The sequence below is a fragment of the Beutenbergia cavernae DSM 12333 genome (assembly GCF_000023105.1).
GTDB lineage: Bacteria > Actinomycetota > Actinomycetes > Actinomycetales > Beutenbergiaceae > Beutenbergia > Beutenbergia cavernae.
In genome coordinates, this window is sequence record NC_012669.1 from 1831347 (window position 1) to 1887623 (window position 56277).

Sequence of the window (56277 nt, forward strand, 5' to 3'; positions counted from 1 at the left end):
GGCGGGCGCCGCCGAGCCGGACCCGGAGCGCTGATCCGGGTGCGCGCGTGCGTGCTTGGCACGGGCAGCTGGGGGACGACGTTCGCCCAGGTGCTCGCGGACGCCGGGCACGACGTCGTCCTCTGGGGCCGCTCCGAGGCGGTGTGCGCGGAGGTCCGTGAGGCGCACACGAACTCGGGCTACGTGCCGGGGGTGGTGCTCCCGGAGCGCATCACGGCCACGACCGATGCGCGGGCGGCGCTCGCGGGTGCGTCGCTGGTGGCCGTCGCGCTGCCGTCCCAGGCGGTGCGCTCGATCCTGAGCGAGCTGCCGGACGCCGTCGAGCCGGACGCCGTCGTCGTGAGTCTCATGAAGGGCGTGGAGCTCACCTCCGACGAGCGCATGAGCGAGCTCCTCGCTGAGGCCCTGCGGGTGCCGGCGGCGCGGCTCGCGGTGCTCTCCGGGCCGAACCTCGCGGGGGAGATCGCGCAGCGGCAGCCGACGACGACGGTCGTCGCCTCGATCTCGACGGAGACGGCGCAGCGGGTCGCGCACGCCTGCGCCACCGACTACTTCCGCACGTTCACCAACACCGACGTCATCGGCGTCGAGCTCGGCGGTGCGGTGAAGAACGTCATCGCGCTCGCGGTGGGGATCGCGCAGGGCAAGGGGTACGGCGACAACACCAAGGCGTCGATCATCACCCGCGGGCTCTCGGAGGCGACGCGGCTCGGCGTCGCGCTGGGCGCCTCCGCCGCCACGTTCGCCGGGCTGGCCGGGATGGGCGACCTCGTGGCCACGTGCGCGTCCCCGCTCTCGCGGAACCACACGCTCGGGGTGCACATCGGCGCCGGGATGTCGCTGGACGAGGCGGTCGCCGTCACCGGGGGAACGGCGGAGGGCGCGAAGTCGTGCCGGTCGGTGCTCGACCTCGCGCGCCGCCACGGCGTCACGATGTCCATCACGGCAGCCGTCGTGGCCGTGCTGTACGAGGGCACGAGCGTGGAGGACATGGTGCGGGCGCTCATCACGCGCCCGCCGCGGCCCGAGGACTGAGCGCGGAGGGCTACCAGCGGTTGCGTACGTCCTCGGCCCAGCCGACCACGTCGGCGACGCGCACCCAGGCGCCGTCGTCGTCGCGCACACGACCCGACCAGTGCCCGAAGCACTGGTGGGTCCGCGACGAGAAGACCCGGAGGTCGGTGACCGAGCGCTTGAGGTGGAACGGCGTGAACGTCAGGTCGACACGCTCGCCGTGGATCCGCCAGGGCGCCATCCAGTCTGCGGTGTCGTAGTCCCAGACGAGCTCCTCGCTGATCTTGGACAGGCGACCGTCGACCACCAGCGCGTTCTCCACCGAGCCCGTACCGTCGGTCCACCTCCCGCCGACCTGGATGCCGATCACCCGCCCGTCGGTGCGGCCCGAGCCCGCTCCCCAGTTCCAGCTCACGGCGTAGGGCCAACGCCCGCGGCCGTGGTCCAGCGTCGCCCACGACTCGCTCGCGGGGACGTCGGCGGCGACTCCGTCGATCCAGACCGTGCCGCTCGCCGGGCGGGCGACGTCCTTGACCGTGTACTGGAAGAGGCGGTCGGTCCAGGGCACGACGACGCCGAGACTCTCGTGACCCTCCGGCCGGTGGGCCGTGACGTCGACGCGCACGCGGGCGCCGATCGCCCGGAGCCGGGTCCCGCCCGGGACCTCGTCGACGGCGATCTTCACCGCGCCCGTCCGGGACCGCACCCGGCCTGCGCCGAGTGTGCCGGGGAGCGAGGCGCTGCGAGGGCCGACGCCGATCGCATCGTGAGCGACGGCCTCTCCCGTGGCGCGGTCCAGCAGCCAGATCCCGTGCACCGCCGCATAGTCGATGTCGGAGGTGACGAGCGCGATCACGTGGGTGGGGGTCGTGACCGCCCAGTACTCCCAGCGCTTGTTGCGGCCCCGGCCCACGAGGCCGCGGCCGATGCCGTCGGTGTCGTGCAGCGGCGTCCGGGTCCAGCCCACGGCGTCGGGGTTCAACCGGCCGTCGGGGCGCGTGAGCGACACTCGCTCGGTGATCTCCCGCTCGCTCACGGCGACCGGGCGCGCGGGGCCGCCGGCGGCGACCTCGAGCCGGTGGCGCAGCCTCTCGTTGGACGCGCGCGTGGCCTCGGCGTCCACCTTGAGCAGGCGACGGTCGTACGTCATGAGGCCGTTGGTCTCCTCCTCGACGTCCGCGAGCTGTGTGTAGACGAACGCCGCGAGGCCGTCGTCCACCGCCGGCCCGACCTGGGCATGCTGGAGGCGTAGGAAGGCGCGCTCGAACCGCTCACGGTCGGCGTAGCGGCGGTAGCCGAACTCCTTGTCGCTCCAGGTGTGGCCGGCGACGCGATGGGAGTAGCCGCCGTACTCGGAGAGCACCGCCGCCCGCGGGTCCGCGGCGTCGGCCCTCGACAGCCGGTACGGACGGAAGTAGACGTGCCGGCTGACGACGTCGCCGGCGCCCTGGTCGTACCAGCCGCTCGCGTGGTCGATGGGCCGGGTCGGATCCAGCTCACCGAGGCGGGCCGCGGCCGCGCGCGCGTCGAACTGGCCCCATCCCTCGTTGAACGGCACCCACGCCGCCACGCTCGGCACGGAGCGCAGCAGCTCGACCGTGGCCTCCAGCTCGGCGGCGAACTCCTCCCGACCCTCGGCGTCCTGGCGCCCGAAGAGCGAGTACCTGGCGTCGCTGAGCCGGACGGGCAGCGCGACCGGCGTGGTGACGACGGCGGGCCGGTAGCTCCGCCCGCCGTTCACGAGGTCCTGCCACACGAGCATCCCGAGCCGGTCGCAGTGGTGGTACCAGCGCAGCGACTCGACCTTGATGTGCTTGCGCAGCATGGTGAAGCCGAGGTCCTTGGCCGTCCTGATGTCATGAACGAGGGCCTCGTCGGAGGGAGCCGTGTAGAGCCCGTCCGGCCAGTAGCCCTGGTCCAGCAGGCCGGCGTGCAGGTAAGGCTCACCGTTGAGCAGGAGCCGGGTCCTGCCGTGGGCGTCCGGGCCGAGTCCGAAGGAACGCATCCCCACGTAGCTCGTGACGCGGTCCTCTGCCCACTCCACGACGACGTCGTGCAGGAACGGGTCCTCGGGCGACCAGCGCCGGATCGCGTCGCCGAGCGCGAGGCGGGTCGGCACCCCGACCGGCACGTCCCGCGCGACCAGCTCGTTCCCGCCGGCGCTCACGCGCACGTGCGCGGCGGCGTCGTCGTCCGTGACACCGCCCGGCACCACCGTCACCTCGACCTCGCCGTCCTGAAGGTGCGGCGTCAGCTCCAGTCGCTGCACCCACCGGCGGGGCACCGACTCGAGCCACACGGTCTGCCAGATGCCCGACTGCGGCGTGTACCAGATGCCGCCACGCTCGAGCCTCTGCTTGCCGCGGCTGCGGTGGGAGGTGTCGGTGACGTCGTGGACGCGCACGACGATCTCGTGGTGCTCGCCGTCGGCCCAGGCGTCGGTGACGTCGAGGGCGAAGGGCAGGTAGCCGCCGCGGTGACCGCCGACCGGTGCGCCGTCCACCCAGACCTCGCAGTCCTGGTCGACAGCGCCGAAGTGGAGCAGCAGGCGCTCGCGCACGAAGTCCGCCGGGACGGTGACGATGCGCCGGTACCACAGCGCCTCGTCGGGCTGCAGCGTCCGGCCGACTCCCGAGAGGGGCGCCTCCGGGGAGAAGGGCACGAGGATCTCGCCGTCCCAGTCCTCCGGGTGGCCCCAGCGGTGAGCCGCGGTGAACGCGTGCTCCCACCGGCCGTTGAGGTTGAGATAGGAGTCGCGGACCAGCTGGGGCCGGGGGTACTGGGGCAGCACGTTCTCCGGGTCGAGGCTCTCGCCCCAAGGTGTCCTCACGACGGCGTCCCGACGAGCGCCGCGGTTCCCGCGCTCTCGTGACGGCGGAGCAGGCGCACGGGCACGACGACGGCCGCGACGACGAGCGCCGCGGTCAGGAAGATCCACGGCGTCGGCACCTGCTTGACGACGCCGAGATCGACGAAGGTCTCGTCGGCGCCGGCGATGACCGCCGCACCCAGGAACGGACCGACGACCATCGGGACGAGGATCGCGAACACCATGCGCAGGCCCTGCACCTGGCCGGCTCGGTCGGGCGGCGTCAGGTTGCGCACGGTGGCGGAGATGGCGGCGACGCCGAGCATGAAGCCGGACATCATCACGATTCCCGCGCCGATCACGGGCAGCATGCCGCGGGCGAAGAACATGGCGATCAGGCCGGCGGCGTACGCGGCGGCGACCGGCAGGATCCCGCGTGAGGGCCCGACCCGGTCGAGCACGCGCCCGCCGACGACGCTGATCACCGCGGCCCCGATCAGCACGGAGGCGAGGACGACGGCGTAGGCGTCGATGTCGAGGTAGCGCTGCACGTAGATGATCAGGTACGGCAGGAAGACCTGCGTGCTGGTGCCGAGGACCGCCCAGGCGGCGAGCGCGAGGTAGAGCCGTGGGTTGGCACGGGCCGTTGCCGGGCGCAGACCGTGCAGCACGGAGGCGAGGTAGGTCCCACCCGGCCGTGGCTGGCGCGAGTCGCGCACGCCGAACCAGGCGATGACGCCGACGACGGCGGTCGCGGCCCCGACCACCGTGAAGAAGAGGCGCCAGTTCCCGCTCTTCGTCAGCGGGTCCAGGGCGCCGAAGACCACGAGCATGGCGAGCAACGGCATCGTGGCGAGCACGCCGTCCACGCGGCCGCGGTTGCCCGGGTTCGTGCTGTCGGTCACCCAGGCGTTGAACGCGGCGTCGTTCGCCGTCGCGCCCAGCACGCTCATCACGCAGTCGAGCAGGATGATCGCGATGACGGCGACGACGACGGCGTCCATGGCCGGCGCGATCGACGCCGCACCGTCCACGCTGACCAGGCCGAACGCCGCCGTGCACGCACCCCACAGCACGTAGCCACCGGCGATGAGCTCGCGCCGTCGTCCGCTGCGGTCGGAGGCGGCGCCGGCGAGCAGGGTGGCCACCGTGGCGGCCAGGGCGCTGCAGGCCACAAGCGTGGCCAGCACCGTCGGGGAGTCGGTGATCGTGTCGTAGACGAAGACGTTGAGGTACATGTTCTCGACGGTCCACGCCAGCTGGCCGGTGAGTCCGAGGAGCACCACCCACAGCCAGAGTCGGCGCGGGACCGGGCTCTGTGTCACGCGTGGAGCCTAGGCGATCGCCGCCGGACGACTCGCTGCGACCTCGGTGCGGGTTGCGCGGCCACGAGCAGTCGCCCTGGCCCCCTCGCCCGAGGTGTCAGTCGTCGTCGCGGACGTCGATGACGACCCGCGTCGGGTTCTCCAGCGCGAACACCCGGAACGGTGCCTCCTCGTCGACTCCGAGGAACACCAGCGAGACGCCCTCGAAGATGCCGTCGTAGACGAGCTCCTCGATCTGTTCCGTCCCGACGTCGAGCCGAGCCGGCCCGTCGTAGTAGTCGCCGGCGTCCGGATCCGGGTAGGTCGACCCCGAGATGGCCACGGACAGGATCGCGTCGCCGTCGAGGTCGATCGGATCGCCCGCACCCTGCGACGACGCCGAGTCGACGTACTCGGCCAACCAGCCGGGCGTGCCGGTGCCGGTGAGCTCGACGACGACCCGGTCGTAACCGTCGTGCGCGCCCGCACGGACCGCCGTCGGGTACAGCGCTGCCTCCACGGACGGGTCGGACGTGTCGGGCGAGGTGTCCGCGGGGAACGCCGGACCGGTCGCTGAGGCGTCCGGGTCGTCAGGCGTCGCGGTGCCGCTGCCGGAGGGAGCCGGCGCGCTCGGCTCGGCGCTCGGCTCGGCCGTGGCCGAGGGGCCCGACGACGGCTGGTCGGTGGGGGAGTCCTCTTCGCCCGGCGACCCGGTGCACGCGGCGAGAGCGAGCAACGACGCGAGGGCGACGGCGCCGACGGCGGCACGAGCTCGCATGGCGACCTCCCTGCTCGGGGAGGCCCATGCTAGGAGCGCGCCGCGCCCGTCGCGCGCCGCAACGCCGCGTCGAGGTCGCGCCACAGGTCCTCGACGTCCTCGATCCCGACGGACAGGCGCAGCAGGTCGTCCGGGACCGTCGCCGCCTCCGAGGCGAACCGGCGTCGTCGCTCCAGGCTCGACTCCACCCCGCCGAGACTGGTCGCCGGCACCCACAGCACCACGGAGCGTGCCACGCCGTCGGCCGCAGCCTCCCCACCCCGCGGACGCAGGGCGATGATCGAGCCGAATCCGGACATCTGGGCGGCGGCGAGGGCGTGCTGCGGGTGGTCCGGCAGCCCCGGGTGGCTGACGGCGAGGACGTCGGGGTGCTCCCGCAGCCGGCGAGCGAGCTCGAGCGCGTTCGCCTGCGACCGCTCGACCCGCAGCGCGAGCGTGCGCAACCCTCGCAGCGCGAGCCACGCCTCCCACGGTCCGGCGATCGCACCTCCGATCGTCCGGCGGGTGTGCAGCACGGACCGCAGCTCGGCGTCGCTCGTGACAGCCGCGCCGAGCACCACGTCGGAGTGCCCGGCCAGGTACTTCGTGACCGAGTGGACGACGACGTCCGCCCCGAGCTCGAGCGGCCGCTGCGCCAGCGGCGTCGCGAACGTGTTGTCGACGACGACGAGCGCCCCGCGCGCGTGCGCCGCCTCGCTGACGGCGCGGATGTCGGCGATCTCGAGCGTCGGGTTCGTGGGCGTCTCGAGCCACACGAGCGAGGCGGCCGGACCGTCGTCGTCGGCATCGATCGCCGCGACGATCGCCGCGGTGTCGCCCATGTCGACCTCGCGCACGTCGACGCCGGAGCGCGCGGCCACGTGCCGCGCCGCGACGAGGGTCGCGTGGTAGGCCCGGCTCGGCACCACGAGCCTCGTCCCCGGCGGCACGAGGTCGAGCGCCGCCGTGACGGCCGCCATCCCCGAGGCGAACACGAGCGCCGGGTGCGCGGCGCCCTCCAGGTCGCCGATGGCCTCCTCCAGGCCGTGCCACGTCTCCGTGTCCATCCGTGCGTACACGAGGTTGCCGTCGTCCGGCGCTCCGGTGCCCACGTAGGTGGAGGACAGCACGACCGGCGGGTTCACGGGCGCCTGCTCGACGCGGTCGGGTCGGCCGGCGGCGACGACCAGGGTGCCGGGGCGCAGTCCGTGCGGGTGGCTCACCCCGGCAGCCTACGGCGCGCGAGCGGCCCGGGGCCGTGGCCGGCGGGTAGTCTCGCCGACGATGAGTCACCAGAGGATCCGCGTCGCCATCGTGTTCGGCGGGCGCAGCGGAGAGCACGCCGTCAGCGCCGCGACCGCCGCCGGCGTGCTGGGCGCGATCGACCGCGGGAAGTACGACGTCGTCCCGGTCGGGATCACCAGGTCGGGAGAGTGGGTGCTCGCCGCCGACGACGCCGGTGCGCTCGAGATCCGGGACGGGCACGTCCCGGAGGTGGACGCCACGGGCGACGGGCGCCTCCTCGTGCCGTTCGGGTCCGGCCCGGCGCAGCTCGTCGTGCTCTCACCGGGCGCCCCGCCGAACGAGCTGGCCGGCGTCGACGTCGTCCTCCCGCTCCTGCACGGCCCGTTCGGTGAGGACGGCACCATCCAGGGGATGCTCGAGCTGGCCGGCGTGCCGTACGTCGGGTCGGGCGTGCTCGCGTCCGCGGCGGGGATGGACAAGCACTACATGAAGGTCGTGCTGGCTGGTGCGGGCCTGCCGGTCGGGCCCTACACCGTCCTCACCCCGAGCGCGTGGCGCCGCGATCGTGCCGCGTGCCTCGACCAGGTCGCCTCGCTCGGCCTGCCGGTCTTCGTCAAGCCCGCCCGCGCCGGCTCGAGCATCGGGATCACCCGCGTCGAGAGCCTCGACCGCCTGGTCGAGGCGATCGAGGAGGCGCAGCGGCACGACCCGAAGGTGATCGTCGAGGCGGCGATCACGGGCCGCGAGATCGAGGTCGCCGTCCTGGAGGGCCGCGGCGACGAGCCGCCGCGCACCACGATGCCGGGGGAGATCGTCGTCACCAACGCCGAGCACGGGTTCTACGACTACGAGGCCAAGTACTTCGACTCCGCCGGCGTGGACCTGCGCTGCCCGGCGGACCTCCCGCCCGGCGTCGCGGACGAGGCACGCCGCCTGGCGGCGGAGGCGTTCGACGCGCTCGGCTGCGAGGGTCTGGCGCGCGTCGACTTCTTTTACACGCCGTCGGGCACGCTCGTCGTCAACGAGATCAACACGATGCCCGGGTTCACGCCGTTCTCGATGTTCCCGCTGCTGTGGGAACGTTCGGGCGTCGCCTACCCGGAGCTCATCGACGAGCTGCTCCAGCTCGCCCTCGCCCGGCCCACCGGACTGCGCTGACTAGGAGACGTCGTCCAACGACAGGCACTCGCGGTCCTGCGGGATGACGCCGACGGCCGTCCCGACGTCGAGGAGCAGCGACGTCGCGTCGTCGCCCGCGTACTCCACGGGGACGACGACCTCGACGGCGGGCACCCGCCCGTAGGTCGTGAACGCGAACTGGCCGCTCCCCGCGTCCGGACCGACGTCGTCGTTCTCCGCGACCACCCAGTCGATCGACGTGCCGTCCGCCGCCTCCACGGTGATGCAGCGGTCCGTCGTGGGCCCGGGGGGCTCGACGCCGCAGCGCAGCGTGATCGGCGGGTCGCCCCACGCGCGCGAGGCCTGCGACGTCGTCTCGCGTCGCTCGGCGCCCGCGAGCGAGCCCGGCAGCGCGCGCAGCACCTCGGCGCAGATCGGGGCGGACGCGTCGGGCGCGGGATCGAGGCCGACCGGGCTCGCGCAGGCGCCGAGCACCGTGGACGCGAGGAGCGCTCCTCCGAGAACGGACACCACCGCACGCCTGGCCACCGCTCCAACCTAGCCCGCCATAGGGTGCGGGAGTGACCCACCCGACCGCCCCCCTCGACGGCCCCGGCGCCGTCGTCGGCGACCTCGACGAGACCGGCCTGCTCGAGCTCATCACGCGCCGTCTGCCGCACGCGTCGCACACCCTGCTCGGCCCCGGGGACGACGCCGCCGTGGTGGCGGCGCCGGACGGCCGGGTCGTCGTCACGACCGACGTGCTCGTCGAGGACCACCACTTCCGCCGCGTCTGGAGCTCCGGGGCCGACGTCGGCTGGCGGGCGGCCATGCAGAACCTCGCCGACGTCGCGGCGATGGGCGCGCGCCCGACCGGCCTCGTCGTCGCGCTGGTGCTCCCCGCGGCGACGCCGGTCGGCTGGGTCACCGCTGTCGCGGACGGCCTGGCGCAGGCGTGCGGCCCGCACGACGTCGGCGTGGTCGGCGGCGACCTCTCGGCGGGCGAGCGGATCGTCGTCGCCGTGACGGCGTTCGGCGACCTCGCCGGCCACCCGCCTGTGCGCCGTGACGGCGCCCGCCCGGGCGACGTCGTCGTGCTCGCCGGAGGGCTCGGCCGGTCGGCGGCGGGGCTCGCGCTGCTCGAGGCCGCCCGCCGCGAGGACGGCGCGCCCGACCTCGAAGCGCTCGACGACGACCCGTGCGTCCACGCGTACCGGCGGCCCGACCCGCCGCTCACCGCCGGCGCGCGCGCCGCCCTGGCCGGGGCGACGTCGCTCCTCGACGTCAGCGACGGGCTGGTCCGCGACGCGGGCCGCCTGGCCGCGGCGAGCGGCGTCGTCGTCGACCTCGACTCGGCTGCCCTGGTGGGCGACCACGACGCGCTCGCCCCCACGGCGGACGCGCTCGGCGCCCGGGCCTGGGACTGGGTCCTCGGTGGCGGCGAGGACCACGCGCTGCTCGGCACGTTCCCGCCCGACGCGGCCGTCCCGGAGGACTTTCGCCGGATCGGGACCGTGCATCCCGCCGACGACGGCGCCCCGGGCGTCCGGGTGGACGGCTCACCCGCTCCGGTGGCCGGCTGGGATCACTTCGGCCCGGCCGGCGGCGCCTCCCGCCGGTAGCGGACCTCCCACGCGCTCTGGTCGCCCGTGGAGTACAGCTCACGGTCGCCGTCGGGTGCGAAGCCGGCAGCCGTGTAGAACCGGCGCGCGCGGGTGTTGGCCTCGAGCACCCAGAGCGTGACGACGGCGTCCCCGGTGCGGCGCAGCGCCTCTGCCATGAGGGACCGTCCGGCGCCCACGCCCCAGTGCTCCGGGTCGACGTAGATCGCGTAGATCTCGCGCAGGCGGTCGGGATCGGCGGAGCGCAGCGCCGTCAGGTTCTCGTCGCGGTTCTCGCCGAGCAGGCACCAGCCGACGACGTCGCCGCCCGCCTCGGCGACGAGGTTCGCCGTCGCCGGGGGGATCGCCGCCGCCCCGTGCTCGACCATGCGCTCGTGCAGGCGGCGCCCGCCGTCCTCGGCGTCGAGGCCGCCGAGGAACTCCGCGGAGAAGATGCCGGCGTAGCCGGACTGCCAGCCGCGCGTGCGCACACGCGCGATCGCGAACGCGTCGTCGATCGTCGCGTCGCGGACGACGACGGCGCCAGGGGCGGCGTCGGTCATGGCTCCACCTCTCCGGAGAGGACGACGACGGCCGCCGTCCCGGGGGAGCGGCGGCCGCGGTCGAGGGGTCTCGTGCGCCCTAGAGGGCGCGCGTCACCTTGCCCGCCTTGAGGCAGGAGGTGCAGACGTTGAGGCGCTTCGGCGTCCCGTTCACGACCGTGCGCACCTTCTGGATGTTCGGGTTCCAGCGGCGCTTCGTCCGGACGTGCGAGTGCGAGACGCTGTAGCCGAAGCTCGGGTGCTTGGCGCAGACGTCGCAGGTGGCAGCCACTGTCGTTCTCCTCGGGTGAGCGTGCCACGCATCGGTGGCGAGGTTCGAAGGCGCGCACGGACACGACCGCGTCCGGCGCAACCGCTCAAGGGTACCCGACGCCTGCGGGAGCCTCCAACTCGCCGTCCAGCCCGCCCCCAGCTCGCCCGCTCGGCCACCCGAGCGCGCCCGGCCCCGCGGAGCCGATGTGCCACGGCTGTCGCCGCGTGAGCCTAGTCTCGTTGCTCGTGAGCGCACTCGACGAGCCGCTGAAGCGCGCCCTGGGCACGCGCACGGCCGGTGCCCTGGGGAAGCTGGGTCTCGAGACCGTCGGCGACCTGCTCTCGCACTACCCGCGGCGGTACGCCGAGCCCGGGCGGCTGACCACCATGAGCGAGCTCACGCTCGGCGAGCACGTGACGATCGTCGCGCAGGTGTCCAGCGTCGGAGTGCGGCGCCGGAACCGCGGCAAGGGCATGATCGTCGAAGGTGTCATCACCGACGGCGTGAGCCGCATGTCGCTCGTGTTCTTCGCGCCGTACGCCGGGATGGCCCACACCATCGAGTCCCAGCTCCCGGTCGGCGCCACGGCGCTCTTCACCGGCACCGTCAACCGGTACCAGGGGAAGCTGCAGCTCGCCCACCCGAGCTACCGGGCGATCGAGGATCCCGACGACGAGGCCGAGGCGCTCGTCGATGCGTCCAAGCCGATCCCCATCTACCCGGCGAGCGCGGCCATCGACTCGCTGAAGATCCAGGCGGCGATCCGCACCGTGCTCGACCCGCTGCGCCGCGAGGACGTGCCCGACCCGGTGCCGGACGAGGTCCGGCGCGCGCAGCAGCTTCTCGGGCGGTTCGCCGCGCTGCAGCAGGTGCACGTCCCCGTGACCATGGAGGAGGCGTACCGCGCACAGGCGGCGTTGCGGTACGAGGAGGCGTTCGTGCTGCAGGCCGCGCTGGCCCGCCGCCGGGCGGAGGCCGCGGCCGAGCCGGCCACCGCCCGTCCCGCGGCGGCGGTGGGCCTGCTCGCGGCGTTCGACGCCCGGCTGCCGTTCACGCTCACCGACGGCCAGCGCGACGTCGGCGTGGTCCTCGCGGACGAGCTCGCTGCCTCGGTGCCCATGCAGCGCCTGCTCCAGGGCGAGGTCGGGTCCGGCAAGACGGTCGTCGCGCTGCGCGCCATGCTGCAGGTCGTCGACGCCGGCGGCCAGGCCGCGCTGCTCGCGCCCACGGAGGTCCTCGCCGCGCAGCACGCCCGCACGATCGCCGCGATGCTCGGCCCCCTCGCGGAGGGCGGCATGCTCACGGGCGCGGACGGCGCCACGCGCGTCGCCCTGCTCACCGGTTCGCAGAGCGCCGCGCAGCGCCGTCAGGCGCTAGCCGAGGCAGCGTCCGGGGCGGCCGGGATCGTCGTCGGCACCCACGCCCTCATCCAGGAGCACGTGCAGTTCGCCGACCTCGGGCTCGTCGTCGTCGACGAGCAGCACCGTTTCGGCGTCGAGCAGCGCGACGCCCTGCGGGCCAAGGGGAGGACGTCGCCGCATCTCCTCGTGATGACGGCGACGCCGATCCCGCGCACCGTCGCCATGACGATCTTCGGCGACCTCGAGAGCTCGACGCTCACCGAGATCCCCGCCGGGCGGGCCGGCGTCAGCACGCACGTCGTGCCGGCCGACAACGCCGCGTGGGTCGCGCGCACGTGGTCGCGCATCGCCGAGGAGGTGGCCGGCGGGCACCGCGCGTTCGTCGTCTGCCCGCGGATCAGCGACACGCTCACGGAACCCGCCGACGTCGTCGACCACCTCGCCGACGACGAGTCCGGCCCCGAGTCCCGGCACTCGATCGCCGCCGTCGAGGACGTCGTGGCGCAGCTGCGCGGTGAGCCGGCGCTCGCCGGCGTCGAGATCGGCATGCTGCACGGGCGGCTCACCCCGGACGTCAAGGACGCCGCCATGGCGGACTTCTCCTCCGGGAAGGTCCCGGTGCTCGTGACGACGACTGTCATCGAGGTGGGCGTCGACGTGCCCGAGGCCACCGTGATGGCGGTGCTCGACGCCGACCGGTTCGGGCTGTCCCAGCTGCACCAGCTGCGCGGGCGCGTCGGGCGGGGGAGCGACCCCGCCGTGTGCCTGCTCCTCACGCACGCGGACCCCGAGACGCCGACCGGGAAGCGGCTCGCGGCGCTGGCGGCCACGACCGACGGGTTCGAGCTCGCCGAGGTGGACCTGCGCGACCGCCGGGAGGGCGACGTGCTCGGCGCCGCGCAGTCCGGGCGGACGAACTCGCTCAAGCTGCTGCGCGTGGTGCAGGATCGCAGGGTCATCGAGCGTGCCCGCACGGATGCCCGCGCCGTCGTGACCGCGGACCCGTCGCTGGACGACCACCCCGTGCTCGCGGCGGCCATCGCGCGCACGCTCGCCGGAGAACGCGAGGAGTTCCTCGATCGTGCCTAGCAAGACCAGAGCGCCACGCTCCACCGCCGTCCTGCGCGCCTCGGGCGTTCTCGTCGGCTACGGCGCCGGCCGCGAGTCCGCCGTCTGCCCCCCGATCGACGTGACGCTGAACGCCGGCAAGGCGCTCGCCGTCGTCGGCGCGAACGGGACCGGGAAGTCGACGTTCCTGCGGGCCGCGATCGGGCTCCTCGAACCGTTCGCCGGCTCGATCGAGGTGCTCGGGGCGCCCGTCGACGAGCGCGACGCCGCCTTCCGCGCGGGCGTCGCGAGCGTCCTCGACGACGACGCGTACTTCCCCGCGCTGACCGTGCGCGAGCACCTGCTCCTCGTGGCGCGCGGGCACGGCGTGCAGGGGGCGAGCGCGCTCGTCACCGAGCTCGTCGAGGAGTTCGGGCTGACGGACCGGGCCAAGGCGATCCCGACGGCGCTCTCCTCCGGGCAGCGGCGCCGGCTGCTGCTCGCCGCCGGGCTCGTGCGGCCGCGGAAGCTCCTCGTCCTCGACGAGCCGGAGCAGCGGCTCGACGTCGGCATGCGCGACCGGCTCGCCGAGCGGCTGACGGCGGAGTGCGCAGCGGGCGGGTCCGTGCTCATGGCCACGCACGACCCGGTGCTCGTGCGCAGCGTCGCCCACTCCGCGCTGCTCATCGCCGAGGACGCCGTCCGCCGGATCTCGCCCGACGAGGCCGCGCGCGCGATCGAGGCGCTGTGAGCGCAGGCGCCGAGGTGCGGACGATGAAGGGGCGCGAGGTCCGCGCGCTCACGGCGCAGGTCGCCCGTGCGCGCTCCGGCGCCGGGATCGGCACGATCCTCGGCGACGTGTACATCGCGGTCTTCTCGGCGGCGATCGCGGTCGCCATGGCCGCGAGCATCGCCGGGCAGCTCGGCACCGGGCTCCGTGCCCCGGAGGGCGCCGGGACGCTCGACCCGGGGTGGCTCGCCCCGCTGATCGCGCTGGCCGGGTTCGGTGGCCTGCTCGCGGTCACGGCACGGCTCGGCCCGCTCGGCGTCGGCACCGCGGGAGCGGTGTGGTGGCTGCCGATGCCGGTGGACCGCCGTTCGCTGCTGCGACCGGCCGCCGGTCGCTGGCTCGTGGCAGGACTCCTGGTGGGCGCCGTGGCCGCGGGCATCGTCCTGGCCCTGGTCGCCGCTGCGGTCCCGACCGGCGCCGTCCTCGCGCTCACGCTCGCCGCTGCGGCGTGCGTGGGGGCGCTCGTCGTCGCCGCGACAGGGCTGACCCAGACGATGGACATCACCGCGTCCCGACGCCGTGCGGTCCACCTGGCGTTCGCGGGCGACCTCGCTCTCCTGCTCGCCCCGGTGGCCGGCCTCGTTCTGTCGGTGACGCGACCCGAGCCGCCGGATGCCGCGGGACTCGCGTCAGGTTCGGTCCTGGTCGGCGTCGTCGCCATCCTGGCCGCCGGCGTCGTCGTCGCCGCCGTCGTGCTCGACGCCAGGCTCGAGCGGGTCCGGGGCGCGGACCTGCGCGAGCGCGGCGCGCGCGCGGCCTATGCGAGCGGGGCGGCGGTGAGCATGGACACCCGCGAGCTCGGCCGGGCGATGTCGGAGGCGTCGGAGCCGGATGCCCGACGGCGGCCGCTCAGCTTCGGCTGGGTGACCGGCCCGGTGTCGGCGCTCGCCAGCGCCGATCTTCTCGTCCTGCTGAGGTCGCCGCGGCACGTCGTGCAGCTCGTCGCGACGGCGTGCCTGCCGATCGCGGCCGTCCTCTCGGGCCTGAGTGCGCTGTGGCTCACGGCCGCGTGTCTCGTCGGCGCCGGCTACGTGGCCGCTCTCGCGAGCGCCGAGGGGGCGCGCCGGGCAGAGATGGCGCCGGTGCTGGACCGCACGTTCGGGATCGACGCGACCACCACCCGGCGGACGCGGCTGATCGTTCCCGTCGGCGTCCTGCTCGTCTGGACCGTGCCGGTCTTCGCCGTCATCGGGGCGCATGCGGGCGACGCCGCGGGCTGGGTCGCGCTCGGGATCGTCGCCGCCCCGGTGTGGGGGGCGGGGGCGGTGCGCGCCGCCTACCGCAGGCCGCCCGACTGGTCCGGCCCGCTCGTGATGACGCCGGGCGGCGCGCTGCCGCCGGGAGTCGCGGGCGCGATCGCCAAAGGGCCGGACATCACGATCCTGGGGCTCATCCCCACGCTGATCGCGTTCCTCACGGGCGTCGTCTCGCCGACCCTCGTGTTCGCCCAGCTCGCCGTCACCGCGATCATGTGCGCGATCGCGGCGCACGTCCCGGCGAAGCATCCGCGGTCGGGTTCGACGTCCGCCTAGCCCGGCGAGCGCCGGCCATGCGGGACGCCCGACGCTCGGCCGATCCCGGCTCTCCGCGCGAGGGCACACGCTGACCTCGTCGAGATGTCGCGAGTGGCTGGCTGGAGCACCGCGGGGCAGCCGTGTGCGACATCTCGGCGGGGAGACGCCCTAGCCGACGGTGGGCGGGTCGGGATCGGCCTCACGGTCGAGCCCCTCCGGGGGAGCGCCGGCGTACGCAATCTGGGCGAGCTGGCGCCACACCAGTGCGAGGGTGATCGCCGATCCGGCGAACGCGAACCAGAACGGGGCGAGGACGCCCCACCGCTCGGCGAGCAGGCCGCCGATCGCCTGCCCGATCGCCAACCCGCCGAAGACGGCCACCATGTACACGCTCCCGACGCGACCCTGGAACGCGAGCGGGACCGCGCGCTGCCGCACGGTCGCGGAGACCGTGCCCCACACGAACGCGTAGGCCCCGAAGACCACCATGATCCCGATCGCGACCGGTCCCGACGTCGTCAGCGCCAGGGCGGCGTGCATGAGCACCTCGAGCGTGAGGCACACCCGCATCAGGGTCGCGAGCCGGGCATGTCGCTCGAGCCAGCCGAAACTGGCGATGCCGACCAGCCCGCCGACCGCCGTCGCCGTCGTCAGCAGGCCGAACCCGACCTCACCGAGGTGCAGATGGTCAAGCGCGTACTTGACGAGGATGCCCCACGGCGCCGCCCACGTGACGTTGAACACCAGGATGACCAGGGCGAGCGTGCGGACCGGCGGGTGGGCGAGGATCCACCGGACGCCGTCGCGGATGTCGTGCCACACGTGGGTGCGCTCGGCTGTGTCGTCGGCCGGGTTCACGTCGGGTGGCGGCGGCAGCACGATCCGGCCGACGAGGACGACGGCCAACGCGACGGCCACCACCTGGGCGGCGAACGGCCACGCCATCCCTGCCGCGAACAGGAACGCCCCGACCGGCGGCCCCACGAGCTGGTTCGCGACCAGGTAGCCGGCCTGAAGGCGCGCGTTCCCGATGCCGAGGTCGGCGGGGCGTACGAGAGTGGGCAGCAGAGTCTGGGACGCGGAGTCCGCGAATACCTCCGCCACGCCGTACGCGAACATCACAGCGAGCACGACGCCGATGCTCACCGCGCCGCTCGCGATGCTGACCACGAGTACGGAGACGACGACGGCGCGCAGCGCGTTCGCGACCATCACGAGGCGACGGCGGTCGAGCCGGTCGGCGATCGCTCCCGCCCACAGTCCGAACAGCAGCCACGGGAGGCGCTGGAGCAGCGCGGCCATGGCGATGAGGAACGCCGAGTCGGTCTGCGAGGCCACGAGCAGAGGCCCGGCGGCTAGCGCGATGCCGTCGCCGACGTTGCTCGTCCACGACGACGCGAGCAACCAACGGAAGCTCACGCCCATCCGCTGCGGTGCGACGACTTCCCCGATCCTGCCCACGAGCACGCGAGCCTAGGCCACCCAGCCACCCGCCCGCCCGGCCCGCGCCGAGCCGCGCCCGTCGCGAGGACGCCCTGGGTCGCGCTTCTCCGTCGCGAGGACGCCCTGGGTCGCGCCTGGGCCGCTGGATGCGCGAGTGAGGGCGTGGTCGGAGGTCACGTGCGCGGGTGCGGGTGCGGTCGGTCTCACGAGGGGAGTCCTGCTCCGGTCGTTCGCCCGTCGCGGTCCCCTCTCGCCCGCTCCTCGCTCACGCGCCCGGATCGGTAGCCTGACCGCCGTGACACGGATCGTGGCCGGGAGCGCCCGGGGGAGGACGCTCGCCGTCCCGGCCGCCGGCACCCGCCCGACCACCGACCGCGTCCGCGAGGCCGTGTTCTCGGCGCTCGAGGCACGAGGCCAGGTCGCCGACGCGCGGGTCCTCGACCTGTACGCCGGCTCCGGTGCCCTCGGGCTCGAGGCGGCGAGCCGCGGGGCCCAGAGCGTCCTGCTCGTGGAGTCGGACCGGCGGGCGGCGGCGATCTGCCGACGGAACGCCGACACGCTGGGGCTGTCCGGCGTCGTCTCCGTGCGGGCCGCACGCGTGGAGCAGCTGCTGCGGCGGCCGGCGCCGCACGCGTTCGACCTCGTGCTCTGCGACCCCCCGTACGACCTCGAGAGCGACCGGCTCGACGGTGTCCTGGGCTCTCTGGCCGACGGCGGCTGGCTCGCCCCCGGCGCCGTCGTGCTCGTCGAGCGCTCGGCGCGTGACGACGCCCCCGGCTGGCCCGCGCCGCTCGAGCCCGACTGGAAGCGGACCTACGGCGAGACGGCGGTCCACGTGGCCACGACGCCGGCGCGGTAGCGTGACGGTCGTGCCCCGGATCGCCGTCTGCCCCGGATCCTTCGATCCGGTCACGCTCGGCCACGTCGACGTCGTCCGCCGCGCCGCCACGCTGTTCGACGAGGTGGTCGTCGGCATCGGGATCAACGCCGCCAAGACGCCCCTGCTGTCAGCGTCCGAGCGCAGCGCCCTGTTCGCGAGCGCCGTCGACGACCTGCCCGGCGTGCGGGTCGAGCTCGTGCCAGGCCTGCTCGCCGACTTCTGCACCCGCGTGGGCGCGAGCGCCATCGTCAAAGGGCTGCGGGGCGGCGCCGACTTCGACGCGGAGTCCCCGATGGCACTCATGAACCGGCACCTGGCCGGCATCGAGACCGTGTTCGTGATCGGCGACCCGGCGCTCGCGCACGTCTCCAGCTCGATGGTGCGCGACGTGGCCCGGCACGGCGGCGCGATCGACGATCTCGTGCCCGCCGGCGTCGCCGACGCGGTCCGGTCGCGGCTCCACGGCACGGTGAAGGAGGTCCCATGAGCGAGGCCCAGGACGAGCGTTCGGCACCGCTGCTCGCGATCCTCGACGACCTGGTGGGCCGCGTGCAGGCCGCGCGCGCCATGCCGATGAGCGCGTCGGTGCTGGTCAACCGGGCCGAGGTGCTCGACCTCCTCGATGCCGTCCGGGACTCGCTCCCGGACCAGATCAGCGCGGCCGACGACGTCATCGCCGACGCGGACGCCGTCCTCGCCCGCGCGCAGCGTGAGGCCGAGCGCGCCCTGGCGCAGGCTCGGACCGAGGCGGAGCGGCTCACGTCGCAGGAGGCGGTCGTGGCCCAGGCCGAGGCGCGCGCCGCCGAGATCGTGGCCGCGGCCGAGGAGACGGCGGAGCGCCTGCAGCGCGACGCCGACGACTACTGCGACAAGCGGCTCGCGCAGTTCGAGATCGATCTCGACGCCGTCCAGGCGCAGGTGCACGCCGGGCGGGCGCGGCTCGCGGAGCGCGCGCGGAACCGCCCGGAGGAGCCGGACGAGGACGACTAGCGGTGCGGTAGGATCGTGGGCTGGTCCCCACCGCTCGCGCGCGTTGTCGCGCGGCCGGACGGCGGCCTGGTCGAGGAGTCGCCGACCATCACCCGAAGCAGTGGCGTGCGCGCCGCGGCTTCCGATCTGCGAGGAGGAGTGCGTGGACACGCGTTCCCCGCTCGTCCTGAGCACGCACGACCTCGGTCGGCGCGCCGGGTCGATGCGGACCTACGACCTCGACGTCCCCGCGCCCGACGCGCTGGCGATCGAGGTCGTCGGCGTGCCCGCGGGCTCGTCCATGCACCTCGAGCTGCGGCTCGAGTCGGTGATGGACGGCATCCTCGTCACCGGGTCCGCCGACGTCGCCCTCGCCGGCGAGTGCGTCCGCTGCCTCACGGCCGTCACGGATGAGCTCACCGTGCCGTTCCAGGAGCTCGTCTACTACTCCGACGTGCGGGACGCGCGCCGCAGGCAGGACGACGACGCCGAGGGCGAGCAGGTCGAGCGGTACGTGCTCACCGGGGAGCTGCTCGACCTCGAGCAGATGGTCCGGGACGCCGTCGTGCTCGCCCTGCCGTTCCAGCCCCTGTGCCGGCCCGACTGCCCGGGCCTGTGCCCGGTGTGCGGGATCCGGCTCGCCGAGGCCGGCCCCGACCACGCGCACGACGAGACGGATCCACGCTGGGCGGCGCTCGTCGGCCTGCTCGAGGACTCCGGCGAGAGCCCCACCACCACCTGACCCAGGGGCCGCTCCGGCCCTGCACCCGACCGACGGCCGCCCGCGGCCCGACCGAGAGAAACGAGATCACCGTGGCTGTTCCCAAGCGCAAGATGTCGCGCAGCAACACCCGGGCGCGCCGCTCGCAGTGGAAGGCGACTGCGGCGACGCTCACGACGTGCGAGAACTGCAAGGCTCCGCGTCAGTCGCACCAGGCGTGCCCGCAGTGCGGTCAGTACGCCGGTCGCACGTACGCCGAGGCGATCCGGACGGACGCCGTCGAGACGCGCTGAGCCCATGGCTCGGTCCCGACGCGTCGAGCCGCCGCGTCCGCGCGTCGACTCCCTGGCTGCGGTGGAGGAGAGGCTCGGCGTCGGGATCGACCCCGAGCTCGCCGTCCTCGCGTTCACGCACCGGTCGTTCGCGCACGAGGCCGGCGGGATCCCGACGAACGAGCGGCTGGAGTTCCTCGGGGACTCCGTGCTCGGCGTCGTCATCACCGACCACCTGTTCCGTTCGCGACCGGACTCGTCCGAGGGCGAGCTCGCCAAGATGCGGGCCGCGTGCGTGTCGCAGCGCGCGCTCGCCGTGGTGGCGCGGGAGCTGCGCCTCGGCGAGCACCTGCTGCTCGGCAAGGGCGAGAGTGCGACGGGTGGGCGGGACAAGGACTCGATCCTGTCCGACACGCTCGAGGCGGTCATCGGCGCCGTCTACCTGACGAACGGCCTCGAGGTGGTCCGCGACGTCCTGCTGCGGCTGCTCGGCCCGTCGTTGGCGGTCGCGGCGGAGCTCGGGGCCGGCCTCGACTGGAAGACGAGCCTCCAGGAGCTCAGCGCCGAGCTCGGACTGGGTGCGCCGCTGTACGACGTCGACGGCGTCGGTCCCGACCACGACCGCCGGTTCACCGCGCACGTGGTGATCGCGGAGCGCGTCTGGGGCTCGGGGACCGGCTCGGCGAAGAAGCACGCGGAGCAGGAGGCTGCCCGCACCGCGTACGCCGCGCTGCGTGAGTACGCTGCCGCGAGCGCGGCCGCCTCGAGCGCCGCCGACTCCTGACGCGGTGCCCGAGCTTCCCGAGGTCGAGACGGTCCGCGCCGGGCTCGCCGCCCATGCGCTGGGTCGCCGGATCGTCCGCGTCGATGTCGCCGGCGAGCGCACGACGCGGCGCCAGGCCGGCGGTGCCCTCGCGCTCGTGGACGCGCTCGAGGGCGCCTCGTTCACCGCTGCCGTGCGGCGCGGGAAGTTCTGCTGGCTCACCCTCGACACCGGACGCGCCCTCCTCGTCCACCTCGGGATGAGCGGCCAGCTGCTCGTCCGCGGTGCCGGCCAGGACGCGCAGGACGACCCGCGGCACCTGCGCGCCCGGATCCGGTTCGCCGACGACGGCGAGCTGCTCTTCATCGACCAGCGCACCTTCGGGTACCTCACGTCGTCGGACCTCGTGCCGACCGCTGACGGCGGCCCGGGCGGGTTCGGCAGCGACGATCCGCGGCTCCCGCTCGAGGTCGCCGGCATCGCCCGCGACCTGCTCGACCCGGCCCTGCGCATCGACGAGCTGGTGACCGCCGTGCGCACCCGCCGGAGCGCCGTCAAGCGCGCGCTGCTCGACCAGTCGCTCGTGTCGGGAGTCGGGAACATCTACGCCGACGAGGCGCTGTGGCGCGCCCGGGTGCATCCGGAGCGCGCCACTCGCGGCCTGCCGCGCCTGGCGGTGCGCTCGGTGCTGGAGTCCGCCGCCGGGGTCATGCAGGACGCGCTGGCGCAGGGCGGCACGAGCTTCGACGCCCTGTACGTCGACGTCAACGGCGCGAGCGGGTACTTCGACCGGTCGCTCTCCGTGTACGGGCAGACGGGCCGGCCGTGCCCCCGGTGCGGCACGGCGATCGTGCGGTCCGAGTTCATGAACCGGTCCTCGCACTGGTGCCCGACGTGCCAGCCGGCCCCGCGGGGCGCCGCGCGTCCCGTCGACCGAGGAGCGGCCGCGCGTCGATAGGCTCACCCCATGCCGACGAGCGTGATGATCGTGGACGACCACGAGGTCGTCCGCCGCGGGATCGCCGACATGGTCGACGCGGCGGGGGACCTGCGCGTCGTGGCCGAGGCGGGATCGGTCGCCGACGCCGTGCGGCGGGGGACCCTGACCCGGCCGGAGGTCGCGCTCGTCGACCTCCAGCTGCCGGACGGCACGGGGATCGAGGTCATCCGCCGGCTGGCGGACGAGAGCTCCGACACGCGGTGCGTCGTCCTGACGTCGTTCGACGACGACGACGCGCTCGCCTCCGCGATCGAGGTCGGGGCACGCGCCTACGTCCTCAAGACGGTGCGCGGCGCGGAGATCGTCGACGTGGTCCGGGCCGTCGCGGCCGGGCGTGTGCTGCTGGACGAGCGCAGCCTGACCCGGCGTCGTGCGGCGCACGAGGATCCGACGTCGGCGCTCACCCCGAGCGAGCGCCGCGTGCTCGAGCTGGTCGCCGAGGGGCTGACCAACCGCGACATCGCGGAGCGACTCGGTGTGGCCGAGAAGACGGTCAAGAACCACGTGACGTCGATGCTGTCGAAGATGGGGCTCCAGCGCCGCACCCAGGCCGTCGCCTGGGTCGCCGGGCAGCGCTCCACCACCTGGCGCTAGCACCTGCCCGTCCCGCCCTGTGCGCGACGCGGCGGCGCACGAGCTCGACCGTGTGGTGCGGGTCGCGAGCGGCTGCCACGGGACCGTGATGACACGGTGGGCGAGGGGGTCGCGGCGGGCGGAGCCTCGACCGTGTGGTTGGTCCCCTGGGGCGCTCGCTCGGAGGAACGGCCACACGGTCGATGTGGGGTCCTCTCTAAACAAGTTTGACTAGTGTGGGCTGCATGGCCGAGAAGACGATCCCCCTGCTCCCGTGTCAGACCATCCCACCCGTGATCGACTTCTACGAAGCCCTCGGCTTCGAGGTCACCTTCCTGCAGACGAGCCCCAACCCGTTCGCGGTCGTCGAGCGCGGCGACATCGTGCTGCAGTTCTTCGGCATGAAGAGGTACGAGCCCAGCGAGTCGTACAGCACGTGCTACGTCGTCACCGATGACGTGGACGGGCTGTACGAAGCGTTCCGAGCCGGACTCAAGGCCGCGTACGGGAAGGTCCAGAGCCGGGGCATCCCGCGCGTCGGGCCGCTCAAGGACATGTCCTACGGCGTGCGGCAGTTCCTCATGACCGACCCCGGAGGCAACTGCATCCGCGTCGGGCAGCCCATCAGCGAGGACCTGCACCACCGGCCCGCACCCCAGGAGACCTTCGCCCGGGCGTTGCACCACGCCGCGCTCTTCGCCGACTCCAAGGAGGACCTGGCGGGCGCGGCGAAGATCATCGATCGGGTGCTCGCGCTCGAGGACGAACGGCCGACGCCCGTCCAGCTCGTACGACTCCTCGTGGTGCGCGGCGACGTGGCCGGGCGGCTCGGCGACGAGGAGACGGCGGTGTCCGCGCTGGAGAGGGCCGCCGCGGTCCAGCTCACCGACGAGGAACGCGAGGTGCTCCGGGACGACCTGGCACGACTGAACGACCTGGCGGACCGGCCCTAGTCGAGCAGGGCCGCCCACCGCAGGACGCTGCCGCGGCCCCCGGGGCCCGGCGTCAGCCGGGAGGAGCCGTGCGCGTCGCGGGCCCGAGCCTCGAGGTTCGCGAGCCCGGATCGACGCTCCGGGTCGGGGTCGGGACCCACGCCGTCGTCGGTGACGACGACACGGACCTGGCGCGGCTCGACGGCGACCTCGACCTGCGCGCTCGTCGCACGCGCGTGACGGGCGACGTTGGCGAGGCCCTCGCGCACGACGGCGACGACGTCGTCGGCGGCCTGCTCGCCGAGGCGGGCCGCGATCTCCGTGGCCGCGTCGCCCCGCGGCTCGACGTCGTGCATCGGTGCGCCGTCCAGGGTGAGCAGCATCGACGGCGCGAACCCGAGCGCCGTCCGCGCGATCGACGCCTCCTGCACCAGCCGTTCGACCACCGGAAGGTGCTCGTCCCGGTCGCGCAGGGACCGCACGATGCCGCGGATCTGGCGGACGCTCTCGTCGACGTCCGCGATCGACTCCTCGATGAGCGCGCGCTCCGCCGCCGCGGCGGTCGTCGCCGCGCGTTCGAGCCGCATGCCGGTGGCGAACAGCTGCTGGATCGCGAGGTCGTGCAGGTCGCGGGCGATGCGAGCCCGCTCGCCGAGCAGCGTCGCGACGTCCTCGGCGTGGCGGGCCGCGGCGAGCCGCAGCGCCAGAGCGGCCTGGGCGGCGACGTCCTCGGCGATGGCGAGGTCGCCACCGGTGAACGGGAGCCGGCCGGGCAGCCGGAACAGGATGAGGACGCCGAGGCTGGGTGCGTCGTCGTCGGCGCGGGACGCGCGCAGGGGCGCGTACAGGGCGCGCTCGAACCGGCGCGCCTGCGGGATGAACCGGTCGGCCTCGCGCGAGATGGAGTCGACGAGCTTGCCCGCGCCCGTCCGGAGGGTCTCCATCGCGGGACCGGACGGGGGCAACGCCGACCCCACGAGGTCGGCCGCGCCCACGCCGTCGACGATCTCGGCCACCCAGGCGCCGTCGAGGGAGGGCAGGACGATGACCGCGGTGTCGGCGTCGGCGGCCTCGCGCAGCCGGCGCGCCACGAGCGGCAGCACCTCCTCCTCGTCGGACCCCTCGAGGAGCGCGGCGGTGATCTCCTGGGACACCGAGCGCCAGCGTTCGCGCCGCGCCGCCTCGCCGTACAAGCGGGCGTTCTCGATCGCGATCCCGGCCGCCGCGGCGAGCAGCTCGACCGTCTCGACATCCTCGTCGGTGAAGCCGCCGGGCTTCTCCGTCAGGTACAGCCGGCCGAGCAGCACGTCCCCGACGCTCACCGACGCGCCGAGGAACGTGCGCATCGGCGGATGACCGGCCGGGAAGCCCTCGAACTCCGGGGCGGCCGTGAGGTCGTCGAGCACGAGGACGCCGTCCGCCGGGATCGCGGAGAGCACCCCGTGGCCGCGGGGAGGGTGCGGGAGAGCGGCGACCACCTCGCTGCTCATCCCGCGGTGCATGAACGTGTTCGTCTCGCCGTACGGGTCGAGGACGGCGATCGCCGCGTAGGTCGCGCCCGTGTGCGTCCGGGCCGCCGCCAGGAGCTCCTCGAGCGCGCTGGGCGCGTCGAGCTGCCCCGCGAGCGCGAGGGCGTGGGTGAGGAGCGTCGACGAGGCCATCCACGTCATTCTTCCCGGCGACCCGCCTCGTCCGCGCGTTCGCCGCGCTCGTCGTGGTCGGACAGCTCCAGCACCGCGTCGGCCGCGCCGAGCGGCTCGCGTCGGTGCGTCACGAGCACCACCGTGCGGTCGTCGGACGCGGCGAGGAGGTCGGTGACGAGCGCGTCCGCGCGCTCGGGCTCGAGGTGCTCGGCGGGCTCGTCCAGGAGCAGGACGGGGGCCGGTGCCAGGAGCGCCCGGGCGAGGAGCAGACGACGTCGCTCGCCGCCGGAGACCGCGGCCCCGTCCTCGCCGAGATCCTCCTCGAGCCCGCCGGGCAGCGCGCCCACCCACGCGCCGATCCCGGCGCGGTCCAGCGCGGCGCGCGCCTCGGCCGGCTGGACGTCGCCGCGTGCGACCCGCAGGTTCTCCAGGACGGACGTCGCGAACACGTGCGCGTCCTCAGCGGTGAACGCGACCCGGGCCGAGCGCGCCGGCCCGCGCAGGAGGTACGGGTCGACGTCGTCGATCCGCACGGTCCCGGCGCGCGGCGGCAGGAGGCCGGCGAGCGTGAGCAGGAGCGTGGTCTTGCCGACGCCGCTCGGCCCGACGATCGCGACGCTGCGGCCGGGGTCGACGTCGAGGTCGAGGCCCGACCCGAGCGCCGGTCCGCCCGGCCATCCCCACGACAGGCCGCGCGCCGTGATCCGGCCCGCCCCGGTGGTCCCTCCGGTTGCCGCGTCGGCGGGGGCGGGGCCCGCGGCGTCGAGCAGCGCCATGATCCGCGCGGCCGCCGCGCTCGAGCGGCGCAGCTGGGTGGCCGCCGCCGGGAGCGCGTTCGTGGCCTCGAACGCCGCGAGGGGCACCAGGACGACGACGGCGAGCTCGGTCGCGGCGAGGCCGCCCGCGACGTGGGCGGTGATCCCCACGACGAGGGCACCCAGCACGGCGACGCCGGTGCTCAGGGCCGAGACTGCCGCCGCGGCAGCGACCGGGCGGGCACTCTCCCGCTGCGCGGCGGCCAGGTCGGCCTCGGCCGAGCGGAGCGCGGTGACGACGTCGCCGCGTCGGCCGTCGACGGCGAGCTCGGCCGCGTCGTCCACGAGCCGGGACGCGGCCGCCGCGATCCTGGCGCGGGCGCCGACCCGAGCGGCCTCGGTCGCCGCGTCACGGCGGGCCGCGAGAGCGGGCACGGCCAGCCCGTTCACGGCGAGGCACACCGCGAGCACCGCGGCGGCGGCGGGGGAGAAGCACGCGACCAGCACCACCGAGCCCGCGGACACGATGACGGCCACGCCGGCGGGCAGGAGCGCCCGCACGACGACGTCCCCGACGTCGTCGACGTCGACCCCGGTGCGCGCGAGCAGGTCCCCGCGGCGCACGGAGGCGAGCACCTCGGTGCGCCCGCCGGCGAGCCGCTCGTACACCGTGGTGCGCAGGTTGACCACGCCGCGCAGCGCCACGTCGTGCCCGGCGAGCCGCTCCAGGTAGCGCAGCACCCCGCGGGAGATGCCGAGCGCTCGCACCGAGACGACCGCCACCGTGAGGTGGAGCACGGGCGGCATCTGCGACGCGCGGGCGATGAGCCAGGCCGACGCGGCGGCCAGCCCGACGGCGCTCGCCAGGGCGAGCGAGCCGAGGAGGAGCGCGCGGACCAGCGGCCACCGGGGCAGGGCCAGGAGGGCGACGGCACGCCGCAGGTCACCCACCGTCGACCCTGACCACATGGTCGGCGGCGGCGAGCGTCGTCGGACGATGGGCGATGACGACGACGGCGGCGCCGGCGTCGGCGGCGCCGCGGAGGGCGGCGAGCACCTCGGCCTCGGCCAGCGGGTCCAGGTGGGCGGTCGGCTCGTCGACGACGACGAGCCGGGCGCCGCGGGCGAGCGCCGCCGTGAGCGCGAGGCGCTGGGACTCGCCCACCGACACGCCGACGGTGAGCCCGGTCCCGCCCTGCCCGAGCGCCGTCGTCCAGCCCCCGCGGCGGGCGACGACGCGGTCGAGGCCGGTCGCCGCGGCCGCCTGCACGACGTGGTCCGACGTGCCTCCCGCCCGTTCGGCGACGCTCCCGGGGCCGAACGACGGACGCTGCGGCACCCACGCGACCTGCGCCCACCACGCCGCGGGGTCGACGTCCTCCAGCGGCGTCCCCGCCTCGCCCGTCGGCGTCGAGTCGTCCACGAGCCGGACCCCGCCCGCGTCGGCGGGCTGCAGCCCCAGCATCGCCATCGCCGTCGTGGTCTTGCCGGATCCGCTCGGCCCCGCGAGCGCGAGGATCTCGCCCGGCCGGATCACGGCGTCCACGGATCGTGGCGCCCAGTAGCCGCGCTCACCCGCCCGCACGCCGAGGCCGCGCACCTCGATCCGGGACCAGTCCGGCACCGGGAGCGTGCCGCTCGCCGGCAGCGGTTCGTCGAGGACGGCGAACGTGCGCTCGGCCGCCGCGACGCCGTCGGCCGAGGCGTGGAAGTGGGTGCCGACCATCCGCAGCGGGAGGTAGACCTCCGGGGCGAGGACGAGCACCGTCAGTCCGGTGACGAGCGTGAGGTCGCCCTCGACCAGGCGCAGACCGATCCCGACGGCGACGAGCGCGACACCGAGCGTGGCGAGCAGCTCGAGCACGCCGCCCGACAGGAACGCGACCCGCAGCGTGGACATCGTGGTCCGGCGGTAGGCCTCGCCGAGCCGGCGCACCCGGGTGCCCGGTCCGACCTCCCGGCCCAGAGCCCGCAGCGTGGTGAGCCCCGCCAGGAGGTCCAGCAGCTGGGCTCCCTGCCGCTCGAGCACCGCGAGGCGGCCGCGGGCGAACGTCGCGGTGGTGACCCCCACGAGCCACATGAACAGCGGGACGAGCGGCAGCGTGAACGCGAGGAGCAGTCCGGAGAGGAGGTCCTGCGTGAGGACGACGGCGAGCGTCGCGGGCGTGAGCGTCGCGGCGAGCAGCAGCTGGGGCAGGTACCGGACGAGGTACGGCTCGAGGTCGTCGAGGCCGCGGGTCGCGAGCACGACGACGCCGGCTCCGTGCTCCGTGCGCCACCGGTGGGGCAGCCGTGTGGCGTGGTCGAGCAGCCGCCCCCGCAGCTCGCCGATCACCTGGGCGGCGCTCGCGTGCGCCGTCCGCTCAGCGGCCCACGCCAAGACGGCGCGAGCCACCACGGCGACGGCGAGGACGACGAGCGGCGTGCGGACGTCGGCGAGTGTCGCGGTGCCCGAGACCACGGGGGCGAGCGCCTGCGCGATCGCGAACGCGCTGACGACGACGCACGCCGTCACCCCGATCGCGAACGCGGCGCTCGCGAGGACCCAGCCGCGGACCGAGCGGGCCTCGCGCAGCAGGCGGGGGTCCAGGGGCTTCACCCGCGCTCGCTCCTCGGTGCGAGGACGAGGCCGGTGTGCGGCGGGATGACCTCACGGATGAGGCGCTTGCGGAACACCCAGTACGTCCAGCCCTGGTAGGCGAGCACGAGCGGGGTGAGGAAGCCCGCGACCCACGTCATGAGCGTCAGCGTGTACGGCGTCGAGGAGGCGTTCGAGATCGTCAGGGAGAACGCCGGGTCGATCGAGGAGGGCATGACGGCGGGGAACATGCTGCCGAACACCAGGACGACGGCGCTCGCGATCGCGATCGCGCTCAGCGTGAACGCCCAGCCCTCGCGGCGGCGGGCGGTCGCGACGACGACGCCGACGAGCGCGAGCGCGGCCACGGCCAGCGCCACCCACGTCCACGCGTTGCGCGAGTAGGCCACCTGCGCCCAGAGCGCCCAGGCCGCTGTCACGACGAGCGTGACCGGCGCGAGCCGGGCAGCCACCGTCTGCGCCCGGCGCGAGTAGTCGCCGGCCGTCTTCAGCGCGAGGAAGACGGCGCCGTGCGTGAGGAACAGCAGCGTGGTGACGACGCCGCCCAGCAGCGCGAACGGCGACAGCAGCGACGTGAGACCGCCGACCATCTGGAAGTCGGCGTCGATCGGGACCCCGCGCACGAAGTTGGCGAACGCGACGCCCCACAGGACCGCCGGCACCCACGAGCCGATCGTGATGGCCCAGTCCCACCGGGCACGCCAGGCGTCGTCGTCGATCTTGCCCCGGTACTCGAACGCCACGCCGCGCACGATCAGGGCGACGAGGATGGCGAGCAGGGGCAGGTAGAAGCCGGAGAAGAGGGTGGCGTACCACTCCGGGAACGCGGCGAACGTCGCGCCGCCGGCGACGATGAGCCACACCTCGTTCCCGTCCCACACGGGCCCGATGGTGTTGATCGCGAGGCGCCGGTCGGTGTCGTCCTTCGCGAGCGGGCGCATGAGCATCCCGACGCCGAAGTCGAACCCCTCGAGCACGAGGTAGCCGACCCAGAGCAGGGCGATGAGGACGAACCACACGAGTGCGAGATCCATGGCGTCTCCTTGGGACGTGACGTCTCAGTACGCGAAGTCGAGCCGGGCGGCGTCGTCGCGGGCGTCGTCCGGTGGGTTCTCCGCGGACGCGACGGGCCCGGCCGCCTCGGGCACGCCCTTGGCCGCGTACCGGCGGATGAGCGTGAACCAGACGACCGCGAGCACGCCGTACAGGACCGTGAAGACGATGAGCGACGTCAGGACGGTGGACGCCGGGACGACCGTCGAGACGCCGTCGTACGTGAGGAGCCGGATCATGTCGACGCCGGTCGGGTTCGGCGCCACGACCCACGGCTGCCGCCCCATCTCGGTGAAGATCCACCCGAACGACGACGCCACGAACGGAGCGGGGATCGCGATCAGGCACAGCCGGGAGAACCATCGCGCGTCGGTGACGCGGCCGCGTCTGAGGAGCCACATCCCCGCCACGGCGAGCGCGGCCGAGAAGACGGCGAAGCCGATCATCAGGCGGAAGCTCCAGTACGTCACAGCGAGGTTCGGCGTGTACTGCGGGCCCCCGCCGTACCGGGCGCTGTACTCCTCCTGCACGTCCTCGACGCCGGGCAGGTAGCCGTCGAAGCTGCCCGTGCCGAGGAACGACGTCAGACCGGGGATCGCGATGACGTGCTGCACGCCCTCGCACGAGTTGGACAGGTCGCCGATCGTCAGGATCGAGAAGTCCGCACCGTACTCGCTCTCGCACAGCGCCTCGGCGGCGGCCATCTTGCCCGGCTGCTGCTCGTACATGAGCTTCGCCTGCCAGTCGCCAGAGACGGCGACGCCGGCGCCGCTCACCACGATCGTCGCCAGGCCCAGGATCGCCGCCGGCCGGTACACCGTGCGCGCGAGATCGACGTCGCCCGCCCGGACGCTCCGCACGATCCACCAGCCGGCGACGCCCGCCACGAACGTGCCGGCGACGAGGAAGGCGGCGGACACCGTGTGCGGGAAGGCCGCGAGCAGGGTGTTGTTCGTGAGCACGGCGCCGAAGTCCACGAGCTCGGCGCGCCCGGTGTCCGGGTTGAAGATCGCACCGACCGGGTGCTGCATCCACGAGTTCGCGGCCAGGATGAAGTACGCGGACGCGTTGACCGCCACCGCGACGGCCCAGATGCACAGCAGGTGCACGAGCTTCGGCAGTCGCTCCCAGCCGAAGATCCACAGGCCGAGGAACGTCGACTCGACGAAGAACGCCGCGAGGCCCTCGATCGCCAGGGGAGCGCCGAAGACGTCGCCGACGAACCGGGAGTACTCGCTCCAGTTCATCCCGAACTGGAACTCCTGGACGATGCCCGTGACGACGCCGAGCGCGAAGTTGATGAGCAGGAGCTTCCCGAAGAACTTCGTCAGCCGCAGCCAGTGGTCCTTGCCCGTGACGTACCAGGCGGTCTGCATGATGGCGACGAGCGGGGCGAGCCCGATCGTCAGCGGCACGAAGATGAAGTGGTAGACGGTGGTGATGCCGAACTGCCAGCGGGCGAGCTCGAGCGCGTCCATGCGACTCCCTACGACGTGCGAACGGGCGGGTGAACGCCACCCTAGGAACGCCCGTCGCGCCTCGGCTGGGACCTTGGTCCCCCACCGCGGCAACCACATCGTGAGACAGTTCGCCGCCGGCGCGTGGCGGGTCGTTCGCGGTACCCGTGTGCGATACTGACGACTGGTCGAAGGGCACCACACCCGCCCCGAGACCCGACGACGTCCCGGCGCCGCCCGGGTTCCTCGCACCGCCGTGTCGCGACGTGCAGGAGCCTCACCGCGAGCGTGAGCCAGCGGACGTCGCCGGCCCCGCCGTCGCGCATCCAGCGCGAGGCGGGCACACCACGACTTCCGGTGTCGGCACGCCGTCACCGACGAACCGCCTTCGGGACCCGGAGGGTGTGGCGGGTATCCCCTGGGCACCGGAGCGTCCGAGCAGTGTCAGAGCCCACGAACGAAGCGCCCACCAACGACGAGCCCACCGAGGCCGCACCGGCGCCACGCCGCCGCGGCCCGCGGCGCGCCAGCCGGGGGGTGACGACGCCCGTGGCGCCGGACCCCGCCGTCGAGGCCGCCGCACCGGAGCCTGAGCCTGAGCCGGCCCCCGTGCCCGCCCCCGAGCCCGAGGCGCCGCCCGAGCCCTCCGCCGAGCCGGCCGACGCCGAGGTGCCGGTCGAGGACGACGCACCGCCCTCCCGCGCGACGTTCTCGCACGCGGCACCGCCGGCACCCGAGCGCGACGCCGACCAGAGGCTCGACGTGTTCGCCGCCTTCGGCATCGGCGCGCAGGCGGCGACGCCCGAGCCCGCCGCGGCCGACGAGGTCGTGCCTGCGCCCGAGCCCGCCGCGGCGGACGAGGACGACGAAGAGCTGCCCGAGGGGGCCGAGGACGCCGAGGACGGACCCCGTCTGCCGGCTACCGCGCTGCTGTTCCAGGCGCCCGAGCCGCGGGCACGCTCCCGGCGTCGGGCGTCGTCGCCGGCCGGGCCGCCGAGCCCCGAGGATGCCGGCGAGCGACCGGCCTCCCCGGAGCACGTCGACGCGCCCTCTGAGGCGGCGGCGTCCGACGCCCCGGAGGCGGCCGAGCGTCCGAAGCGACGCAAGCGCAGGAAGTCGGGCGGCTCGGCCGAGCCCGAGGCCCCGGAGAAGACCGAGGACGCCGAGCAGGCGGCCACCGCCGCGCCGGACGAGGACGAGCCGGCCGACGGCGATGCCGCCGAGGCCGGCGCCGAGGGCGAGGGCCGCCGTCGTCGTCGCCGCGGAGGGCGGGGCCGCAAGAAGGCGGCGGCCACCGACGCCGAGGACGAGCCTGCGTCCGCTGCGCCGGACGAGGCGCCGGAGGCGGAGCCGGACGCCGAGTCCACGTCGCGACGTCGCCGCCGGCGGCGTTCCGGGCGCGCCGACGACGGCGCCCGCGCACGCGACGAGGTGACGGCGCTCAAGGGGTCGACGCGGCTCGAGGCGAAGCGCCAGCGACGCCGCGAGGGGCGCGACGCCGGACGCCGTCGGACCATCATCACGGAGGCGGAGTTCCTCGCCCGCCGCGAGGCCGTCGAACGCGCGATGGTCGTGCGGGAGCGCGACGGCCGCACGCAGATCGCCGTGCTCGAGGACGGCGTGCTCGTGGAGCACTACGTCGCCCGCAAGCAGCAGTCCTCGATGGTCGGCAACGTGTACCTGGGCCGCGTGCAGAACGTGCTGCCGAGCATGGAGGCGGCGTTCGTCGACCTCGGCAAGGGACGCAACGCGGTGCTGTACGCCGGTGAGGTGAACTGGGACGCCGCCGGGCTCGAGGGGCAGCCGCGCCGGATCGAGCAGGCGCTGTCGTCCGGCGACTCGGTGCTCGTGCAGGTGACGAAGGACCCGATCGGCCACAAGGGCGCGCGACTCACCTCGCAGATCACGCTCGCCGGGCGCTACCTCGTGCTCGTGCCGAGCGGGGCGATGACGGGGATCTCGCGCAAGCTCCCCGACACCGAGCGCGCCCGCCTGAAGAAGCTCCTCAAGGAGATCGTCCCCGACGGGCAGGGCGTCATCGTGCGCACGGCCGCGGAAGGGGCGAGCGAGGACGAGCTGCGCCGCGACGTCGAACGCCTGACCAAGCAGTGGGCGGACATCCAGACGAAGGTCAACGGCTCCGGTGGCACCGGCCGCAAGCCCCAGAAGGTGACGGCGCCTGCCCTGCTGAAGGGCGAGCCGGAGCTCGCGCTGCGCGTCGTCCGTGACGTGTTCAACGAGGACTTCTCCTCGCTCACGGTGTCCGGCGACGAGGCCTGGCACACGATCTCCGACTACCTCACGACCGTCGCGCCCGACCTCGCCCAGCGGCTGACCCACTGGACCGACGACGCGGACGTGTTCGCGCGGTTCCGGATCGACGAGCAGCTCGCCAAGGGGCTCGACCGCAAGGTCTGGCTCCCGTCCGGCGGCTCGCTCGTCATCGACCGCACCGAGGCGATGACCGTCGTCGACGTCAACACCGGGAAGTTCACCGGCTCGGGCGGCACGCTCGAGGAGACCGTCACCCGGAACAACCTCGAGGCCGCCGAGGAGATCGTCCGGCAGCTGAGGCTGCGGGACATCGGCGGGATCATCGTCATCGACTTCATCGACATGGTCCTCGAGTCCAACCGCGACCTCGTGCTGCGGCGGCTCATCGAGTGCCTCGGCCGGGACCGCACGCGGCACCAGGTCGCCGAGGTGACCTCCCTCGGTCTCGTCCAGATGACGCGCAAGCGCGTCGGGCAGGGCCTCGTCGAGGCGTTCAGCGAGACGTGCGAGCACTGCCACGGACGAGGCTTCGTGGTGCACACCGAGCCGTTCGAGGCGCAGCCCGTGGCGGAGGAGGAGACGCCGCGCGTCGGCCGGCGTCGCGGGTCCCGCTCGCGCGGTGCGGCGCAGCCCGCGCAGCCGGCGGAGGACGACGCCTCGGCGGCCGCCCGCGAGGCGGTGCGCGCGACGCTCGCGACCATCGCGGCCGCCGCGCAGCACGCGCACGAGAGCACCGATCGGCCCGAGGGCGACGACGGCGCGACGCCGTCCGCGGACGTGACGCCCGCCGAGGTCGACGAGGTCCAGCTGGTCGCCGTGGAGTCCGAGGTAGAGCCGGAGCCGGAGTCGCAGGCCGAGGCGGAGCCTCAGTCCGAGCCCGAGGTGGAGCCAGAGCCGGAGCCTCAGGCAGCGACCGAGGCGGACGGCGCAGCGCAGGACGAGCAGCAGCCGGCCGACGTCGCCGCGGACCCGGGCGAGGAGACCGAACCCAGCGACGCGTGAGGTTCAGCGTGCCGGGGCGCGCCCGTCCAGTGCGCGGTTGACGAGCATGAGGATCAGGGCCGCGCCCCAGGTCACGCCGAGGACGAGCACGCAGAGCAGGAACGAGCGGTCCGGTCCCCAGATCGTGACGAGGCACGGGACGAGCGCCCACGAGCCGAGGAGCATCGAACCGCGCAGCCGCGGGCCGGTCGTCCGGTCCGCGGAGCGGCGCGAGCCGGCGGTGAAGACGTCCTGCCCGAGCCGGGGGAGCGGCGGCGCCTCCTGATCGGCGAGCTCGAGGCCGGCGTCGCGCGCGAACGACTCGAGCCCGGCGAACCCTCGCGGAGCCCAGGTCGCCGCGTCCAGGACGAGACGCCAGTGCCCGGACCGGTCGGCCAGCGCGACGCCCCACGCCGTCCCGCCGTCGAGCAGCCGCACGATGCGGGTGACGCCGAGATCCGGGTCGCCCGGCCCGGGGATCCACGCCTCGTGGCCGCCGCCGCCCCGCACGAGCACCTCGCCTCCCACCAGGGCCAGGCGCGCCCGCCAGCGGAATCCCCACGGCGCCGCGCTCCGCGGTCGGTACGTGGCCGTGGCGCGCGGGCGCGGGACCCGGTCGGCCACGGCGTCGGCGATCCACGCGACCCACGGGTCCAGCACCGCCGCGGCCGTCAGGGCCACCATCACCCACGCGAACCACGAACGGCCGCCGCCCGGCCAGAGGACGAACGGCGTCGCCGCGACGACGTACGGTCCGAGCCCGCGCAGAACGGTGCCCGCGGGGGTCCCAGGCCCCAGGTCCGTGTCCCAGAACCGCAGCCGACCGCGGCGTCGCCGCAGGGCCGAGTCCGCCCGCGCGCCCAGGCCGCGGTACGGCTGGCGCTGCGGTCCGGGCCGGATCAGCCCGACGGTCGAGGCCGCCGCCGGCGGGTGGGCCACGCCCTGGCGCAGCGGGACCCCGACGGTGGCGGCGGCGTGGGCGAGCCCCGCGGCATCCAGGGCCCAGACCCCCCGGCGCACGCCGAGGGGTGCGTCCGGGATCGTCGGGTCGACCTGGGGCTGGTCGACGAGCACCTCGGGCTGCGCGAGCCAGTCCGCGATCGCGAACGTGCCGAGCGACCGGCCCTCGGCGTCGAGGAGGTGCACGGTGCCGAGCTCGTCGAACTCGCCGATCTCCGCGTACCGCTCCGCGTCGTCGTACCGCAGCTCGAGGGCCGTGACTCCCGGCGGCGGGACGTGCAGCATCGCCGCGATCGCGACGTCGTGACCGATGGACGTGCGGCCGGACGCGGTGACGGCGTCGACGCGCCCCGGCAGGAAGCGCAGCCGGGACCGCCTCGCCCAGCGGCGGGCCGGCGTCGCGCGCGGCGAGGCGCGCAGCTCGATCTCGCCGCCGAGGCCGGGGAGCCGGGGCATCCCGGGGCGGTCGAAGCCCCATGCCTGCGACGCGATGACGCCGCAGGCGCGCTCGACGTACGTCGCACCCATGGCGACACTGCCGAGCGGGCCGAGGCAGTTGCGAGCGGCGGCCCCGCGCCGGGGCGTCCCGCCGAGCCGGCTCACGGCCTGCGTGAGGTAGGTGAGGATGCCGCGCAGGCTCAGCGTCAGGCCGTAGATCCCGTCGCCGAGCGCGGGGACCTCGAGCGTGGCGGCGCCGAGCACGACGGGAGGATCCCCGGGGATCTCCAGGGTCTTGGCGCGGACGGCGGGCAGGTCGAGGTCCTGGATCCGCACCTCCGCGATCATCCGTCGCGCGGCGTCGAGCTGCCCGGCGGCGTACTCGAGCGCCTCCGTCAGGTCGGCGTCCACGCCGAGCCCGAGGGCGTCGGCGACGGCGACCTGCGCGCGCTCGACCTGGGAACCGGCCTCGGCCACCGGGTCGTCCGACAGGGCCAGCAACCTCGCCCCGGCGGTGCCCGGCGGCAGGGCCGGGATGCGGTCCGGCCTCTGCGCACCCGTCCGGACCACCAGGTCGGGGCCGGCGTCGTGGCGGCTCATCGAGCGCCCGGCAGCAGCGTCGTGTCGAGCCGGTCCTCGACGGCGTGACCGCCGTCGGGCCGCACGACCCAGGCGGCCGCGCCGCGCGTCTCGCTCACCGCGCCCACGAGCTCCGTGCCGCGGTAGTGCAGGCCGACGCCGTCGTCGGTGCAGTACGTCTCGCCGAGCAGGCCTTCGGCGACGAACCGGTGCACGGCGGGCCTCCTGCTCGCCTCGGAGTCGTAGTGGACGCCGTTGTCGTAGGGGAGCAGGCCCAGCCCGTTCGTGACCGGGCGCAGGTCCGGTCCGAACGAGTCGGTGACGCCGCCCCGGTGCCAGCAGATCGAGCCGGCGCTCACGCCGGCGAGCACGACGCCCGACTCCCAGGCCCGCCGCATGACGTCGTCCAGGCCGTGCACCCGCCACACCGCGAGGAGGTTGGCGACCGAACCGCCGTCGACCCAGACGACGTCGTGGTCGAGCACGTACCCGGCCACGTCCTCGACGTTCGGCATCGAGAACAGCTGGAGCACGTCCAACCGGACGCCGGCGAGGCGTGCGGCCTCGTGCATCGCTGCGGCGCGGTAGGCCTGGTCCCCGCCGGCGGTGCCGACGTAGCAGACGCGCGGCGTGCCCGTCGCCCCGGCCAGGTCGACGGCGTGCGTCACGAGCGGGCCGAACTCGAGCGTGCGGTCGCCGTGCCGGTAGCCACCGGAGGTCGCGAGGATCGTCGGGGCGTCGGCGGGCATCTGGTGGCTCCTGGTCGGCTGAGGGTGGCCCCGGCAGACTACCGAGTGGCCGAGCGGTGGCGGTCCCCGACCGCCTGGACCATGCTCGATCTCGGGCGTCACCCGGGCGCCACACCACGAGGAGGTCGTGATGGCGGGAACTGTGGCTCGGATCACGCACATCAGTGCACGGTCGGACTCGAGCTTCGAGGACGCGGTGAAGGTCGGCGTCGAGCGTGCGAGCGCGACGTTGCGCAACGTCACCGGGGCGTGGGTGAAGGAGCAGAAGGTCGAGCTCTCCGACGGCGCGATCGTGTCGTGGCAGGTCGTGCTCGAGGTGACGTTCGTCCTGGACTGAGACCGGTTCCGGGCCGGCGCCCGGACCGCATCAGGGCCCATTTGACCCTGGTCGCCGCGTTCCGTACCCTGGACCGTCGGCGCGCTCGTCATGCGCGCAACCCCTGTGTGCCTGTGATCGTGGGCTGCGCGTGTGCGCACCGCGGCTGGTCACGCACAGCTGACGAGGAGAGAAATGGTGTACGCGATCGTCAAGGCCGGTGGCCGGCAGGAGAAGGTCTCTGTCGGTGACATCGTCGTGGTCGACAGGGTCGGCGGCGAGGTGGGCGACACGATCGAGCTCACGCCGATCCTGCTCGTCGACGGCGACAAGGTCACGAACGGCAAGGACCTGGCCGACGTGCGGGTCTCCGCCGAGATCGTGCGGCCCGAGAAGGGCCCGAAGATCACGATCCTCAAGTTCAAGAACAAGACGGGGTACCGCAAGCGTCAGGGTCACCGGCAGAAGCTGACCCGGCTCAAGGTCACCGACATCGCCTGACCACCTTTCCAGCGAGACCCAGAAAGCAGGTGTGCAGTGGCACACAAGAAGGGCGCAAGCTCCTCCCGCAACGGCCGTGACTCCAACGCGCAGCGCCTCGGTGTCAAGCGCTTCGGCGGTCAGGTCGTCAAGGCGGGCGAGATCATCGTCCGGCAGCGCGGCACGCACTTCCACCCCGGTGACGGTGTGGGGCGCGGCAAGGACGACACGCTGTTCGCGCTCCAGCCGGGTTCCGTGCAGTTCGGCACGCGCCGCGGCCGGAAGGTCATCGACGTCGTCTCCGTCGACGCCTGACCCCACGTCTCCGTAGAAGGGGCGCACCGAGCTCGGTGCGCCCCTTCTGCCTTTCCAGGTGAGGATGTAGTCCGATGGCCTCGTTCGTCGACCGCGTGACGCTGCACGCCGTCGGTGGTGACGGCGGGAACGGGTGCGTGTCGGTGCACCGCGAGAAGTTCAAGCCCCTCGGCGGCCCCGACGGCGGGAACGGCGGCGACGGCGGCGCCGTCATCCTCGCCGTCGACCCCCAGGTCACGACGCTGCTCGACTACCACCACCGCCCGCACCGGAGCGCTCGGTCCGGGACGCAGGGCAAGGGCGACCTGCGGCACGGCAAGGGGGGCGACGACGTCGTCCTCCCGGTGCCGTCCGGCACGGTCGTGCGCGCGGCGGACGGCGAGATCCTCGCCGACCTCGTCGGGCCGGGCGAGACGTTCGTCGTCGCGTCCGGCGGCCGGGGCGGGCTCGGCAACGCCGCACTCGCCTCCCAGCGCCGGAAGGCGCCCGGGTTCGCGCTGCTGGGTGAACCCGGCGAGGAGCGCGACATCGTGCTCGAGCTGAAGTCCGTCGCCGACGTGGCACTGGTGGGCTACCCGAGCGCCGGGAAGTCCTCGCTCGTGGCGGCGATGTCCGCGGCGCGGCCGAAGATCGCCGACTACCCGTTCACCACGCTGACCCCGAACCTCGGCGTGGTCGAGGCGGGCAGCGAGCGCTTCACCGTCGCCGACGTCCCCGGCCTGATCCCCGGGGCGAGCGAGGGCCGCGGCCTCGGGCTCGAGTTCCTCCGGCACATCGAACGCTGCGCGGTGATCGTGCACGTGATCGACTGCGCGACGCTCGAGCCGCGCCGCGACCCGCTGACGGACCTGGACGTGATCCTGGCGGAGCTGGCGGCGTACGCCCCCGACCTCGACATCGCCGGCGGTCGGACGCCGCTGCTGGAACGTCCCCAGCTGATCGCGCTCAACAAGATCGACGTGCCCGAGGCGCGGGAGCTCGCCGAGCTGGTCCGGCCCGAGCTGGAGGAGCGCGGCTACCGCGTCGTCGAGATCTCGACGGCGTCCCACGAGGGTCTGCGCTCCCTCTCCTTCGCGCTGGCGGAGCTCGTCACCCAGGCGCGCGCCGCGGAGCCCACGCCCGTGCCGGCCCGCGCCGTGCTTCGCCCTCGTGCGATCGGCGAGCGCGACTTCACGGTGACGCGCCGTGGCGGCTCGGACGGGCCGTACTACGAGGTGCTCGGCGGGAAGCCGGAGCGGTGGGTGCGGCAGACCGACTTCACCAACGACGAGGCGGTCGGTTACCTCGCGGACCGGCTCGCGCGGCTCGGGGTCGAGGACGAGCTCCTCAAGGCCGGGGCGATCGCGGGCGACACCGTGGTGATCGGGACGGACGGCGTCGTCTTCGACTGGGAGCCGACGATGATGACGGGGCCGGAGCTGCTCGCGCCGCGCGGGACCGACGTCCGGATGGACGAGCCGCGCAGGCGCAGCCGCAGGGAACGGCGCGAGGCGTTCCACGAGCGGATGGACGCCAAGTCCGCGGCGCGCGAGGAGCTCTGGACGGACCGGGAGCGGGGCGTGTGGACCGACTCGGCGGCTGAGCCGGTCGACGAGACGGCGCCCGCGGACCCGCCCGACGACGGTGCCCGGTGAGCGTCGACAGCGAGCTCACGCGGGCCGGCCTGCCGCAGGCGCACCGGATCGTCGTCAAGGTCGGCTCCTCGTCGCTGACCGAGGGCGGCGGCTCGCTCGACGTCGCGGCCCTGCGCGCCCTCGTGGAGGTGTTCGCGGCCCGACGTCGGAGCGGCGGGCAGGTCGTCCTCGTGTCGTCGGGCGCGATCGCCGCGGGCATCGCGCCCCTCGGGCTCAGCAGCCGGCCCCGGGATCTCGCGACGCAGCAGGCCGCCGCGAGCGTGGGTCAGGGCCTGCTCATGGCGCACTACACCCAGGCGTTCGCCCAGCACGGGCTCCGCGTGGCACAGGTGCTGCTCACCGCGGAGGACGTGGTCCGGCGCGGGCAGTACAAGAACGCTCAGCGCGCGCTCGAGCGCCTGCTCGCGCTCGGGGTCGTGCCGATCATCAACGAGAACGACGCCGTCGCCACCGACGAGATCCGGTTCGGCGACAACGACCGTCTCGCGGCGCTCGTCTCGCACGTGGTGCAGGCCGACGCGCTCGTCCTGCTCACCGACGTCGACGCCCTGTACGACGCGCCTCCGGCGTCGCCCCTCGCGCGGCGCATCGCCCGCGTGCGGACGGCGCGGGAGCTCGACGAGGTCGCCGTCACCGGCCGGGGGAGCGGCGTCGGCACCGGCGGGATGGTCACGAAGGTCGAGGCGGCGGCGATCGCGACCGGTGCGGGCATCCCGACGCTCGTGGCCGCCGCGTCGCAGGCGGGCCGGGCGCTCGACGGCGACGACGTCGGCACGTGGTTCGACGCCCGCGGGCGCCGGATCCGCACCCGCCGGCTGTGGCTCGCGCACGCGGCCCACACCCGGGGGCGCCTGCAGCTGGACGACGGCGCCGTGCGCGCGATCACGCACGGCAAGCGGTCGCTGCTCGCCGCCGGCGTGACCGGTGTCGAGGGCCACTTCGAACCGGGCGACCCGGTCGACCTCGTGGCGCCGACCGGCGAGATCGTCGCCCGCGGCCTCGTGGCCTACTCGAGCGAGGAGCTCCCGGAACGCCTGGGGCGCAGCTCGCACGAGCTCCGCGAGCTGTTCGGCGACGGGCACAACCGGACAGTCGTGCACCGCGACGACCTCGTCGTCGTCCATCGCCGCGCCTGAGCGGACCGCGACCCGGACGGCGCACGGCCGGCCCGCGGCGCGCGGGTAGGGTGCCGGGCGTGACCTCCGACGCCCAGCGGGAGCTCGACGCCGTCGTCCTCGGCGAGTCGATGGTGTCCCTCGCGACCCCGGGCACGCGGTTCGCCGCCACGCCCTCGCTCGCCGTCGGCGTCGCGGGGGCGGAGGGCAACGTGGCCATCGGCCTGGCACGCCTCGGTCGCGCGACGTCCTTCCTCGGCGCCGTCGGTGCCGATCCGATGGGCGAGACGATCCGGCGTACGCTGCGCGGCGAGGGCGTCGACACGACGCACCTGCGCACCGACCCCGCCCACCCCACCGGGCTCATGGTCAAGGAGGTCGTCGGGCCTGACGACGTCCGCGTCTACTACTACCGGTCGACGTCCGCGTTCGCGCACGCCGGCGCGGACCTCGGCGCCGCCCCGCCGTCGTCGCGGCTCGTCCACGCCACCGGCATCACCGCGGCGCTCGGTGACGGGCCCGCCGCCGCGCTGCGGACGTTCGTCACCGGGGCGAAGGCGCGGGGCGCCGTCGTCAGCTTCGACATGAACCTGCGCCGTCGCCTGACCACCGAGGCCGACGCCGCCCGCACCACCCGGGACCTGCTGCCCGACGTCGACCACCTGCTCCTCAGCGGCGAGGAGGCCCAGGTGCTGACCGGGCACGCCGACCCGCACCGCGCGATGGCGGCGCTCCTGGCCGACGGCGTCCCGACCGTCGTCGTCCGCCTCGGCGAGGAGGGGGCGATGGCCACGGACGGGGACGCCGAGGTGGAGATCCCGGCCGCGCCCGCCCGCGTCGTCGACACGGTCGGCGCCGGTGACGCGTTCACCGCCGGCTACCTGCACGTCGTGCTCGACGGCGGCCCGCTGCCCGACGCCGTCCGCTCGGGCGCGTGGACGGCCGCCCGCGTCGTCGAGCACCACGGCGACTACACCGGATTCCCACCCCTGGCGGAGTACGAGGACTGGCGGGCGCAGCGCGCGACGCTGCAACGCTGAAGGAGAGTCATGAGCACGCACGAGAGCGGAACCACGCCGGACATCGGCACGATCATGTCGGCCAGCCCGGTGATGGCCCTGTTCCGGGGGATGGACGCCGCGCCGGCGGTCGAGCTCGCGCAGCGCGCGTGGGACGTCGGCATCGCGCTCGTCGAGGTACCGATCCAGGAGGAGCGGTACCTGCCCGCGCTCGAGGCCGTCGTCGCCGCCGGCCGCGAGCGCGGCCTGCTGGTCGGGGCCGGCACCATCACGACGAGCGACCGGGTCGACGCTGTCGCGCGGGCCGGAGCGGCGTTCACCATCGCCCCCGGCCTGGACCCCGACGTCGTCGCCGCGTCTCGTGCGGCGGGCCTGCCACACCTGCCTGGGGTCGCGACCGCGAGCGAGATCCAGCGCGCCGTCGCGCTCGGATGCACATGGGTGAAGGCCTTCCCGGCCTCGCTGCTCACGCCGTCGTGGTTCCGGGCGATGCACGGGCCGTTCCCGCAGGTGCGGTTCGTGGCGACCGGGGGCATCGACGCCTCGAACGCCGAGGAGTTCCTCGACGGCGGCGCGAGCACCGTGGCCGTCGGGTCGGCGCTCGCGGACCGGTCGCAGGTGGACCGCCTCGCCGACGTCATCGCCCGGCGTAGCTGACAACGCCGTCCACGGTCCGAGACGGGACGGCCCGCGGTGTGACACGCCGCACGCCGCGTTGACAGCGCGCGCCCGGCTCGCCTAGCGTCGTCCTCACGGTCTCGAGTACCAGCATCAAGCCCCGGCTCGCTGGTCGGCAACCCTCCTGTGCGGTGGGGTGCCCCGGGTGACGACCTGGGCCTGGCTACCTGTCAGGTCAAGCGCATCGCTGCCGAGGACACCACGGACATGATCGAACGCCCCGCCTCTCGCACCTCCCGCCACGGCATCGCCGCGCGCTCCGGCGCCGGTCGATCCGTCATGTGTCCCAGCTGTCGCTGTACCGGCTGACGACCGCCGTCGCACCGGGCGCCTGACGCCCGGCCACCTCGGGCCACGCGCCCGGGTCCTTCGCGGTCGTCCCCGCCGACGGACGCCTTCTGCGCGCCGTCACCGATCCCCGTCCGCGGGTGATCGCCCCCGACAGCTTCGACTCGAGAGAGCACCCCATGACCACGCTGCCCACCTCCGCCCACACCCCCTCGACCGGCGCCGCCCGCGCCGCGACGCTCCGCCTCGGCGTCGACCTCACCACCGTCGGCGTCGCGTCGTCGCCGTACCGCCGCGCGAGCGCCCACGACGACGAGCGGATCGACGTGTCCGACGTCGCCCGGTACGTCCGGCTGGCGGAGTCCGCACGCGCGGACTTCGTGACGTTCGGGACCTCCTTCCGGCTGGAGTCCGGGGCGGCTCCGCGCCGCGACGCCTGGCTCGACCCCGCCGTCGTCGCGTCCCGCCTCGCCGACCCGCGCCACCTCGGCACCCACGCTCCGGCTCTCGTCCCGGCGCTGCCGGCCGGGCTCATCGACCCCATCCGGCTCGCGCACGCGATCGCCGGGCTGCACGCCCGCTCGGGAGGTCTCGGGGCCTGGCAGGTGACGCCGTCGCCCACCGCCGGTGGCGTGTTCGCGGAGATCCTCCGCGTCTGGGAGGCCGCACCGGACCGGCCGGGCGGCGACCGTCCGGCGCTCGTCGTCCCGGTCGGCTCGCCGGAGGACGTGAGCGTCGCCGGCCGCTACGCCGACGTCGTGCGACTGCGCGTCAGCGACCCCGAGGCGGCGCGAGCGCTCCGCGCCGGGGTCCGGACCGCGGCGGCGGGCGCGGGTCGTGACCCCGACGGCGTGCCGGTGCTCGTCGACGCCCTCACGGTCATCGCCGACGACGCCTCGAGCGCCGAGTTCCGCGCCGACCTCATCCGGGACGTGGGGGGAGTGGACCCCACCGAGGATCTGCTCACCATCGCCGGGACGCCGGCCCACGCAGCCGACGTCGTCGAGGAGTGGGTGCGCGCCGAGGCCGCTGACGGCGTCGTCGTCCTGCCCGGGTCCCTGCCCGCGGACGTCGTGGCGCTGGCCCGGGACGTCACGCCCGAGCTCGTCTCGCGCGGGCTCCTGGGCGACCCGTCGGGGGCGCCGTTGCGGGCACGCCGGACCGGGGCGCGTTCCGTCACCGTCTGACGCTCCGGCCCGGGGCGGGTCCGCGGACCGGCGTACGCTCCCGGGCGTGGGGACACGTGCGGAGGCCGAGGAGCTCACGACGGGGGAGTTCGCGCGCGCGTCGGGACTCTCGCACAAGGCGCTCCGGCTCTACGACGCGAACGGGCTGCTGCGGCCCGCGCGCGCCGACCCGAGCACCGGCTACCGGTACTACACGCGCGCCCAGACGGAGCGGGCGCGCGCCATCGCCCTGCTGCGCCGGCTGGACCTCCCGCTCGCCCGGATCGGCGAGATCCTCGACCTGGACGCTGAGGCGTTCGCCCGGGAGGTTCGCGGGTGGTGGGAGGACCAGGTGGGCAGCCTGTCCGAACGACGGGATGCCGTGGACCTGCTCGTCGAGACGTTCGGCCGTACGGACCCGCTCGGGCAGGGGCGTCCCGGCGCGGCGACGCCGCCGACGGATCCGGCCGCGCCCGCAGGGCCGCCGGCGCCGCGGCCCGGGCTCCCCGACGTCCACGCCGGCGACGTGCGTGTGCGCACGGTGCCGGCCCTGACCGTCGCCACGTCCACGTCGATCCTCGCGCAGGAGGACCTCGTGGCGGGCTTCACGGCGGCCGTGCTCCTCATCCGCGCCCACCTCGCCGGTGAGGGAGCCGAGTTCGGCAACGAGTACTGGGTCCTCTTCCACGGCGCCGTCCGCCCCGGCGCCGCTGCTCCCATCGAGGTGTGCGTGCCGTACTCGGGTCGGGTGGTTCCCGCGGAGGGCATCGCGCTCCGCGTGGAGCCCGCGCACCGCGAGGCGTACGTCGACGTCACGGCATCCGACTGCCGCTATCCGCGGATCATGGCGTTCTACGACGCCCTCGAGTCCTGGGTGGCGGAGCACGCCGAGCGGGTCGGGGGCACCGCCGGCTCGGTGCGCGAGGTGTATCCCGTGCCGTGGGCGGAATCGGGCGTCGTGGCGAGCATCGCCCAGCCCGTGGCTTGACCTTGCCCCAGGGGCAGACCCCACGGTGGTGCCATGCCGACAACGACCTCGTACGCCGCGCACAGCCGCTACTCCGACCCGGGCCGGTTCGCCGAGCTCCTGCAGGCCGTGGACCCCGATCCGGCGGCGATCCACGCCGCCGTCACCAACGCCGTCATCCACTACCGGGCCGAGGCGGGGGATCTCGTCGACGACCAGAGCGCGGACATCGACTCTCGCTGGATCGAGGCGATCCTCGCTCGCTACTGCTCCCGCGGGGAGTCCGACCTCACGGCGCCCCGCGAACCGGGGCGGCGGGTGGCGGGCTGCTGCCGCGACCACACCCTGCTCGCCGTCGCGATCCTGCGCGAGCACGGCGTCCCGGCACGGTCCCGCCACGGGTTCGCCGGCTACTTCCGGGAGGGGTTCCACCACGACCACGTCGTCGGCGAGCGCTGGGACGGGCAGCGGTGGGTGCGGTTCGACGCCGAACTCGGCGCTGACGACTTCCCGTTCGACGTCGCGGACATGCCCGTGGGCGACGGCGCCCCGTTCGTCACCGCAGCCGAGGCCTGGCTGGCGCACCGGACGGGCCGGGTCGACGTGAGCACGTACGGCGTCGACCCGTCGTTGCCGCAGCTCGGTGGGCACGCGTTCGTGCGGGAGTATGTGATCGGCGAGCTCGCCGCCCGGCAGCGGGACGAGATGCTGCTCTGGGACCTGTGGGGAGCGATGGTCGTCCCGGACGACGTCGGCCGCGTCGTACCGCCCGGGGTGCTGAGCGGCGTGCCCGAGACCGAGGCGGATGCCCTCGTGGACGAGGTGGCGGCGTTGCTGGTCGCGGCGGATGCCGGCGACGCGGAGGCCGAGGCCGAGCTCGGGCGGCGCTACGTCGCTGACGCACGACTGCGCCCGGGGGAGCGCGTGCTGACGGCCTCCCCGAGCGGGCGCGTCGGGGTGACGGATCTCGACGCCCGAGCCACCGACTGGGTCGCCGCGTCGTCGTTCGCAGTGGTCGCCGGCGAGTAGCGGGTCACGACGGCGGGCCGGGACCTTGACCGGGTGTGACGCCGGTCACTAGGCTCCTGGGCAACGCACCTGAGTAATCGATTGCTCGCGTGAGCGATCGACCCGTGGGCAACGCCGCCGAAGGGATCCGCCATGCGTACCCGTCACATCCCCGTTCCACCGCCGGCTCCGCGATCAGCGCGCTGGCGACGCCGTCGTCCCGCGCTCGTCGCCTCGCTCGTGACGGCGCTCCTCGCGGCGGGAGCGACCGCCGTCGTCGCCGGCCCTGCCGCGGCGAGCGAGGCGCCGTCGCCGGCGACGGTCGTCGCTCAGCTGACCGGCGTCGACGCGACGACCGACACCGCCGCGCAGTGGGGCGTCACCGGCACCGACCTCGGCATCATGTGGGACGACGGCGCCGGGGGTGTCCTCACCGCGTTCGGCGACACGTTCGGCGACTGGACGGGTCCCGGCGGCGGGGGAGGCGACTGGCGCAGCAACGTGCTGCTGCGCAGCACCGACACGGACCTCGCCGACGGCATGACGTTCGACTCCGCCGTCGAGGACACCCCCGGCCACGCCGGCGAGATCATCCCGTCGCTCAAGCAGCCCGGCGTCGAGCACACCACGATCCCGACAGCGGGGATCGAGGTCGACGGCGTGCAGTACCTCGCGTTCATGTCCGTGCGCCAGTGGGGCCCACCCGGGCAGTGGGACACGAACTTCTCGCGGATCGCGTATTCCTCCGACGGTGGGCAGACGTGGAACTCCACCGACGGCCCGACGTGGGAGAACCCGGGGGCAGCGACGTCCGAGGGTGACCACCCGTTCCAGATGGTGGCGTTCGAGAGGCGCGACGGCTACCTCTACATGTTCGGCACGCCGAACGGCCGGCTCGGCGCCGCGCACGTCGCCCGCGTCGCCGAGGCCGACATCCTCGACAAGGCCGCCTACGAGTACTGGACCGGCGAGGGGTGGGAGAGCGGCGAGGGCGCTGACGTGCGTGCCGCCGAGATCGTCGCCCCGAACGTCGCCGAGCTGTCCGTCCGCTACGACGCCCACTCCCAGCGCTGGCTCATGACGCACCTCGACCAGAACCTGGACCTCGTGCTGCTCAGCGCGCCGTCGCCCGAGGGCCCGTGGGCCGACCGCCAGGTGGTCGCGAGCTTCGCCGACTACCCCGGCCTGTACGGCGGGTACATCCACCCCTGGTCACCCGACGGCGAGCTCTACATCGCGCTCTCGCAGTGGGACCCGTACAACGTGTTCCTGATCCGCGTCGGACTCACGGCGGACGGGCAGATCAGCCGGGCCAACCTGCTCGCGGACCCGAGCTTCGAGCGGCAGCCGTCGACGGCGACCTCGGACCCGTGGGTCTGCTCGGGCAACTGCGGGACCGACAACAACCACACCTGGGCGTTCGCGGGCGGGAAGAACGGGTTCGTGCGCAACGACTCCGGGTGGAACTCGCTGCACCAGACCGTGCGGGTGGAGCCGAACACCGACTACCGGTTCTCCGCCTGGCTCCGGACGTCACCGAACAACGACGCCGGGTACGTCGGGGTGCGCGGGTCGAACTTCCAGGTCATCTCGGAGCACAACTTCCAGGCCGTGGCGGACTGGACGCGATACGACGTCGCGTTCAACTCCGGCGATCGGACGAGCGTGCAGGTCTTCGCCGGCATCTGGACGAACAACGGCGACATGTGGTTGCAGGTCGACGACTTCTCGCTCGCCCGCGCCACCGATCCGCCCCCCGCTCCGGACCCCGGCAGCGTCGACCTGCGGGTGCGCGCCCACGTGCAGTGCCGCGGCGGCGAGGCGGTCGTCGAGGTGACGGCGCAGAACAGGGAGCGCACGCCGTCGGACATCCGGATCGTGACAGCCTGGGGCGACGCGCGGTTCACGGGCGTCGAGCGCAACGACCGGGTCAGCGAGCGTTTCGAGACCGGGACGGACGAGCTGGATGCCGGCACGCTGTACGTCGACGGGTACACCTGGCGCGACGACCGCGCGCAGAACCAGCGCTACGAGGTGGACTACCGCGCCAGGAGCTGCTGACGGCCGGCGACCGTGCGGCGGTCAGTCCGCGTCGGTGTCGGCCTCGGGCCGGCGCGACGCCGACGCGGACCCGCCGGTGGCCGGTGCCGGGGTCGACTGCGGGGCAGGCGCCGCCGGAGCCGTCGCCGTGTGCGCCATCGAGCGCAGCGCGAACCCGATCAGGCCGATGACGACGCCGAGCCCGATCACGAGCGCCGCGACGCCGAACGCGACCACCGACGTGAAGAGGGAGGCGCGCAGGAACGACGCGTTCATGATCGTCGTCCGGGCGGCGGACAGGTCCTGCATCTCGGGATCGTCCTCGGCTACGCCGTCCTCGCGCAGCTGCGCCATCTCGTCGCCGAGCTCCGCGTACGTCCGGTCGCCGGTCGCCGCCAGCGCGTGGTGGTTGATGATGTCCGCCTGGGAGTACGCGGTGAGCGGCCCACGGACCTGCTGACCGGCGAACCACTGGGCGTCGTCCGAGACGGTGATCTCCTCGGCGGCGAGCTGGCTGGAGACCAGACCCCACGTCACGCCGCCGGCGATGACGAACACGATGCCGACGATGATCGTGATCAGCCCGGCGACGGCGGGGAACCGGCTCTGGCGTGGTGCGGACGTGCTCATGACGGCTCCCTGCGTTCGGCCGGGCGGTCCCGGGGTTGGTGGTGCGTCGAGCAAAGTCTGGCGGAGGCGGGTCGGCTCCGCCCGGGCAGAAGGTCCCAGCCAGTGATCCTCACTCCTCCCCCTTCGTGTTCGTCGCCTCAGGCGCTGCGGGGCTCGCTACGCTCACTCCTCCGCCTTCGTGTCACACTGGAGGCCGCATGCCGCCATCCGGGAGGAGATCCAGATGCTGAGCTCACTCGTGACGCTCGCCGAGACCGCGCACGAGACGGAGTCCGCCGCGCCCAACCCGTACGTCTACGGGGGTGTGACGCTCGCCATCCTGCTCTTCATGCTCCTCGTGGCGTTCGCGTTCCGCAGCGTCGGCACCCGGCACCGCTGAGGGGCCGCCGGAGGCATCCAGCCGTGGTTCGTCCCCCGCACGCCCGCCGACGCGTCGGCATCATGGGCGGTACGTTCGACCCGATCCACCACGGCCACCTCGTCGCAGCGAGCGAGGTGGCCGACGTGTTCGGTCTCGACGAGGTCCTGTTCGTGCCCACCGGCGCTCAACCGTTCAAGAGCGAACGACGTGTGGCGCCCGCGGAGCACCGGTACCTGATGGCGGTGATCGCGACCGCCTCGAACCCACGGTTCTCCGTCTCCCGGGTGGACATCGACCGACCCGGGACGACGTTCACGATCGACACGCTGCGGGACGTCCGGGCCTCGCTCCCGGAGGCGGAGCTCTTCTTCATCACCGGTGCGGACGCCCTCGGGCAGATCCTCACCTGGAAGGACGCCCAGGAGCTGTTCGAGCTCGCACACTTCATCGGCGTGACGCGGCCGGGCCACAGCCTCGACGACGAGGGCCTGCCGTCCGGCGACGTCTCGCTGCTCGAGGTCCCCGCCCTCGCGATCTCGTCCACGGACTGCCGCGCGCGCGTGCTGGCGGGCAAGCCGGTCTGGTACCTCGTGCCGGACGGCGTCGTGCAGTACATCGCGAAGCACGGGCTGTACGCGCCGGAGCACGCTGATCGCGCGCCAGAGGCCCAGGAGGTGACGGCATGAGCGACGAGACCGGGGAGACGCGGGGGGAGCGGCGGCGTCGTCGTGAGGCCGAGCGCGCCGTCGAGGAGTCGCGCGAGACCACGCTGACCCGACGCGAGCTCCGGGAGCGCGAACGGAGCCAGACGGGCGACGGCGTGCTTCCGGTCCCGCCGGCGCCGCCTTCGCCGCCTTCGCCGCCGGAACAGGCCCCGGTTGACGCCGCCCCGGCGGAGGTGCCGAGCCGGCGCTCGATGCGGGAACGTCTGCGGTCGACTCCGTCCGACGACGAGCCCGCCCTGCCGGAGACGCCGTCGGAGCGGACCGCGACCGTGCGGCGCCCCGTCGTCCGCACGCCGCCCGCCGCGAGCGGGACGCGCACCGTCGGCTCGGACGGTGCGCTGAGCGGGATCAGGCCGGCCCAGCCCGCGGCGCCGCCGACGCCCGCGCGGGGGAGCGTGGCGCACCCCGAGTCCCGCGTCGAGGTCACGTCGCCGATCGACTGGTCCTCCGCCGTCATCCCCCCGGTGCGGCTCGACCGCGCCGCACCGGCGCCCGCGCCGACGCCGACCCCGCCGGCGACCCCGCCACCGGCAGCGACCCCGCCGGCGCCGGTCCGCACCCCGGCGGCCGACGTGCCGCGTCCGCGAGCGCCCATGCCGGCGCCGGCGGCGGCCGAGGTGACGCAGCCCGTGGCGCCCGCCGTGTCCGACCCGCCGCCCGTCGTGGCGCCGCGGAGCGAGACCGTGGCGCCCGCCGCGCCTCCTGCACCGCCCGCGCGGCGGTCCGTGCGGGCGCCCGCGGAGCCGGAGGCGCCAGCCGTCCCGCAGTGGCGCCCCGTCCTCGCGGAGGGCGACGGCGCAGGGGTGCGCCCGGGCGGCGACGGGGCGGCCCCGGTGTTCCGGCCGGTCTCGGCGAGCGATGACGCGTTCGACGACGAGTACGACGACGATGACGACGTCGACGACGACGACTTTGACGACGACGACGAGAGGGGCTCGTCGGGGCGCGGTGGCTGGGTCACGGCGCTCACGGTGATCCTGCTCGTCGTCATCGGGCTCGCCCTCGGCGTGGGCATCTTCCTGGTGATCGAGTTCCTCGCCAACCGGAACGCCTCCGGGGCGACGGGTGCATTCGAGGGGGCGCGGGACGCCTACGTCGCCGCGGCCGGGCTGGCGCGGGGCGCACTCGCCCGAGGGTGAGGATCGGGTTCGCAGAGCCTGACCCTTGACCGCGGCGTCGGGTTGCGCTTCGATCTAAATCGATTCAGGCGCCGCGAACGCGGCGGGCGTCACCGGCAGCGAGGTCGGCGGCGCCGTCATCGGCCCGGAGACGGGCGGGACGGGGAGATCGATGCACGGGTCAGCACCTTCGCGCACCACCGGCCGGACCAGGACGACGCATTCCCGGCTCGTCGCGAGCCTGGCGGGCGCCGCCCTGGTCGGCGGGCTCACGCCCCTGCTGGCCACCGCCCCCGCGGTGGCCGCACCGGGCGACGTCCTCCTCCAGGAGAACTTCGACGAGGTCGCCGACGGCAGCCTTCCCGCCGGGTGGCTGGCCGCGGACGGCACCTGGGAGGTCGTGGACGGGGAGCTCATCGGCACGTCGACCGGATCCGGCCAGAACGCACGTCTCACCTTCGGCGAGCACGCGAACAACTACCGCGTGGAGGCGACGGTCCGCTTCGAGTCGGTCGTGAACGCGGCCCGATGGGCCGGCGTCATCCTCGACATCGGCGCGGACGGCACGGTGCCGTGGAGCCACGCGGTGCTGCGCTCCGGCTCGACCGCCCCGAACGGCACCGAGTTCGCCGTCCGCACCGGCGGAAACACGTGGAACGTCCTCACGGCCACGCCCGCGCCGGCCGACGCCGGGGTGGGGAACGACGTGCGGATCGCCGTCGAGGTCCAGGGCGGGCAGGCGCGCTGGTTCTGGGAAGGCACCCAGCTCGCCCGCACCACGGTTCTCCCGAGATCCGGCGACGGGGTGCTCGGACTCATCGCCAACGGCTCGACCGTCGCGTTCGACGACGTCGTCGTCACGGAGCTCGAGCCTGCGTCGCTGCTGCGCGACGATTCGGAACCGGCGTACGCCGTCGCCCACCGGGGCTACTCGACCATGGCGCCCGAGAACACGTCGTTCGCGATCGCTGCCGCGATCCACTCCGGTTCCCGCGGCATCGAGCTCGACGTGCAGCGCACGGCGGACGGCGCCCACGTCCTGTGGCACGACGACACGATCGACGCGAAGTCCGACGGCACCGGTCGGATCGCCGACCACACGCTCGAGGAGCTGCGACAGCTCGACGTCGGTTCGTGGTTCGACCCCGTCTTCAGCGGGGCGCGCATCACGACGTGGGAGGAGGCGCTCGACCAGCTCGCCGGCACCGGCCTGCTCATCAGCCTCGAGATCAAGTCCGGGTCGGTGCCGGAGACGCTGCAGGCGGTGATCGACCGCGGGATGACCGACCAGGTCGTGTTCACGAACTTCTCGACCGACCTCATCGCGCAGGCGCAGGCCTTCGCGCCCGAGATCCGGCGCGGCCTCATCATCTCCGAGGCGGCCGCCGACCCGATGCCCGCCGTGGAGCAGTACGGGCTGTCCGCGTACATCGCGGGGGCGAACTCGATCATCGCGAACCCGAGCATCGTCCCGCTCCTGCGCGAGGCGGGAGTCGCCGTCCAGGCGTGGACGATCAACGACGCGAACCGGTGGCAGCAGCTCACCGAGATCGGCATCGACGGCATGCTCACCGACCGCGCCGCCGAGTACGTCGGGTACACCGAACGCGTCCAGCAGGACGCCGCCCAGCCCGCGCAGGTGAGCATCGTGTCGCCCGGCGACGGGGCACGCCTCGACCGCGCGGACTCGCTCGCGATCGGCGTGAACGCGGTCAACGCGACGAACCTCACGGGAAGTCTCGACGGTCGCGGCGTCGACCTGGGCGCTCCCGTCGCGCTGCTCGGGCTCGCTCTCGGGGAGCACGTCGTCGAGGTGTCGGCGGACGGCGTCGAGCCGGTCTCGCGGACCTTCGAGCTCGAGGCCTCCCAAGCCGGGCTGCGTGCGCTCGTGGACGCGGCGGACGGGCTCTCCCGCGGGCAGCGCACCACGCTGCACTCCCTCGTCACGGCGGAGCTGTGGCGGGCCGTCGCGGGCGCTGCCGACGCGTACGCACGGGCCGGGACCGAGCCGGAGCTCATGCGCCTGGTCGCCGGGGACGCGCGGGCTCTGCTCTGACGCCCGGGCGACGGCGAGGGTCGGGGAGGGGCCGCCCGCTCGCCGTCGCCCGGGTCGGGCGCGCTCGCCCTCGTACACTGGTCGCCGACACTCGCCCGACCCGAGGAGCCTCGTGCCCGCCGATCCCCATTCCCGCCACCTCGCCGTGGAGGCCGCGCGCGCTGCCGCGGACAAGAAGGCGATCGAGATCATCGCGCTCGACGTGTCGGAGCGCCTCGTCCTGACCGACGTGTTCGTGGTCGCCTCCGGTGCGAACGAGCGGCAGGTCGCGTCGATCGTCGACGCCGTCGAGGAGGCGATGCACCGCGAGGGCGTGCGTGCCAGCCGGAAGGAGGGCGTGACCCAGGCGCGCTGGGTGCTGCTCGACTACGGCGACATCGTCGTGCACGTGCAGCACAGCGAGGACCGCGAGTTCTACGCGCTCGAACGGCTCTGGAAGGACTGCCCGGTGGTGGACCTGCCGGCCGACCTGGCGGGCCCGGACGCCGACGCGCCGGTCGACGCCGACGACCCGCGGGCCAGCGCGTGAGCGCTGGCCGGGTCATCCTCTGGCGGCACGGGCAGACCGAGTACAACGCCACCCTGCGCCTGCAGGGCCAGGTCGACATCCCGCTCAACGACTCGGGGACGGCGCAGGCCGCCCGGGCGGCCGCCGTCCTCGTCGACGAGAAGCCGGCCGCGATCGTCGCCTCCGACCTGGTCCGTGCTGCCGGGACGGCGCAGGTGCTGGGCGACCTCGCCGGTCTGGACGTGACGCTCGACGAGCGGCTTCGCGAACGTAGCTTCGGCGACTGGGAAGGGCTGACGCACGACCAGATCTCCGCCGGGTGGCCCGAGCCGTTCGCCGCGTGGGAGGCCGGCCTGCACCCCGAGGGCGTGAACGCGGAGCGCAAGGGAGTCGTGGGTGAGCGATTCGCCGCGGCGGTGCGCGAAGCGGCCGACGGCGTGGACGACGGCGGATCGCTCGTCGTGGTCTCGCACGGCGCCGCGATCGGCGCGGGGATCACAACGCTGCTGGGCCTGGACCCGGAGGAGTGGGCGGCGATCTCCGGGATCGGGAACTGCCACTGGTCGATGCTCGCGGCGTCCCGGCGGGCGCCCGGCTGGCGTCTCGTCGCGCACAACATCGGGGCCCTCTGACGGGCCGGGGCACGCCCGAGGGCGATTGGTGCCCAGGGCGGGCGATCGTCTAGACTGACCGAGCCCTGCGGGGCACCTGGGGCTGTGGCGCAGTTGGTAGCGCACTTCCATGGCATGGAAGGGGTCAGGGGTTCGAGTCCCCTCAGCTCCACCCAGCTGGACGTCGGAGAGCACCTGACATCGGTCGAGGCCGGGGTGCGAGCGCGCCGTGCGAGAGTTGATCGATGGCATCCCCGCAGACACTCAGTGAGACCGATCGGCGTGTCGTCGCGCTGTGGGCGGCCGACTGCGCGGAGCGAGTTCTTCCCTTGTTCGAGGCCGAAGCTCGCGGGGACGATCGCGCGCGAGACGGCCTCGACCGCGCTCGGGCCTTCGGACGTGGTGAGCTCGGTCCGGCCGAGGAGATCCGTCGGCGGTTCGTCGCCGGACGTGCGGCTCAGTCGGCGAAGGCTCCCGCTGCGGTGGCTGCGGCTCGATCGGCTGGGCAGGCCTCGGGCGTCGCTCACATGGGCGCGCATGCTCTGGGAGCGGCCGCATATGCCGCGAAGGCTGCTGCGCTCGTCGCGACTGATGAGGACGCTGGTCGTCGCGGTGAGGTCCGCTGGCAGCTCGATCACATGACGCCAGACGTCCGCGCTGCCTTGTCGCGCCTCCCCCTGCTCGGGGAGGACTCGTCCGGTCCGTTAGGGCAAGGGCTCCTGATGTCGGGAATGCTCGCCACGACGATCCGGGAGATCCAGGCCGAGCTCGCCCGCCCGAGGCCGTCGGCCGCAGGGACTGAGGGCAGCGTTCGTTGAGGCGTACGGCACGACCTCGCCGGTGTACCTGACGGTGCTCGTCGTTTTCCCTGGAGTCGCTCGAGGCTCCTGCGTAGTCTCCCCGGCATGACGGTCCCGTTCGACGACTGGGTCGCGGACAACTACGAGCGGTTGTGGCCCGAGCTGTTCGTCCCGTCCGCGATCGACGACGTCGTCGACGTGCTGGAAGCGTTGGCGGCCGGTCGGCCGGCGCTGGAGCTCGGGATCGGGACCGGACGGATCGCCGTGCCGCTCGCCCTGCGGGGCGTCGAGGTCCACGGCATCGAGCTGTCGCCACCCATGGCTCGCCGGGTGCTGGAGCAACCGGAGGGGGAGCGGATCGCGGTCACGATCGGGGATCTTGCGCACGTCTCGGCGGGATCCTCGTTCGGCCTGGTGTACGTCGTCCGCAACACCATCACCAACCTGACCACCCAGGACGCGCAGGTCGCGGCGTTCGCCAACGCTGCGGCGCACCTGGAGGCCGGTGGCGTCCTCGTCGTCGAGAACTACGTCCCGGAGCTCCGGCGCCTCCCACCGGACGAGAACGTGCACGTCTTCGCGGCCACACCCACCCACGTCGGCTACGAGGAGTACGACGTGGCTGCCCAGATCGCCGTCTCGCATCACACGTGGGTGATCGACGGCCAGGTCCGGTCGTTGGCCTCGACCCACCGGTTCGTGTGGCCCGCCGAGCTCGACCTCATGGCGCGAATGGCCGGCCTGGCGCTCCGCGAGCGATGGGCGGACTGGACGGGCACGGCCTTCACGAGCGAGAGCCGGAGCCACGTGAGCGTGTGGGAGAAGACCGCGTAGTCGGCGACCTTTTCCCGCCGGCCGACCTGCGTCGTCGACCTCACCCCGCGGCGCGCGGCCAGTCACTGCGCATGAGATCCCCGGTCGACACCAGTGTGCTCCTCGCGTCGGCGAGGTCGATGGACAGCAGCCACATCGCCCCTGCGACGGCGACGGCACCCGTCGCCACCGTGGCGACGAGCGGCAGGATCGCGACAGCCGCGGGAAGGCTCGCGATGACGGCGAGCAGCGCGAGCACGACCCCGGCGCGGAACGTCCAGATCGCTGTCACGGCCTCGTCGAGCGCGGCCTGGATCCCTGTGACGAGGGGGTCGACCACGTCGTCCAGAGCACGCAGCTGGATCGTCACCACCGCCCGGTACGCCTCGGAGGCCTCCCCGGTCCACGTGCGGTCCTGCTCGAGGAGTGAGGGTTCGATGTCCTCGACGAGGCCCATGGCGCGGCCGCCGACGTCGGCAGACCACGCGGCCGAGATCCGCTCGAGATCCCGCGGGTTCCCCAACGCGATGATGATCCGCTCCAGCGTCGCGATCAGGTCCCGGACGAGCTGGTCGAGCTGCTCGAGGGCCGCCGCCAGGGGTGAGCCGACGATGTCGACGGCGACGTCGACCATGACGCCTCCCGACTCCGAGAAGTCGTCCATCGCCTCGATGACGTACTGCCGCGCCTGAGCGATGAGGCGTTCCATGCTGCGGACGATCTCGAGAATGTCCTCCGGCTCCACGTGCGTTCCCTTCAGCTCCCGTTGCCCATCCCGTCGAGCCGTGCCTTCGCCGACTCGTCTGTCGTGAGGTACGTGACGTGCGTCTGACGCAGGGACTCCGCGATGTCCCGCGCCGCGTGGGCACCCTGGACCAGGAGCACCCATGCGTGCGTGCGGACCCCCTCGTATTGCAGCGCCGTCGCGTCGCCGAGGAAGGTGAACGCCCGCTCGACCGGCACGAGCGCCTCGACGACGTCCGCACACTCCGTGAGGCGGGTCGAGACGTCCCACCACAGACGGATCTCGTCGGGGAACTCGTCCGGGGATACCTCGACGGTCATGGCGTCCCCTCAGTGAGCAGGCCGAGGCGCCGGGCAACGGCCTGCGGGTCGACAAGGTCCCGCGCGAGCCGGCTCAGCGGCTCCGCCTGAACCTCGGACGCGACCGTCGTGCGTGCGGCGGTTCGCGCGTGCTCGATCGCCTCCCT

At 74.1% G+C, this 56277-nt stretch carries 55 protein-coding genes, 1 tRNA gene and 1 riboswitch (2 of these 57 running past the window's edge); of the genes, 37 read left to right on the top strand and 19 right to left on the bottom strand.

Annotated features, from left to right (window positions below; genetic code table 11):
- Positions 1-34: the 3' portion of a lysophospholipid acyltransferase family protein gene (locus BCAV_RS08000; RefSeq protein ID WP_015882085.1), read on the top strand. Its footprint begins 773 nt before the window's first position; 34 of the gene's 807 nt are visible here — the last part of the coding sequence; its start codon lies beyond the left edge, outside the window; its stop codon occupies positions 32-34.
- A 5-nt stretch (positions 35-39) separates the two neighbouring features.
- The gene (locus BCAV_RS08005; protein WP_015882086.1) at positions 40-1035 is read left to right on the top strand and encodes an NAD(P)H-dependent glycerol-3-phosphate dehydrogenase; all 996 of its coding nucleotides are present in this window, start codon (positions 40-42) and stop codon (positions 1033-1035) included.
- A 10-nt stretch (positions 1036-1045) separates the two neighbouring features.
- On the opposite strand, the gene BCAV_RS23395 is transcribed toward BCAV_RS08005, so the two are convergent.
- The 4 genes from BCAV_RS23395 to BCAV_RS08025 all read right to left on the bottom strand — a co-directional run bounded on the left by BCAV_RS23395 (position 1046) and on the right by BCAV_RS08025 (position 7107).
- Positions 1046-3844 (bottom strand): DUF2804 family protein, encoded by a 2799-nt coding sequence (locus BCAV_RS23395; RefSeq protein WP_015882087.1) that lies wholly within the window; start codon positions 3842-3844, stop codon positions 1046-1048.
- Positions 3841-5148 carry an MFS transporter gene (locus tag BCAV_RS08015; RefSeq protein WP_015882088.1) on the bottom strand — a complete coding sequence of 436 codons (1308 nt, stop codon included), beginning with the start codon at positions 5146-5148 and terminating at the stop codon, positions 3841-3843. The genes BCAV_RS23395 and BCAV_RS08015 overlap by 4 nt, the downstream gene beginning before the upstream one ends.
- A 97-nt stretch (positions 5149-5245) precedes the next feature.
- Positions 5246-5905 (bottom strand): AMIN-like domain-containing (lipo)protein, encoded by a 660-nt coding sequence (locus BCAV_RS08020; RefSeq protein ID WP_015882089.1) that lies wholly within the window; start codon positions 5903-5905, stop codon positions 5246-5248.
- Between the two features lie 29 nt (positions 5906-5934).
- Positions 5935-7107, bottom strand: a complete 1173-nt coding sequence (locus BCAV_RS08025) for a trans-sulfuration enzyme family protein (RefSeq protein WP_015882090.1) — start codon at positions 7105-7107, stop codon at positions 5935-5937.
- Positions 7108-7168: 61 nt separating this feature from the next.
- Here BCAV_RS08025 and BCAV_RS08030 point away from each other — a divergent pair, with 61 nt between their 5' ends.
- A complete protein-coding gene (locus BCAV_RS08030; RefSeq protein WP_015882091.1) occupies positions 7169-8287 on the top strand; it encodes a D-alanine--D-alanine ligase family protein in 1119 nt (372 codons plus the stop codon).
- On the opposite strand, the gene BCAV_RS08035 is transcribed toward BCAV_RS08030, so the two are convergent.
- On the bottom strand, positions 8288-8797 hold the full coding sequence (locus tag BCAV_RS08035; RefSeq protein ID WP_083769989.1) for a DUF3515 family protein: 510 nt from the start codon (positions 8795-8797) through the stop codon (positions 8288-8290).
- Between the two features lie 32 nt (positions 8798-8829).
- Between BCAV_RS08035 and BCAV_RS08040 the strand changes: the two genes are divergently transcribed.
- Positions 8830-9870, top strand: coding sequence for a thiamine-phosphate kinase (locus BCAV_RS08040; RefSeq protein ID WP_015882093.1), 1041 nt, complete (start codon positions 8830-8832; stop codon positions 9868-9870).
- On the opposite strand, the gene BCAV_RS08045 is transcribed toward BCAV_RS08040, so the two are convergent.
- Together BCAV_RS08045 and rpmB are read right to left on the bottom strand one after the other, a co-directional pair.
- Positions 9834-10412, bottom strand: coding sequence for a GNAT family N-acetyltransferase (locus tag BCAV_RS08045; RefSeq protein WP_015882094.1), 579 nt, complete (start codon positions 10410-10412; stop codon positions 9834-9836). The genes BCAV_RS08040 and BCAV_RS08045 overlap by 37 nt on opposite strands.
- 79 nt (positions 10413-10491) lie before the next feature.
- Positions 10492-10683 carry a 50S ribosomal protein L28 gene (rpmB, locus tag BCAV_RS08050; RefSeq protein WP_015882095.1) on the bottom strand — a complete coding sequence of 64 codons (192 nt, stop codon included), beginning with the start codon at positions 10681-10683 and terminating at the stop codon, positions 10492-10494.
- 185 nt (positions 10684-10868) lie between these two features.
- On the opposite strand from rpmB, the gene BCAV_RS08055 reads away from it, so the two are divergent.
- From BCAV_RS08055 to BCAV_RS08065, 3 genes are read left to right on the top strand one after another with little or no spacing between them, the layout of a single operon-like run.
- Positions 10869-13115 carry an ATP-dependent DNA helicase RecG gene (locus BCAV_RS08055; protein WP_015882096.1) on the top strand — a complete coding sequence of 749 codons (2247 nt, stop codon included), beginning with the start codon at positions 10869-10871 and terminating at the stop codon, positions 13113-13115.
- A complete protein-coding gene (locus BCAV_RS08060) occupies positions 13108-13824 on the top strand; it encodes an ABC transporter ATP-binding protein (RefSeq protein ID WP_015882097.1) in 717 nt (238 codons plus the stop codon). Before BCAV_RS08055 ends, BCAV_RS08060 begins: the two co-directional genes overlap by 8 nt.
- A 23-nt stretch (positions 13825-13847) precedes the next feature.
- Positions 13848-15395, top strand: a complete 1548-nt coding sequence (locus BCAV_RS08065; protein ID WP_015882098.1) for a DUF6297 family protein — start codon at positions 13848-13850, stop codon at positions 15393-15395.
- A gap of 150 nt (positions 15396-15545) precedes the next feature.
- Here BCAV_RS08065 and BCAV_RS08070 read toward each other — a convergent pair whose 3' ends face one another.
- Complete coding sequence (locus BCAV_RS08070) at positions 15546-16802, bottom strand: MFS transporter (protein WP_050761696.1); 1257 nt, start codon at positions 16800-16802, stop codon at positions 15546-15548.
- A gap of 313 nt (positions 16803-17115) precedes the next feature.
- Here BCAV_RS08070 and rsmD point away from each other — a divergent pair, with 313 nt between their 5' ends.
- The 9 genes from rsmD (at position 17116) to BCAV_RS08115 (ending at position 22951) form a co-directional block, all read left to right on the top strand.
- Complete coding sequence (rsmD, locus tag BCAV_RS08075; protein WP_015882100.1) at positions 17116-17679, top strand: 16S rRNA (guanine(966)-N(2))-methyltransferase RsmD; 564 nt, start codon at positions 17116-17118, stop codon at positions 17677-17679.
- A gap of 1 nt (position 17680) precedes the next feature.
- Positions 17681-18187 carry a pantetheine-phosphate adenylyltransferase gene (gene coaD / locus BCAV_RS08080; RefSeq protein ID WP_015882101.1) on the top strand — a complete coding sequence of 169 codons (507 nt, stop codon included), beginning with the start codon at positions 17681-17683 and terminating at the stop codon, positions 18185-18187.
- Complete coding sequence (locus BCAV_RS08085; protein ID WP_015882102.1) at positions 18184-18690, top strand: hypothetical protein; 507 nt, start codon at positions 18184-18186, stop codon at positions 18688-18690. Before coaD ends, BCAV_RS08085 begins: the two co-directional genes overlap by 4 nt.
- A 142-nt stretch (positions 18691-18832) precedes the next feature.
- Positions 18833-19411 (top strand): YceD family protein, encoded by a 579-nt coding sequence (locus BCAV_RS08090; RefSeq protein WP_015882103.1) that lies wholly within the window; start codon positions 18833-18835, stop codon positions 19409-19411.
- A 71-nt stretch (positions 19412-19482) separates the two neighbouring features.
- Positions 19483-19683: a 50S ribosomal protein L32 gene (gene rpmF, locus BCAV_RS08095; protein ID WP_015882104.1), complete on the top strand. Its 201-nt coding sequence runs from the start codon at positions 19483-19485 to the stop codon at positions 19681-19683.
- Positions 19684-19687: 4 nt separating this feature from the next.
- Entirely contained in the window at positions 19688-20446 is a 759-nt protein-coding gene (gene rnc / locus BCAV_RS08100) for a ribonuclease III (protein ID WP_015882105.1), read from the top strand.
- A 4-nt stretch (positions 20447-20450) separates the two neighbouring features.
- Entirely contained in the window at positions 20451-21383 is a 933-nt protein-coding gene (gene mutM / locus BCAV_RS08105) for a bifunctional DNA-formamidopyrimidine glycosylase/DNA-(apurinic or apyrimidinic site) lyase (protein WP_015882106.1), read from the top strand.
- 9 nt (positions 21384-21392) lie between these two features.
- On the top strand, positions 21393-22019 hold the full coding sequence (locus BCAV_RS08110) for a response regulator (RefSeq protein ID WP_015882107.1): 627 nt from the start codon (positions 21393-21395) through the stop codon (positions 22017-22019).
- A gap of 224 nt (positions 22020-22243) precedes the next feature.
- Positions 22244-22951: a bleomycin resistance protein gene (locus tag BCAV_RS08115; protein ID WP_015882108.1), complete on the top strand. Its 708-nt coding sequence runs from the start codon at positions 22244-22246 to the stop codon at positions 22949-22951.
- On the opposite strand, the gene BCAV_RS08120 is transcribed toward BCAV_RS08115, so the two are convergent.
- From BCAV_RS08120 to BCAV_RS08140, 5 genes are read right to left on the bottom strand one after another with little or no spacing between them, the layout of a single operon-like run.
- Positions 22948-24591 (bottom strand): GAF domain-containing sensor histidine kinase, encoded by a 1644-nt coding sequence (locus tag BCAV_RS08120; RefSeq protein ID WP_187292862.1) that lies wholly within the window; start codon positions 24589-24591, stop codon positions 22948-22950. The two genes, BCAV_RS08115 and BCAV_RS08120, sit on opposite strands and share 4 nt — an antisense overlap.
- 5 nt (positions 24592-24596) lie before the next feature.
- Positions 24597-26279 (bottom strand): thiol reductant ABC exporter subunit CydC, encoded by a 1683-nt coding sequence (cydC, locus tag BCAV_RS08125; protein ID WP_015882110.1) that lies wholly within the window; start codon positions 26277-26279, stop codon positions 24597-24599.
- Positions 26272-27927, bottom strand: a complete 1656-nt coding sequence (gene cydD / locus BCAV_RS08130) for a thiol reductant ABC exporter subunit CydD (protein ID WP_015882111.1) — start codon at positions 27925-27927, stop codon at positions 26272-26274. The genes cydC and cydD overlap by 8 nt, the downstream gene beginning before the upstream one ends.
- Positions 27924-28961: a cytochrome d ubiquinol oxidase subunit II gene (gene cydB, locus BCAV_RS08135; protein WP_015882112.1), complete on the bottom strand. Its 1038-nt coding sequence runs from the start codon at positions 28959-28961 to the stop codon at positions 27924-27926. Before cydB ends, cydD begins: the two co-directional genes overlap by 4 nt.
- A 24-nt stretch (positions 28962-28985) precedes the next feature.
- Positions 28986-30458 carry a cytochrome ubiquinol oxidase subunit I gene (locus tag BCAV_RS08140; RefSeq protein ID WP_015882113.1) on the bottom strand — a complete coding sequence of 491 codons (1473 nt, stop codon included), beginning with the start codon at positions 30456-30458 and terminating at the stop codon, positions 28986-28988.
- A 420-nt stretch (positions 30459-30878) separates the two neighbouring features.
- Here BCAV_RS08140 and BCAV_RS08145 point away from each other — a divergent pair, with 420 nt between their 5' ends.
- Positions 30879-33713 (top strand): Rne/Rng family ribonuclease, encoded by a 2835-nt coding sequence (locus tag BCAV_RS08145; RefSeq protein ID WP_015882114.1) that lies wholly within the window; start codon positions 30879-30881, stop codon positions 33711-33713.
- 3 nt (positions 33714-33716) lie between these two features.
- Here BCAV_RS08145 and BCAV_RS08150 read toward each other — a convergent pair whose 3' ends face one another.
- A complete protein-coding gene (locus BCAV_RS08150; RefSeq protein ID WP_015882115.1) occupies positions 33717-35690 on the bottom strand; it encodes a hypothetical protein in 1974 nt (657 codons plus the stop codon).
- Positions 35687-36418 (bottom strand): Type 1 glutamine amidotransferase-like domain-containing protein, encoded by a 732-nt coding sequence (locus tag BCAV_RS08155; protein ID WP_015882116.1) that lies wholly within the window; start codon positions 36416-36418, stop codon positions 35687-35689. Before BCAV_RS08155 ends, BCAV_RS08150 begins: the two co-directional genes overlap by 4 nt.
- Before the next feature lie 130 nt (positions 36419-36548).
- Between BCAV_RS08155 and BCAV_RS08160 the strand changes: the two genes are divergently transcribed.
- From BCAV_RS08160 to BCAV_RS08210, 11 genes are all read left to right on the top strand, one after another.
- Positions 36549-36755 (top strand): dodecin family protein, encoded by a 207-nt coding sequence (locus BCAV_RS08160; RefSeq protein WP_015882117.1) that lies wholly within the window; start codon positions 36549-36551, stop codon positions 36753-36755.
- Positions 36756-36929: 174 nt separating this feature from the next.
- Positions 36930-37235 carry a 50S ribosomal protein L21 gene (rplU, locus tag BCAV_RS08165; RefSeq protein ID WP_015882118.1) on the top strand — a complete coding sequence of 102 codons (306 nt, stop codon included), beginning with the start codon at positions 36930-36932 and terminating at the stop codon, positions 37233-37235.
- Positions 37236-37271: 36 nt separating this feature from the next.
- Entirely contained in the window at positions 37272-37529 is a 258-nt protein-coding gene (rpmA, locus tag BCAV_RS08170) for a 50S ribosomal protein L27 (protein ID WP_015882119.1), read from the top strand.
- A 74-nt stretch (positions 37530-37603) separates the two neighbouring features.
- Positions 37604-39163, top strand: coding sequence for a GTPase ObgE (gene obgE / locus BCAV_RS08175; RefSeq protein ID WP_015882120.1), 1560 nt, complete (start codon positions 37604-37606; stop codon positions 39161-39163).
- Positions 39160-40299 carry a glutamate 5-kinase gene (proB, locus tag BCAV_RS08180; RefSeq protein ID WP_015882121.1) on the top strand — a complete coding sequence of 380 codons (1140 nt, stop codon included), beginning with the start codon at positions 39160-39162 and terminating at the stop codon, positions 40297-40299. The genes obgE and proB overlap by 4 nt, the downstream gene beginning before the upstream one ends.
- A gap of 59 nt (positions 40300-40358) precedes the next feature.
- Complete coding sequence (locus BCAV_RS08185) at positions 40359-41318, top strand: sugar kinase (protein WP_015882122.1); 960 nt, start codon at positions 40359-40361, stop codon at positions 41316-41318.
- Between the two features lie 9 nt (positions 41319-41327).
- Positions 41328-41954, top strand: a complete 627-nt coding sequence (locus BCAV_RS08190; protein WP_015882123.1) for a bifunctional 4-hydroxy-2-oxoglutarate aldolase/2-dehydro-3-deoxy-phosphogluconate aldolase — start codon at positions 41328-41330, stop codon at positions 41952-41954.
- A gap of 97 nt (positions 41955-42051) precedes the next feature.
- Positions 42052-42163, top strand: a riboswitch (SAM riboswitch).
- Positions 42164-42442: 279 nt separating this feature from the next.
- Entirely contained in the window at positions 42443-43450 is a 1008-nt protein-coding gene (locus tag BCAV_RS21580) for an LLM class flavin-dependent oxidoreductase (protein WP_015882124.1), read from the top strand.
- A 46-nt stretch (positions 43451-43496) separates the two neighbouring features.
- On the top strand, positions 43497-44417 hold the full coding sequence (locus BCAV_RS22500; protein WP_015882125.1) for a MerR family transcriptional regulator: 921 nt from the start codon (positions 43497-43499) through the stop codon (positions 44415-44417).
- Positions 44418-44450: 33 nt separating this feature from the next.
- Complete coding sequence (locus BCAV_RS08205) at positions 44451-45425, top strand: transglutaminase-like domain-containing protein (protein WP_015882126.1); 975 nt, start codon at positions 44451-44453, stop codon at positions 45423-45425.
- Between the two features lie 132 nt (positions 45426-45557).
- Positions 45558-47465, top strand: a complete 1908-nt coding sequence (locus tag BCAV_RS08210) for a glycoside hydrolase family 183 protein (RefSeq protein ID WP_144016745.1) — start codon at positions 45558-45560, stop codon at positions 47463-47465.
- Positions 47466-47486: 21 nt separating this feature from the next.
- Here the strand turns inward: BCAV_RS08210 and BCAV_RS08215 are convergent, their stop codons facing one another.
- Positions 47487-48074: a hypothetical protein gene (locus BCAV_RS08215; protein WP_015882128.1), complete on the bottom strand. Its 588-nt coding sequence runs from the start codon at positions 48072-48074 to the stop codon at positions 47487-47489.
- 223 nt (positions 48075-48297) lie between these two features.
- On the opposite strand from BCAV_RS08215, the gene BCAV_RS23195 reads away from it, so the two are divergent.
- The 9 genes from BCAV_RS23195 to BCAV_RS08255 all read left to right on the top strand — a co-directional run bounded on the left by BCAV_RS23195 (position 48298) and on the right by BCAV_RS08255 (position 55087).
- On the top strand, positions 48298-48453 hold the full coding sequence (locus BCAV_RS23195; RefSeq protein ID WP_015882129.1) for a hypothetical protein: 156 nt from the start codon (positions 48298-48300) through the stop codon (positions 48451-48453).
- A 23-nt stretch (positions 48454-48476) separates the two neighbouring features.
- On the top strand, positions 48477-49121 hold the full coding sequence (gene nadD, locus BCAV_RS08220; protein WP_015882130.1) for a nicotinate-nucleotide adenylyltransferase: 645 nt from the start codon (positions 48477-48479) through the stop codon (positions 49119-49121).
- On the top strand, positions 49118-50299 hold the full coding sequence (locus tag BCAV_RS22505) for a hypothetical protein (RefSeq protein ID WP_015882131.1): 1182 nt from the start codon (positions 49118-49120) through the stop codon (positions 50297-50299). Before nadD ends, BCAV_RS22505 begins: the two co-directional genes overlap by 4 nt.
- Before the next feature lie 151 nt (positions 50300-50450).
- Positions 50451-52334: a glycerophosphodiester phosphodiesterase family protein gene (locus BCAV_RS08230; RefSeq protein WP_015882132.1), complete on the top strand. Its 1884-nt coding sequence runs from the start codon at positions 50451-50453 to the stop codon at positions 52332-52334.
- Positions 52335-52446: 112 nt separating this feature from the next.
- A complete protein-coding gene (gene rsfS, locus BCAV_RS08235) occupies positions 52447-52863 on the top strand; it encodes a ribosome silencing factor (protein ID WP_015882133.1) in 417 nt (138 codons plus the stop codon).
- Complete coding sequence (locus BCAV_RS08240; protein ID WP_015882134.1) at positions 52860-53474, top strand: histidine phosphatase family protein; 615 nt, start codon at positions 52860-52862, stop codon at positions 53472-53474. The genes rsfS and BCAV_RS08240 overlap by 4 nt, the downstream gene beginning before the upstream one ends.
- A 78-nt stretch (positions 53475-53552) precedes the next feature.
- Positions 53553-53625 (top strand) — tRNA-Ala (locus BCAV_RS08245).
- Positions 53626-53698: 73 nt separating this feature from the next.
- Complete coding sequence (locus BCAV_RS08250) at positions 53699-54271, top strand: putative immunity protein (protein ID WP_050761698.1); 573 nt, start codon at positions 53699-53701, stop codon at positions 54269-54271.
- Positions 54272-54358: 87 nt separating this feature from the next.
- Entirely contained in the window at positions 54359-55087 is a 729-nt protein-coding gene (locus BCAV_RS08255; protein ID WP_015882135.1) for a class I SAM-dependent methyltransferase, read from the top strand.
- Positions 55088-55127: 40 nt separating this feature from the next.
- Here BCAV_RS08255 and BCAV_RS08260 read toward each other — a convergent pair whose 3' ends face one another.
- The 3 genes in view from BCAV_RS08260 to BCAV_RS08270 are tightly spaced (at most 47 nt apart) and all read right to left on the bottom strand, a layout consistent with a single transcriptional unit that may run on beyond the window.
- A complete protein-coding gene (locus BCAV_RS08260; RefSeq protein ID WP_144016746.1) occupies positions 55128-55775 on the bottom strand; it encodes a hypothetical protein in 648 nt (215 codons plus the stop codon).
- 47 nt (positions 55776-55822) lie between these two features.
- On the bottom strand, positions 55823-56131 hold the full coding sequence (locus BCAV_RS08265) for a hypothetical protein (RefSeq protein WP_015882137.1): 309 nt from the start codon (positions 56129-56131) through the stop codon (positions 55823-55825).
- A protein-coding gene (locus BCAV_RS08270; RefSeq protein ID WP_015882138.1) for a hypothetical protein crosses the window boundary here: on the bottom strand, positions 56128-56277 show its 3' end. 612 nt of this gene lie beyond the right edge of the window; the window shows 150 of its 762 coding nt (coding positions 613-762); its start codon lies off the right edge, out of view; its stop codon occupies positions 56128-56130. Before BCAV_RS08270 ends, BCAV_RS08265 begins: the two co-directional genes overlap by 4 nt.

Bases quoted from the DNA above. Each gene is read 5' to 3' on its own strand.
- BCAV_RS08205 (WP_015882126.1), top strand. From the start codon at position 44,451: ATGCCGACAACGACCTCGTACGCCGCGCACAGCCGCTACTCCGACCCG.
- BCAV_RS08030 (WP_015882091.1), top strand. From the start codon at position 7,169: ATGAGTCACCAGAGGATCCGCGTCGCCATCGTGTTCGGCGGGCGCAGC.
- obgE (WP_015882120.1), top strand. From the start codon at position 37,604: ATGGCCTCGTTCGTCGACCGCGTGACGCTGCACGCCGTCGGTGGTGAC.
- BCAV_RS21580 (WP_015882124.1), top strand. From the start codon at position 42,443: ATGACCACGCTGCCCACCTCCGCCCACACCCCCTCGACCGGCGCCGCC.
- rplU (WP_015882118.1), top strand. From the start codon at position 36,930: ATGGTGTACGCGATCGTCAAGGCCGGTGGCCGGCAGGAGAAGGTCTCT.
- BCAV_RS08020 (WP_015882089.1), bottom strand. From the start codon at position 5,905: ATGCGAGCTCGTGCCGCCGTCGGCGCCGTCGCCCTCGCGTCGTTGCTC.
- BCAV_RS08160 (WP_015882117.1), top strand. From the start codon at position 36,549: ATGGCGGGAACTGTGGCTCGGATCACGCACATCAGTGCACGGTCGGAC.
- BCAV_RS08210 (WP_144016745.1), top strand. From the start codon at position 45,558: ATGCGTACCCGTCACATCCCCGTTCCACCGCCGGCTCCGCGATCAGCG.
- BCAV_RS08215 (WP_015882128.1), bottom strand. From the start codon at position 48,074: ATGAGCACGTCCGCACCACGCCAGAGCCGGTTCCCCGCCGTCGCCGGG.
- BCAV_RS08065 (WP_015882098.1), top strand. From the start codon at position 13,848: ATGAAGGGGCGCGAGGTCCGCGCGCTCACGGCGCAGGTCGCCCGTGCG.
- BCAV_RS23195 (WP_015882129.1), top strand. From the start codon at position 48,298: ATGCTGAGCTCACTCGTGACGCTCGCCGAGACCGCGCACGAGACGGAG.
- BCAV_RS08230 (WP_015882132.1), top strand. From the start codon at position 50,451: ATGCACGGGTCAGCACCTTCGCGCACCACCGGCCGGACCAGGACGACG.
- BCAV_RS08255 (WP_015882135.1), top strand. From the start codon at position 54,359: ATGACGGTCCCGTTCGACGACTGGGTCGCGGACAACTACGAGCGGTTG.
- BCAV_RS08085 (WP_015882102.1), top strand. From the start codon at position 18,184: ATGAGCGAGGCCCAGGACGAGCGTTCGGCACCGCTGCTCGCGATCCTC.
- BCAV_RS08150 (WP_015882115.1), bottom strand. From the start codon at position 35,690: ATGAGCCGCCACGACGCCGGCCCCGACCTGGTGGTCCGGACGGGTGCG.
- BCAV_RS08115 (WP_015882108.1), top strand. From the start codon at position 22,244: ATGGCCGAGAAGACGATCCCCCTGCTCCCGTGTCAGACCATCCCACCC.
- BCAV_RS08250 (WP_050761698.1), top strand. From the start codon at position 53,699: ATGGCATCCCCGCAGACACTCAGTGAGACCGATCGGCGTGTCGTCGCG.
- BCAV_RS08110 (WP_015882107.1), top strand. From the start codon at position 21,393: ATGCCGACGAGCGTGATGATCGTGGACGACCACGAGGTCGTCCGCCGC.
- BCAV_RS08070 (WP_050761696.1), bottom strand. From the start codon at position 16,802: ATGGGCGTGAGCTTCCGTTGGTTGCTCGCGTCGTCGTGGACGAGCAAC.
- BCAV_RS08265 (WP_015882137.1), bottom strand. From the start codon at position 56,131: ATGACCGTCGAGGTATCCCCGGACGAGTTCCCCGACGAGATCCGTCTG.
- BCAV_RS08055 (WP_015882096.1), top strand. From the start codon at position 10,869: ATGTGCCACGGCTGTCGCCGCGTGAGCCTAGTCTCGTTGCTCGTGAGC.
- rnc (WP_015882105.1), top strand. From the start codon at position 19,688: ATGGCTCGGTCCCGACGCGTCGAGCCGCCGCGTCCGCGCGTCGACTCC.
- BCAV_RS08045 (WP_015882094.1), bottom strand. From the start codon at position 10,412: ATGACCGACGCCGCCCCTGGCGCCGTCGTCGTCCGCGACGCGACGATC.
- BCAV_RS08155 (WP_015882116.1), bottom strand. From the start codon at position 36,418: ATGCCCGCCGACGCCCCGACGATCCTCGCGACCTCCGGTGGCTACCGG.
- BCAV_RS08140 (WP_015882113.1), bottom strand. From the start codon at position 30,458: ATGGACGCGCTCGAGCTCGCCCGCTGGCAGTTCGGCATCACCACCGTC.
- BCAV_RS08190 (WP_015882123.1), top strand. From the start codon at position 41,328: ATGAGCACGCACGAGAGCGGAACCACGCCGGACATCGGCACGATCATG.
- BCAV_RS08260 (WP_144016746.1), bottom strand. From the start codon at position 55,775: ATGGAACGCCTCATCGCTCAGGCGCGGCAGTACGTCATCGAGGCGATG.
- cydB (WP_015882112.1), bottom strand. From the start codon at position 28,961: ATGGATCTCGCACTCGTGTGGTTCGTCCTCATCGCCCTGCTCTGGGTC.
- BCAV_RS08120 (WP_187292862.1), bottom strand. From the start codon at position 24,591: ATGGCCTCGTCGACGCTCCTCACCCACGCCCTCGCGCTCGCGGGGCAG.
- BCAV_RS22505 (WP_015882131.1), top strand. From the start codon at position 49,118: ATGAGCGACGAGACCGGGGAGACGCGGGGGGAGCGGCGGCGTCGTCGT.